Origin of the sequence: Paraburkholderia unamae (genome assembly GCF_003096875.1) — a bacterium.
Lineage (GTDB): Bacteria > Pseudomonadota > Gammaproteobacteria > Burkholderiales > Burkholderiaceae > Paraburkholderia > Paraburkholderia unamae.
Window position 1 is genome coordinate 58063 of record NZ_QEOB01000007.1, and the last position, 57671, is coordinate 115733.

Sequence of the window (57671 nt, forward strand, 5' to 3'; positions counted from 1 at the left end):
ACGTATCGCCATGCTCGCCGCCGACGAGCCGTGGCTGCCCGCCTGGTGCCGCGCCGTGATGGCGCGCAACTACGGCGACGATCGCGAAGTGGATTCGCCCGAGGCGGCCGGGCAAATGCTCGCCGCGCTGAATCTGCCTGCACAGCTGATCATCGAGGCAGCCGGCAGCGATGCGAACCGGCTGCGCGTGCGTGAACGCACGCAGGCGGCTCGCGAACTGGGCATCTTCGGCGCACCGACGTTCTTCGTCGGCGAGGAAATGTTCTGGGGAAACGACCGGCTCGAAGACGCTATCGACGCCGCCCTTTGCGCGCCGCCCGACCACGACATCGACTAACCCCTGCCCCCCGCGACTGTTGTTCTGTCAGGATTTTCTGGCCCTTATTTTTAAGACAGAACTGATACACTGCGCCGTAAGTCAGGTTTGACTGACTTAAACGGCTTCAATTCCTACGCATTCCTATCTATGCCGAAGAGCGGCCGCATCGGAGACGAAACCGCGCCACGCAGACGGCGCCCGCCGCGCCCAGGCAAGGCGCGACGCAAGACAACCTGAGAGATCACGACCATGGCACATCACGTGAAGCGTGGCATTTGCTTCGCATTGCTAATCATGGCCAGCGCCACCACCCAGGCCAGCCTCGATTGTTCCGGCTCGCATGGCGGCTTTCGCTTCCAGACCGACGATAGCTGGACCGGTACGGACAATATCGCCATGCTCGCCGCCGACGAGCCGTGGCTGCCCGCCTGGTGCCGCGCCGTGATGGCGCGCAACTACGGCGACGATCGCGAAGTGGATTCGCCCGAGGCGGCCGGGCAAATGCTCGCCGCGCTGAATCTGCCTGCACAGCTGATCATCGAGGCAGCCGGCAGCGATGCGAACCGGCTGCGCGTGCGTGAACGCACGCAGGCGGCTCGCGAACTGGGCATCTTCGGCGCACCGACGTTCTTCGTCGGCGAGGAAATGTTCTGGGGAAACGACCGGCTCGAAGACGCTATCGACGCCGCCCTTTGCGCGCCGCCCGACCACGACATCGACTAACCCCTGCCCCCCGCGACTGTTGTTCTGTCAGGATTTTCTGGCCCTTATTTTTAAGACAGAACTGATACACTGCGCCGTAAGTCAGGTTTGACTGACTTAAACGGCTTCAATTCCTACGCATTCCTATCTATGCCGAAGAGCGGCCGCATCGGAGACGAAACCGCGCCACGCAGACGGCGCCCGCCGCGCCCAGGCAAGGCGCGACGCAAGACAACCTGAGAGATCACGACCATGGCACATCACGTGAAGCGTGGCATTTGCTTCGCATTGCTAATCATGGCCAGCGCCACCACCCAGGCCAGCCTCGATTGTTCCGGCTCGCATGGCGGCTTTCGCTTCCAGACCGACGATAGCTGGACCGGTACGGACAAGCTGGAGCACTTCGCGGTGTCCGCGCCGTTCGGCGCGCTCGGCGGCTGGCTCACGCGCGATACGGACCACCCGGTCGTCTATGGCACGCTGATCGGTACGGTGCCGGGACTCCTGAAGGAAACGCTCGACGGCACCTGCCGCACCGATGGCTTCTCGTACAAGGATCTGTTCGCCGATGCGCTCGGCGCGCTCACTGGAGCGTGGCTCGCGCATTGGGCCGTGACGTATTCGCGTGGTTCGCATGCCCGAACCTTCGGACTGCGTTATGACGATGTGTTTTGACGCGCGCTGACCCGTATCGCGTATTCGAGTGCAATGCCTTTGGCGTCAGCTAGTTAGGTTCGATCTCCAAAGGTTACCCACAGGGCTGCCAACAAAATCTGTGGAGAACTCAAGGCTAGAGTTACCCACAGATTTTGTTGGCAGCCCTGTGGAAAAGCCCTGGACATCGCGACCAACTCCTTGGCCCGCAAGGAAATTCTGCTCACCAAACAAAACACGGCGCGTTGTTGCCAACGCGCCGTGCTCATCCTGCGAAACTCAACAAACCCGTATCAAGGTTTGTTCGATTCAAACAGATCCATGATCTGCTGCTTCTCCGTCGTGCTCACGTTGGGCGGCGTCATCCCGCCCGGACCCATGCTGCCGGTCGCGCCGCTCGCATCGCTCGCGGCCCCCGCCGGGTTTGCCGAGTCGAGGCCGATGCTCGACACGAAGCCGTTGCCCGGCGTCATGTCCGAGAAGTACAGCTCGCCGTTGATCGTCGTGAGGCCGTCGGGCATCGCCGGTTCTTCCTGCGGCACGCCGCGCAGCGCGCGCTGCATGTACTCCACCCAGATCGGCAGCGCAAGCTGCGCGCCGAATTCGCGGCTGCCGAGGCTCTTCGGCTGGTCGTAGCCCATCCACGCCACGGCAACGAGCGAGCGCTGATAGCCCGCGAACCAGCCGTCCTTGGCGTCGTTGGTCGTACCCGTCTTGCCTTGCAGGTCGTTGCGATGAAGCACGTTGGTGCCCGCGCCCGTGCCCGCCGTCGCTACCGAGTGCAGCAGGCTGTTCATCACGAACGCGTTGCGCGGCGATAGCGTTTGCGGCGCGTTCTGGCCCGCTACGAGCGGCTGCGCGCGCAGGATCGGCTGGCCGTGCGCGTCGTCGACTTCGGCGATCAGGTACGGGTTGATGCGGTAGCCGCCGTTCGCGAACACACTATACGCGCCCGCCGATTGCAACGGCGTGACGAGGCCCGCGCCGAGCGCCATCGGCAGGTACGGCGGGGTCTTGTCCGCGTCGAAGCCGAAGCGCTGCGTCACATAGTCCTGCGCGTATTTCGTGCCGATGTACGAAAGGATGCGGATCGACACGAGGTTCTTCGACTTTTGCAGCGCGAGGCGCATGGGCATCGGGCCTTCGGGCTGGTCGTCGTCCTTTGGCTCCCAGGCGTCTCCGCCCGGCGTGCTGGGCGGGAAGTACAGCGGCGCGTCGTTGATGATCGTCGCCGGTCCCAGGCCCTTTTCCAGCGACGCCGAGTAGATGAACGGTTTGAAGCTCGAACCCGGCTGGCGCCACGCCTGCGTGATGTGGTTGAACTTGTTCTTGTTGTAGTCGAAGCCGCCGATCAGCGCGCGAATCGCGCCGTCCTGCGGCGTGAGCGAGACGAGCGCGCCTTCCACCTGCGGCAGTTGCGTGATCTGCCAGTTGCCCTTCGAGTCCGCCATCAGGCGCACGATCGAGCCCGGGCGAATGCGCAGCGCCTGCGAGGCGCGCGGCGAGAGCCCCGCCGCCACGAAGCGCAGGCCGTCGCCCGTGACCGTCACCGAGGTGCCGTCGAGTTGTTGCGCCGTCACCGATTTCGGGCCCGCGTCGGTCACCACCGCCGAAACGAGGTCGCCATTGTCCGGGTGGTCGGTGAGCGCGTCTTCGATGGCCTGCTCGCGGTCGTCGCCGTCGGCGGGCAGTTGCACGAAGCCCTCCGGCCCGCGATAGCCGTGGCGGCGCTCGTAGTCCATCACGCCCTTGCGCACGGCCGCGTAGGCGGCGTCCTGATCGGCGGAGTCGATCGTCGTCACGACCGTGAGGCCGCGCGTGTAGGTCTCATCCTTGTACTGTGCGTACATCATCTGGCGGACCATTTCGGCCACGTATTCGGCGTGCACGTTGTACTCGGTGCCGGCCGTCTTCGTTTCGAGCGGCTCCTTGATCGCTTCGTCGTACTGCGCCTGATTGATGTAGCCCAGGTCCAGCATGCGCTTGAGGATATAGTCCTGGCGAATCTTCGCGCGGTGCGGATTGACGATCGGGTTATACGCCGACGGCGCTTTCGGCAAGCCCGCGAGCATCGCGGCCTGCGCGATTGTGATGTCCTTCAGGTCCTTGCCGAAATACACGCGCGCGGCGGCCGAGAAACCGTAGGCGCGCTGCCCCAGATAGATCTGGTTCATGTACAGCTCGAGGATCTGGTCCTTCGTGAGCGCGCGCTCGATCTTGTAGGCGAGCAACATTTCGTAGACCTTACGCGTATAGGTCTTTTCGCTCGACAGGAAGAAGTTGCGCGCGACCTGCATCGTGATCGTGCTCGCGCCCTGCGAGGCGCCGCCGTGCATGAGGTCGGCCACGCCCGCACGCAGAATGCCGACGAAGTCCACGCCGCCATGCTCGTAGAAGCGGTAGTCCTCGATCGCGAGCACGGCTTTCTTCTGGATGTCCGGAATGTCCTGGAAGCGCACGAGCTGACGCCGCTCTTCGCCGAACTCGCCGATCAGCACGTGGTCGGCGGTATAGATGCGCAGCGGCACCTTGGGCTGATAGTTGGTGAGCGCGTCGAGCGAAGGCAGTTGCGGCTCCATCACGACGAGCGCGTAGCCCACGACGAGCGCGCCCACCACGCAGAGCGTCGCGACGAGGCCGACGAACCAGAGCGCAATCGCGCTGCCGAACGAGCGCCGCTTCGGGCGTTCATCGCGCGGACCGTCGCCGCCCGACTGCGGGCGGCGAGGCGGTTGGCGGCCGTTGTTGAAGGAGGGTTCCCGATCTTCGTTCGGGTACTGCGGTGAAGGCGGTCGTTTGATGATAGGCATGAGTGGAATGATGGGCGCGTCTCGCGCGCGCATGGATCTCGACCACGGCGTCATGGCGCCAATGCGGCACACGACGTCGCCGGCTCACTCCCGGCGACGCGGCGCGACCGGTAACGCCCCCGTCCGGCCGCGCGGCGCGCGCTACGGCACGCCACATGCAAATGTGCCCCCGTGCAGGCGACATTCGCGAAATGTAACAGCGCATTCTAAAGAAATCGCGGGCGGCGGGTCGCGTTTTTTTGTAAGAGTTTCCTGGACAAGCCTTCCTGCCCGATTTATCGCCGCGACGAAAGGTCTGCTGATGACCCCTTGCGCCAACCGGCGCTTTATGCGCGAAAAGTTTCGTAACGAATGGATCTGCCACGCGGCAAATTACACGATGTAGGCTTGTTGGCGGCATATTCTTGCGAGCAGGGTCTTTCCCAACAGGACACCTTCCGATTGCGCATCGGCGCACTCGTCATATGATGAAAGATCCGCTACACGCCCCTGCTCGCGCCCACGCACGCTCACCATCCCTCTTTCAAAAAGCGCGCAGGCAGGAATCGACGTCATACGAAGCCGACCCAACGGCCCGCCGATCATGAACAAGCCTAGCGAACGCATCGTCGTCTTCGTCACGCCCGCCCAGAAACGCGCGATCTCCGCCACCGCCGGCGAACTCGGCATCAGCGTCAGCGAGCTCATGCGCCGCGCCGTGATCGCGTTCAGCGCGACGAGCGACCAGGTGAAGGCCGCGAGCATCGTCGACCGCCTCAACGCCCCGAGGCAGCCCGACGCGCTCGCGCAGGTATTGCAAAGGGCGGCGAGGCCACTGCGCACGACCCGCGCGGGCGTGATCCGGCCGCCGGCGGCAGCGCCCGGCGGCGTCAATGGAATCACCCCGGAAACAGGCCCGGCCGGGCACCCGGATGCCGCCACGACGGCCGACGAATCCGCTGCCGCCCTGCCCGCCGACGAACCCGACGTGAACCATGCCGCGCGCGAGATCGCCCAGGCCGTCGCGCGCCTGAACGCCGAAGCGGCGGCTGCCGCCGAGCTCGATGCCGCGGCAGCGCAAACGCACACCGCCGAGCCGTTGCAGCCGCTGAGTTCGGCGCCCTTCGCGCGCTCGCGACGCAACGCGGACGACCCGATCGACGACGCCCACAGCGACGACACCACGCCCGAAGGCGGAAAATTCGCCTGAAATTCACCTGTCACGTGGCGCGCCTTGCGCGTGACGATTACAGGAATATTTCAGTTACGCAGCGTGCCTGCATGCGCCCTCGTGCGCCCCTTCCTTTAAGTCCCTTTTAAGACGGCCCGTGGTGTAATATCCGCGAGCGATGGCGCCCCAAGGCCTGAAGCGGTGCTTCGAGCCACACGGCAAAATGCCGTCGCAAAAGGAACGCACGAATGCGTGAATATGCGATTGCCCTATTGCAATCGCCGCACTCGCCCCGATTTGCGCGCAGCATGCGCGGTGTGCGCAAAGCGGCGTAAGCTGGCAGATGGATCGGCGATTGCCACCGTTGCCCGGCTTGCCCTGTTCGCCAGCCAGGTTGGCCCCTGCGCCAGCTTACGCCGCGAGGCGCACACTGCATGCACGCACCTCGGCCAGGCATGGCCGATCTCATTTCACTGGAGGAATTCATGTCGCTTTTCGACTCCATCTCCCGCACGGTAAAGGGCCTGCTCAACGACGCGGCCGACTCGGTGCAGGATCCGTCGCGCGATTCGCGCCAGATCGTGCGTGAGCTCGACGACAGCATCGCCCGCGCGGAGAACTCGCTCGTCGAAATCCAGGCGCAGGTCGCGACGCAGCAAAGCAAGCGCGACGTGGCCGCCGACAAGGCGAAGAAGTACGAAGACGGCGCGAAGCGCGCGCTGCAATCGGGTGACGAAGCGCTCGCGCGCGAGGCGCTCGGCGCCCAGCAAACCGCCGAAACGGAACGCGATGCGCTCGCGGTCGAACTCGCGAAGCTCGAACCGTCGGTCGACCAGTTGAAGAAGCAGATCGACGACATGCGCTCGCGCCGCAACGACCTGAACGCACGCTCGAATATCCTTCAGGCGAAGCAGCAGATCGCCCAGGCGAAGGATGTCGCGGCCACGGCGCTGGGCGGCATCGGCGGCAAGAATCTCGACGCCGACTTCCAGAAGCTCGAAGACAAGGTTGCACTCTCGAACGCGCGCTCGGACGCCCGTCTGAACTCGGCTGACCAGTCGAGCGGCAAGGCGCTCGACGAAAAGCTCGCGGCGCTCAACAAGGGGCCTTCGGTCGACGACCGCCTCGAAGCGCTCAAGAAGCAGTTGAACACGCCGGCCCAGTAACGCAACCGTAGTGCACTTCGTAGTCGCTCCCGGCATGACGCACGACGCGCGGGAGCCAAGGGTGCGGCGCGGCACGACCCGTGCTGCCGCAATAGCGAGTGGCAAGCTTGCCGCGCCGCATCCCCGAATTGAATGTCATGGAGACGGGCGTCAATCCGCCCGGCCTGCAACATGAAAAAGTTTCTTGCCGCTGCCAGCATCGCACTTGCTTCGCTCGCCTTCACGGGCGGTGTGGCGTTTGCCGTGCCTAGCGTGCAGCAGATCGAATCCGCGATGTCCCAGGGCGACTGGCAACGCGCCGACTCGGGCCTGACCGAAGTTCTCCAGGCGCATCCGGATAACGCTCGCGCCCACTACCTCTACGCCCAGGTGCTCAACCGCGAAGGCCGCTACGCCGACGCGCTCACCCAGGTCCAGCAGGCAAAGACACTCGATCCGCAGATCCGCTTCACCCAGCCGCAGCGTTTCGCGCAGGTCGAAGCGAAGATTCGCTCCGACGCCACGCGCGCCGGCGCCGTCACGACCAGCAGCGCGGGCAATCCGTTCGCGCAGCAGCAGGTCGCCGCGCCCGCTCCCGCGCCGCAGAAGCACGGCCCCGGCATGGGCATGTGGATCGGTATCGCCATCGTGCTGGTGGGCGTTGCGCTCGTGCTGCGCTGGACGCTGCGCCGCGCGAAGTCCACCGAAGACGCGAAGGCCGGCGACGACCGCCTCGACCAGCTCAAGCGCGCCACCGAACTGCTCAACGGCGTGCGTTCGCTCAAGCTCGACGTGAAGCTCTCGACCGCGCCCGGTCATGAAGCGCTCGAAAAGGAAGTCGAGGGGCTGGAAACACAGTTGCGCACGCTGGTGGAAACGCTCTCGAACAGCGCGAACCCGCGACCGCCTTATGAGATCGAAGATCTCGAGCGCCAGTTCGCAAGCCTCAAGGCGCGCGCCGAAGGCCGCCCCGATCCGAATGCGCAACCGGCAGCCCCCGCGGCCGCGCCCGGCTATGGCAGCGACTCCTCCTATGCGCGCGAAGCCGACGCCGCCTTTGGGCGTCAGCCGCAGTACCCGCCGCAATATCCGCCGCAGCAGCAACCGCAGGTCATCGTCCAGCAAGGCGGCGGCGGCATGGGTGGCATGGGCGGCCTGCTGACCGGCGTGCTGCTTGGCGAGGCGCTCAACCACGGGCGTGACCGCGTGATCGAGCGCGACGTGATCGTCGACGACGAAGGCCGCCGTGTGCAGCGTGACGGCAATGGCAACGGCGGCGGCCTCGACTTCGGTCAGGGCTCGAACGACTGGGGCGACGGCTCGGGTGGCGGCGGTGGCGTCGACATGGGCAGCAACGACAGTTCGGACGACTGGAACAACTCTTGAGCGCCTGAGACCTTCCTGGCGCGCTCCGCCGACACGACGACGGGCTCCTTCATGGAGCCCGTTTTGCATCGGCGCGCAACGCCAGCAACACCGCACAACACACGAAACAACGGACGCGCATATGGCCACTGAAGCGCGCGGCAACGGGGCCGCACTGCGCATCGCCATCATCGGCAGCGGGTTTTCCGGCATCGGCATGGCGATCCGGCTGCGCCGCATGGGTATCGACTCGTTCACGCTTTACGAGGCCGCCGAAAGCCTGGGCGGCACCTGGCGCGACAACGCCTATCCCGGCGCGGCTTGCGACATTCCTTCGCATCTCTATTCGTTTTCGTTCGAGCTGAATCCGGCATGGACGCGCACCTACGCGCCGCAGCAGGAGATTCTCGACTACCTGCGCCATTGCGCGCGCAAGTACGACGTCGAGCGCTTCATCGAGTACCGCTCGCGCGTGCGCGCGGCGCGCTTCGTGGAAGCACGCGGCGTCTGGCAGGTCGAGATCGAGCGTGGCCACGCGGACGAGGCGATCGATACCATCGATACCATCGAGGCCGATATCGTGATCGCCGCGCACGGCCCGCTTTCGCGCCCTTCGCTGCCGCACATTCCGGGCATCGAACGCTTTGAAGGCAAGGTCTTTCACTCGGCGCGCTGGGACCATGACTATGCGCTCGAAGGCAAGCGCATCGCCGTGATCGGCACGGGCGCGAGCGCAATCCAGTTCGTGCCGCAAGTCCAGCCGCACGTGGCGCGGCTCGCGGTGTTCCAGCGCACGCCGCCCTGGATCATGCCGCGCCGCGACCGCGCGATCAGTGCGCGCTGGCGCTGGATCTTTCGTCATGTGCCGCTTGCGCAGCGCGCCGCACGCGCGGCCATTTACTGGCAACTGGAATCGCGCGCGCTAGGCTTCTCGGTCGAACCGCGCCTGCTCAAAACGCCGACGAAATTCGCGCGCAGCTATCTCGCGCACAAGGTGAAAGACCCCGAACTGCGCGCGCGGCTCACGCCCGACTACCTGCTGGGCTGCAAGCGCGTGCTGCTCTCCAGCGACTACTACCCGGCGCTCGCGCAGCCCAACGTCGAACTGGTGACCGAGGCGATTCGCGAGGTCGTCGCCGACGGTATCGTCACCCCCGACGGCACGCATCGCGCCTTTGACGCGATCGTCTGCGGCACGGGCTTCCAGGTCAACGACGTGGACGCGCCTTTCCAGGTGACGGGCGCAGGCGGCCGGGATCTCGGCGAAACCTGGCGGCGTGACGGCCCCGAGGCGTATCTGGGCGCGAGCGTCGCCGGTTTCCCGAATCTCTTCTTCATGATCGGGCCGAATACCGCGCTCGGGCACAACTCGATGATCTACATGATCGAGTCGCATATCGGCTATATCGCGGGCTGTATCCGCGCGCTGCAACGCTCGGGCGCCCGCACGATGGACGTGCGCCCCGAGGCGCAGCGCGCCTGGAACATGCGCTTGCAGGCGCGTTTTGCGCGCACCGTGTGGCAGTCGGGCTGCCACAGCTATTACCTCACGCAGGCCGGCAAGAATACCGCGCTGTGGCCGGGCTTCACGTTCATGTTCCGGCGCAAGACGCGCCGGGTGCGCCGCGCCGACTATGCGTTCGGCCGTTAGCCTTTCCGGCTCGGGTCAACTGCGCCGCGGCCGCCCGGCGTACACGCGCGTCTCGTAGGCGAAGTTCACGCGGCCATCCTTTTCCGTCGCCTCGAACAGCGCGCGCAACGCCGCGAGCATCGGCTCGTGACGTTCGTCGCCGGACTGCGGCGCATACGAGGACGACATCAGCCTGCCGCGCAGGCTTTCGAAATCGAGCAGTTGTGCGTTCGGGAACACGGTCTGGTGCTCGAAGCCTTCGCCGAACCAGTCCGCCATGGCGGCCGCGTCGGGATAGCTTTCGGCCACGCGTGCGTAGTCGGGGCAAAAGCGCTGGAGCAGCGCTTCGTACCCTTCAAGAAACGCCGAACCTTCGAGCAGTCGGCTGTTCCAGAACAGCACGATCTTGCCGCGCGGCTTCAGGATGCGCGCGAACTCGCGCTGCGTGTCGGTCTTGTGGAACCAGTGGAACGCCTGCGCGGCGCTTACGAGGTCCACGCTCGCGGGGTCGAGCGTCGTGGCCTCCGCCGTGCCCGCCACGCTGCGGTAGCCCTTGTAGCCGCCCAGCAGGTCGTCGGCCGCGACGCGCATGGCCGCATTCGGCTCGACGGCCGTGACGGGGTGGCCCGCGTCGAGAAACAGTTTCGTGGAGAGGCCCGTGCCCGCGCCGATGTCGGCCACGGGCGCGCCCGGCGCGATGCCGCACTCCACATGCACGAAGGTCGCCACTTCGCGCGGATAGGTCGGCCGGAATTTCACGTAGTCTGCGACCCGGTCGGTGAAACGCCGGGTGGAATCGTCGATCATCGTCTGCCCTTTTGTCGTTCAACCGCCGCCGCCAAGGAGCTTCAGGAGCTCCCAGAGGAAGCGCAACACCATCACGATCAGTTCCCAGAGCTGGATCAACTGCTGCCAGAGCGCGAGCGGCGCGCTCCCGCTGCTTATCGCCTGGATTGTTGCGTCGATTAATGCCTCGATCATCTTGCTCCTGTCGCGACGCCCCTTGCGCTGCTTGTCACCTGCCCGCGCCCGGCGCGCCCGAGTTCCCGATCATAGCGCCAGGCGCGGCCACCGCGCTCAAGTCCCCGTATTACAGGCCGTAAACAGGTTCAGATGGCCCGGCGATCGAACCTGCTCACGACCGGGCACGCGGCTTCCCCGCCGCAGTGGTCCACCGCAGTGGTCCGCGGTCGCCAATCCGCACCGGGCAAGGAGACACCCGATGACACGTTTGCGTTTGCTGGGCCTGCGCGGTCGCCGCCGCACGGGAAAATCCGCCGGGATCGTCGGCGACATTGCCGCCCAGGCCGGCAGGCTCGGCATCGAGATCTGCGACGTCGCGGGCCATGTCGACGAGGTCGCGGCGCGCGTGCAGCGTCAGACCGACGTCTGCCACGCCTTGCGCGAGTCGGCGGCCCATACCCTCGCCGGCAATCACCAGATCGCCACGGCCGCGCGCGCCATGCGCGAGCTGAGCACCGGCACCGCCGCCACCGTGCAGCAGTCGCAACAGACCATCGAAGAATCGCTCGCCGACATTCACGGTCTGGTGGAAAGCGTCACCGTCATCGAAACGCAGATCCGTGCGCTCAAGAGCGCGCTCGCGCATGTCTCGAAGGTCTCCGAGGAAATCTCGCTGATCGCCCGGCAAACCCAGCTTCTCGCGCTCAACGCGGCCATCGAGGCGGCGCGCGCCGGCGAGTCTGGCAAGAGCTTCGCCGTGGTTGCGGCCGAAGTGAAGAACCTCTCCGCGAAAACCGCGCAGGCCACCGGCCAGATCGAGCAGACGCTCGGGCAGCTCACGCAGCAGACCGAACAGCTCATCGCCGAAGGCACGGCGAACACCGAACGCGCGCATCGCGTGCGCGCGGGCACGCACACCATCGGCGAGGCCGTGCACAGCACCGGCGAGGCGATCGTGCAGCTTGACGAGCACGCCGGACAGATTGCGCAGCTCACGGGCGAGATCGAGACGAAGTGCGACGGGCTGGAGAGCCAGGTGAGCGAGATGGTCGCGGGCGTCGAGGACTCGGGCCGCAACTTCGTGCAAGCGAAGAATCAGCTCGGCAAACTGCTGGAGGTGTCGGAGACGCTCATCGAACTTTCCGCCGCCACGGGCGTGGAAACCGACGACACGCGCTTCATCGAGACCGTGCAGCGCGCCGCCGCCCAGGTCGGCAAGCTGTTCGAGGGCGCGCTCGCGCGCGGCGAAATCGGCGAGGCGGACCTGTTCGACGGCCACTATGCGCCGGTGCCGAATACGAACCCGCAGCAGCACATGACCCGCTTCACGGCGTTCACCGACCGGCTGCTGCCCCCGATCCTCGAACCGCTGCTCACGTTCGACGAGCGCGTTGCTTTTTGCGTAGCGATCGATCCGCGCGGCTATATTCCGACGCACAACCGCAAGTTCTCGCATCCGCAAGGTTCCGACCCGGTGTGGAACGCCGCGAACTGCCGCAATCACCGCATTTTCAGCGACCGCGCGGGCCGCGCGGCCGGCTCGCACACCAAGCCCTTCCTGCTGCAAACCTACCGGCGCGACATGGGCGGCGGCACGTTCGTGATGATGAAGGACGCCTCCGCGCCGATCTTCGTGAACGGGCGGCATTGGGGCGGCTTTCGCATGGGGTATCGGCTGTAGCAAGCCGTCGTCCGAAACGCCCAAACGAAGACGGCGCGCGGACATTCCTGCCCGCGCGCCGTCTTTTCATGCGCTTCGAAGCGCGTGGGCGATCAGACCGCCATCGCCATGCGCTTGCGTTCGGCGCGCTGCATGAAGTAATTGCCGAAGATCACGCCGACCGTCACGACCGCGATAAAGAGCGTGGCGAGCGCGTTCATCTCGGGGTTCAGACCGAGACGCACGCGCGAGAACACGACGAGCGGCAGCGTGGTCGAGCCCGGCCCCGAAAGGAACGCGGAGAGCACCAGGTCGTCGATCGAGAGCGTGAACGAAAGCAGCCAGCCCGCCGCGAGCGCCTGTGAAATGAGCGGCAGTGTGATCTGGAAAAACACCTTGAACGGCGTTGCGCCCAGGTCGAGCGCGGCCTCTTCCAGCGACGGATTCAACTCGCGCACGCGCGACTGCACGATGATGGCGACGTACGAAATGCACAGCATCACGTGGCCGATCCAGATCGTGAACACGCCGCGCCCCGCAGGCCAGCCGATCAGCTTGCCCATTTCCACGAAGAGCAGCAGCAGCGAAATACCCTGAATCACTTCGGGTATCACGAGCGGCGCGTTGATCATGCCTGAGAACAGCGTGAAGCCGCGAAAGCGCCCCATGCGCGCGAGCACGAAGCCCGCCCACGTGCCGATGAACACCGACGCGAACGCCGTCATCAGCGCGATGCGCAGCGACAGCCACGCGGCGGTGATCAACTCGTCGTCGGTGATGAGCGCCTGATACCAGCGCGTCGAAAAGCGCGTCCACACCGTCACCAGTTGCGACTCGTTGAACGAGTAGACGATCAGGCTGAGGATCGGGATATAGAGGAACGCGAAGCCGAGGCCGAGCGCGATGAACTGCAATACGCGATTCGGTTTCATTTGCCGCGGCCCTCCAGTTCCTTCGCCTGGAAGTGCTGGAACAGCGCCATCGGCACGAGCAGCAGCAGCACCATTGCGCAGGTCACGGCGGAGGCCATCGGCCAGTCGGCATTGTCGAAGAACTCGTTCCACATGACGCGGCCGATCATCAGCGTGTTCGCGCCGCCAAGCAGTTCAGGAATCACGTACTCGCCCACCGCCGGAATGAACACGAGCAGACAGCCTGCGATGATGCCGTTCTTCGAGAGCGGCAACGTGATCTCGATAAACGCGCGCCACGGTTTCGCGCCCAGGTCGTACGCGGCTTCGAGCAGCGTGAGATCCATTTTCACGAGGTGCGCGTAGAGCGGCATCACGAGAAACGGCAGGTACGAATACACCATGCCGATATAGACGGCCGTGTTCGTGTGATAAAGCTCGATGGGCGAATGGATGATGCCGATCGACATCAGGAAATTGTTCAGCAGTCCGTTGTTCTTGAGGATGCCGATCCACGCATATACGCGAATCAGGAACGACGTCCAGAACGGCAGCATCACCGCCATCATGAGGATGTTGCGCGAGGCCGGATTCGAGCGCGCGATGTAGTACGCCATCGGATAGCCGATGATGAGACACAGCAGCGTCGAGATCCCCGCCACGACCACGGAATTCACATAGGTCGCGAAGTACAGGCTGTCCTGGAACAGGAACGCATAGTGCGAGAAGTCGAGCGCGATGTGCCACACGCCGTCCGCGAACGACGTGAGCTCCGTGTACGGCGGAATGCCGAGCTGCTGGTCGGCGAAGCTGATCTTCACCACCAGGATGAACGGCACGAGGAAGAACAGCAGCAGCCAGATGAACGGCCCCGCCACGACCGCCGTGCGGCCGGTCAGGTTGAAGCGCTTCGCCGGCCAGTGCAGGAGGTTGCGCAAAGTCGTCGCGCTCATGACGTCAGCACCACACCGGCCGAAGCGCTCCAGCGCACGTAGACTTCGTCATCCCAGGTGGGCGAGTCGATCTCGGAGAGCGCGAGGCTCGACATATTCGCGACCACGGTTTTGCCCGAATCGAGCTTCACGTGATAGAGCGAGTAGCCGCCCATGTACGCGATGTTCTTCACGATGCCCTTGCCCCAGTTGAACGTGCCTTCGGGCGGCTTGCGCGTGAGCGCGATGCGCTCGGGACGTACCGAGATCGTCACGGGCATGCCAAGCGGTCCCGTGATGCCGTGGTTCACATAGAGGCGCACCGGCAGGTCCGAACACTCGACGAACACATGGTCCGGCTCGTCCTCGACCACGTTGCCGTCGAACAGATTGGTCGAACCGATGAACTCCGCCGAGAAGCGGCTGTTCGGGAATTCGTAGACTTCATTGGGCGTGCCCAGCTGCACGATTTCGCCTTCGCTCATCACCGCGAGGCGCCCCGCCATCGTCATCGCCTCTTCCTGGTCATGCGTGACCATGATGCAGGTGACGCCGACCTTGTCGAGAATGTTGACGAGCTCGATTTGCGTGCGCTGGCGAATCTGCTTGTCGAGCGCCGACATCGGCTCGTCGAGCAAGAGCAGCTTGGGGCGCTTCACGAGCGAGCGCGCAAGCGCCACGCGCTGCTGCTGGCCGCCCGAAAGCTGGTGCGGCTTGCGCTTGGCGAAGCGCGACATCTGCACGAGTTCGAGTGCGTTGGCCACGCGATCTTTCAGCTCGCCCTTCTTCACGCCTTCCTGGCGCAGCCCGAAACCAACGTTCGATTCCACCGTCATATGCGGGAAAAGCGCATACGACTGGAACATCATGTTGACCGGGCGACGGTACGGCGGCATCGCGGCGAGGTCTTCGCCATCGATCAGGATCTTGCCCGACGTGACGGTCTCAAGACCCGCGAGCATGCGCAGCAAGGTGGACTTGCCGCAGCCCGAGCTGCCGAGCAGCGCGAACAGCTCGCCCTTCTTCACCGACAGATTGACGCCCTTGACGGCCGTTGTCTCGCCGAACTTCTTGACGACATCGACGATCTGCACGAAGTTGTCCGCGGCCGTATCTGCCGCGGCGAAGCCCGAAGGCAGCGAACCGGCGGTTGCCGGCGCGCTCGACTGGTCACTCATGATTCTCTCTGCCCTGCCTGTTTCTGCGTGAATGCTGGACGGGGTTGACGAACAAAGCCCCCGGCGGCTTGCCGAGGGCTCGGGGTAAAACGTTGGGCTGCTGCACCGACCGCGTCAGCGGCCCGACTTGAACTCGGTCCACAGACGCGTCTGGAGACGCTGGATCTCAGGCGGCAGCGGCTTGAGCAGGAACAGCGTCTTCAGGACTTCGGGCGGCGGGTACACGGCCGGGTCGTTGGCGATGTCCTTGTTCACGTACTTGCGCGCTTCCGCGTTCGCGCTCGGGTAGAAGACCGTGTTCGTGATCGCAGCGTGAACTTGCGGCGTCTCGATGTAGTTGATCCACTCGTGCGCGGCTTCCTTGTGCTGGGCATCCTTCGGGATGGTCATCACGTCAAACCAGATCGGCGCGCCGCCCTTCGGAATGTAGTACTCGATCTTGTACGGCTTCTTCGCCTCGATGGCGCGATGCTTGGCGATTACGACGTCGCCCGACCAGCCGTAGGCGAAGCAGATGTCGCCGCCCACGAGGTCGTTGATGTAGCCCGACGAGTTGAACTGCGTGATGTACGGGCGGATCTTCTTCATCATCGCGAGCGCGGCGCGATAGTCGTCCGGATTCGTCGAAAGCGGATCCTTGCCGATGTAGTGCAGCGCGGCCGCGAACATCTGGTCGGGCGCGTCGAGCACGGACACGCCGCAGGCTTTCAGCTTCGAGATGTTCTCGGGCTTGAAGAGGATGTCCCAGTTGTCGAGCGGCACGTCCTTGCCGAGGATCTGCTGCGCCTTCGTGACGTTATAGGCAAGACCGGTGGTGCCGTACGCCCAGGGCACCGCGTACTTGTTGCCCGGATCCGCACCGGCGACGAGCGCCATCAGTTGCGGGTCGAGATACTTGAGGTTGGGGATCTTCGACTTGTCGAGCGGCGAGAAAATGCCGGCGGCGATCTGCTTGCCCGCGTAGTTGCTGGTCGGCACGACGATGTCGTAGCCCGAGTTGCCCGCGAGCAGCTTGGCCTGAAGGGTGTCGTCGCTGTCGTAGTTGTCGTACTTGACGTTGACGCCGGTTTGCTTCGTGAAGTTCGGAATCGTGTCCTTGGCGATGTAATCGGACCAGTTGTACACGTTCAGTTGCGTGTCTTTTGCCACCGACGTCAGCCACGGCGCCGCGCACAGCGCGAGCACGGCCAGTTGCGCCACCACCCCTTTCTTCATCCCGTTCTCCGATCCTGACCGGCTCCTGCCGGCCGCCTGCCTCGCTTAGTGCCGCGCTTCGTGTCACGTATGCAGCGGCTCCCCTGACTTTACCGAACCTACCATCAAACCTGCCTGGCAAGAAATAAAACGCCGGCATGTCGCGCAAACGGAACATGCGGAGCATGAGCCATGGGACCATGACGCACCCGCGCGCGGACGGTAAATCGCGCGCAATTTTAGCGGTTTCACGGGCCGTGTCCACAAAAAATCCGCTTCGGTGGCGCATGCGCGACGTCCCGCTTCGAGCGGCGTCCCTGTCGGCCTCGGCGCGCCGAAAGCCCCGCCCCACTCGTCTGCGCGACCTTGCTATCAGCTTGCGGTTGCGCGGGCTGACCCATCGCGCATCGACGCTCATCGCCGCGCGGCCGGGGGGCCGCCAAGGGGGCGACCGGCCGCCTGGGCGCGTATCGGTTAACATAGCGACGTTTCGTACCGATGCCGGCGCGCCCGACGCGCCGGCCACGCCCCAAGGCTCATCAATGGCATCCAATCTCCACGACCTTCCCGACAGCCCGTGTATCGGCGTGTGCTCGACCCTCTTCGACGACATCTGCAAAGGCTGTGGGCGCACCGCCGTGGAAGTCTCCAACTGGGTGTTCCTGAGCGACGAGGAAAAGCGCGCCGTATGGGAGCGCATCGAGCGCGAAGGCACCGCCATGCGCTTCCAGAAGGATCGCGCCTGAAATAAAAAACGCCGGACAAGCCGGCGTTTGCAAGGAGGCAGGCGCTCAGAACTTCATGCCGACGCCGAGACCCACGATGATCGGATCGATATGCAGGGTGCCGAGAGGCGTGCCGGCCAGCGACGCGTCGGTGTGCATCCAGATCTTCTTGATATCCGCGTTCACGAAGATGCGCTTCGTCACCTGGAAGTCGATGCCGAACTGCAACGCCGGACCCCAGCTATGGTTGTCGATCGAAACCGACTGGCCGCCCGCGTGCAGACCGTTGTTGTAGAACAGCGTGTAGTTGATACCCGCGCCCACGTACGGCCGCACCTTGCCCGCATTGTTGAAGTGGTACTGGAGCAGGAGCGTGGGCGGCAGCACGCCCACGCCGCCGAGCGCACCGATGTTCGACGTCACCTGGTTGCGCGACGTGCCGAGAATCAGTTCGACGCCGATGTTGTCGGTCGCCATGTAGGTGAAGTCGACTTCAGGCACGAGCGCGTTATTCACGTCGGCGCCAAGCGCGCCGAGCGGACCGCTGCCCCGTGCCTCCGGCGCGATCTCGATGGCGCGCAGGCGGACCAGCCAGTCGCCTGCGTAGATGCCCGAGTCGGGCGAGCCGGCTGCATTGGCCGGCGCGGCAAAAAAGGCGGCGCTCATCATGAGCGCGCACGTTGCTGCAATCTTTCTCACTGCGTGTTGCATCGTATTTCCCCGTATCTATAAGTGTGGCCTGTCAGCGGCCTACAAATTGTCAGAGACGGGGTCCGACGGAGTTTTGACTCCCATCAAGCCAGTGCGAAGGCGGCCCGATGTGCGACCGCAGGTCGCGCAACTCCTGTCAGTAACAGCTCCAAAAGGTCGCGCACACTGCGAATCGTGTTGCCAAATGGCAACGCTTCACGGCCGCGGAAGAACAGACCGTTCGAGACATCGCCGCGCAGCGCCGCGGCGAGGCGCGTGTCGATGCAGAAGTGCCCGAACTTTTCGATGCCGTCACGCAGCCCGCAGGCCGAAAGGCATTCGAGCCCGGTTGGGCAGGCGAGCTTGAGCGAGCCGATCTTGGCGCGAATGCGCGACTCGTTGCGCAGGTAACGTTCGAGCCACGGCGTTTTCACGGCGCGGGCGGGCAGCCCCGTCACGCTCACGAATTCCACGATGTCCTCGGGCTTCGCCTCGGCCAGCACCCGCTTGAATTCGGGGTGGGCGTCGCCCTCCTCGGTCACGGCGAACGGCGTGCCGACCTGCACGCCATTGGCGCCCGCTTCGAGCCATTTACGCACGGCCTCGTGGCTATTAACGCCGCCCGCCACGACGAGCGGCACGTCGCGCCGCGTGATGCCGAGCGTGGTGTACACGCCTTCGAGTTCTTCGAAGATCTGCGCGAACGCGAAGCGCGCGTTGTCCATGTCGGCGATATCGGTCACGCCGAGGTGGCCGCCCGCATGCGCCGGATGCTCGATCACGATGGCGTCGGGCAGGCGCCCCTTCTTCATCCATTTCTTGAGCACGAGCGCGACGCCGCGCGCGTCGGACAGAATCGGCACGAGGGCGATGTCGACGCCCGCCGTGAGGTCGGGCAGATCGAGCGGCAGGCCCGCACCCATCACGATGGCGTCGGCGCCGTGCTCGCAGGCGGCGCGCACGTAGTCCGCATGCGCGCTCACGGCCTTCATGACGTTCACGGCGATCATGCCGTTGCCGCCGGCGAGCTTGCGTGCCGCGGCGATCTCGCGGCCCAGCGCGATCAGGTTCGCGCGCGTGAGCGTTTCGTTGCACGGATCGGCGCGGCACATTTCCATGAGGTCGCCGTGATGATGGCGCAGGTCGATGCTCGCGATGGTGCCGAGCGCGCCTTCGCGCGCGACACTGCCCGCAAGCCGGTGCGCCGAAATACCGACGCCCATGCCGCCCTGCACGATGGGCAGCAGTTGACGGCCGCGAATTTCGAGCGGTGCGAAGGAGTGTGCAGGAAACATGTTTTGCTCTGTCGATGACAAAGCGCTTATGGTCGCGCGTACCCCACAGATGATATTGACCAGAATCAAAAGAAAATGCGGCCGCCGGTAAAGGCAGCCGCATCAGTGATTTATATCAACACGTCGCACTACAAGATTTGCGATGACGCGACGAGATGCCTCATCAGGCTTTCGGCACCTTGAACTGCATGGATTTGTACTCGAGGTATTCCTCAAGGCCGTACGCGCCATTCTCGCGGCCGTGGCCCGACTGCTTGAAGCCGCCGAACGGCGCGGCCATATTCCAGGTGCCGCCATTGATGTCGATCTGGCCCGTGCGGATACGGCGCGCCACGCGTGCGGCGCGCTCGTCGCTGCCGGCCCAGACGGCGCCACCGAGACCGTAGAGCGAGTCGTTGGCGATCGCCACGGCGTCGTCTTCGTCCTTCGCCGTCAGAATCGTGAGCACCGGGCCAAAGATTTCTTCTTGTGCGATGGCCGCGTCGCGCGGCACGCGTCCGAACACGGTCGGCTTCACGAAGAAGCCCTTCGTCACGCCCTCGGGCAGGCCCGGGCCGCCGGTCACGAGTTCGGCGCCGTCGGCTATGCCGCGCGCGATGTAGTGCTGCACGCGCTCCTGCTGGACCTTCGAGGCGAGCGGGCCGAGCCTGGCCTTCTCGTCGCGCGGGTCGCCGACCGTGAACGCCTCGGCGGCCTGCTTCGCCAGCTCGCGCGCTTCTTCGTAGCGCGACTCCGGCACGATCATGCGCGTGTGCGCCGAGCAGGTCTGCCCCGAGTTCAGGAAGCACGCGCCCACGGTGCCCTTCACGGCGGCCGCGAAATCGGCGTCATCGAGCACGACGGCGGCCGACTTGCCGCCGAGTTCCAGCGCCACGCGCTTGACGGTAGCCGAGGCCACCTCGGACACGCGCTTGCCCGCGCGCGTCGAGCCCGTGAACGACACCATGTCCACGTCCGCGTGACGCGCGAGCAGTTCGCCTACCACCGGGCCATAGCCCGTCACGAGGTTGAACACGCCCGCGGGCAGGCCCGCTTCATGGATGGCCTCGGCGAGCACGAACGCGTTCAGCGGCGCGATTTCCGAAGGCTTGAGCACGACGGTGCAGCCGGCCGCGAGCGCGGCGGCGACCTTGAGCGTGATCTGGTTGAGCGGATAGTTCCACGGTGTGATGGCCGCGACGACCCCCACCGGCTCGCGCACCACGAGCGAGTTGCCCACGCGCTCCTCGTACTGGAAATCGCTCGCAAGCTTCGCATAGGCGCCCCAGTTGTAGACGGGGCCGCCCACCTGGATTGCGCGCGCGAGCTTCAGCGGCATGCCCACTTCGCCCGCGATCAATTGCGCGAGTTCATCGGTGCGGGCCTTGAGGTTGTCGGCGATTTTTTGCAGATACGCGCCGCGCTCCGCGGCGGGCGTCGCGGCCCAGCCGTCGAAGGCGGCGCGCGCGGCGGCGACGGCCGCTTCGGCGTCGGCCTCAACGCCTTCGGGAATGCGGCCCATGATCGATTCGGTGCCCGAGTCGATCACGTCGATCGTGCCCTTGCCGTGGGGCGCGACCCATTGGCCGTTGATGTAGAGCTGGGTGTAGTCGTTCATGGGCGGTGCTCCTGTCTCCGTGTTCGTTTGGCGGTTTATCGCGGCCTGGCCGCGTCGATCCCGCATTCTAGCGTGGTTGACGCAAACGGAAAGCGCCGGATGAAATGGGAGAAACGACGCCCGGACTTGAGTGCGCCAGGAATGCCGCAACGTCAGTCCCAAAACAAAACGGGCGACGCTCACCGCGCCGCCCGTTTTCATTTCATGCTTCGATCAGCGACCGAAACTCAATGCAGCCCCTGGCTTGCGAGGAAGTCCTCGTAGTTGCCGCTGTAGTCGTTGATCTTGCCATCGGTTTTCACTTCGATGACGCGGTTCGCGAGACCGTTCACGAATTCGCGGTCGTGCGAGACGAAAATCAGCGTGCCTTCGAACTTCTCGAGCGCGATTTGCAGCGACTCGATCGATTCCATGTCCATGTGGTTCGTGGGCTCGTCCATGAGCAGCACGTTGTGACGGCCGAGCATCAGCTTGCCCCAGATCATGCGGCCCTTCTCACCGCCCGACAGCACCTTCACCGACTTGCGGATGTCGTCGGCGTTAAAGAGCAGACGGCCCAGCGTGCCGCGCACCGACTGCTCGTCGTCGCCTTCCTGACGGTACTGGTCGATCCAGTCCATCAGCGTGACGTCGGCCGGAAACTCTTCGTACGTGTCCTGCGGCATGTAGCCGATGCTCGCGTTCTCGGCCCACTTCACCGAGCCGTTGTCGACGGCCAGCTTGCCCAGCAGCGAGCGCAGCAACGTGGTCTTGCCCGCGCCGTTTTCGCCGATGATCGCGATGCGCTCGCCCGGCTGCACGCTAATGCTGAATTTGTTGAAGATGCGGCGCTCGTACGTCTTCGTGATCTCTTCCGCGACCACGACGATGTTGTGCAGCTTCTTTTCGAATTCGAAGCGGATGAACGGGTTCTGGCGCGACGAGGGCTTGAATTCCTCGATCTTGATCTTGTCGATCATCTTCAGACGGCTGGTGGCCTGGCGCGCCTTGGACTTGTTTGCCGAGAAGCGGCGCACGAAGTCCTGGAGGTCGGCCACGCGTTCCTTCGCCTTGGCGTTGGCATTGGCCTGGCGCTCACGCGCCTGGGTCGACGCCAGCATGTAGTCGTCGTAGTTGCCAGGGTAGACCTTCAGCGTGCCGTAGTCCATGTCCGCCATGTGCGTGCAGACCTGGTTCAGGAAGTGTCGATCGTGGGAAATGATGATCATGGTCGAGTTGTACTCGTTCAGAACATCTTCCAGCCAGCGGATCGAATTGATGTCGAGGTTGTTGGTCGGTTCGTCGAGCAGCAGCACGTCAGGCTTCGAGAACAGCGCCTGCGCGAGCAGTACGCGCAGCTTCCAGCCCGGCGCCACAGCGCTCATCGGGCCAGTGTGGAATTCCGTGCCAATGCCGATGCCGAGCAGCAGTTCGCCCGCGCGCGCCTCGGCCGTGTAGCCGTCGTACTCGGCGAACTTCGCTTCGAGTTCGGCGGCGTGCATGTAGTCGTCGTCGGTGGCCTCGGGGTTCGCGTAAATCGCGTCGCGCTCGGTCATCGCGGCCCACATTTCGGTGTGGCCCATCATGACGACGTCGAGCACGCGCACGTCTTCGTACGCGAACTGGTCCTGGCGCAGCTTGCCCAGACGCACGTTCGGCTCGAGGATCACGTTGCCCGAGCTCTGTTCGAGATCGCCACCGAGGATCTTCATGAACGTGGATTTGCCGCAACCGTTCGCGCCGATCAGGCCATAGCGGTTGCCTTCGCCGAATTTGACCGAGATATTCTCGAACAAGGGCTTCGGCCCGAATTGCATGGTGATGTTGGCGGTAGAGAGCACAGCGCGTCCCGGAAAGTAGATCGACGAAAAACCTGTAATTTTAGCAGGTTATGCCACTTCGCGCGCGAGTTCCAGCCGCCGGAGGCCCGCCGCGCACGCAGGATCGCGACGCAAGCCGGCGGAAAAACCGGCGCGGATCGCGCGGGCGCGAACGACGGCGCGCGCCGCCCTGCCGCAAGCATGACACGCCGATAAGTGCGCAATATGAAGGCGGCCGGCGCGGGTCGCATTGAGGGCCACATTGCGTGGCCACAGCACGCCTTCGCGGCTTCGAGCGTCAGGCCTCGCCGGTACGCGGCGTCTGGAGCACGTCGACGAAACCCGAAAAATCGGCCTGCGCGAGGCCCATCGCTGCGGCAAGGCGCAGCAACTGCTGAACCGTGCCCGCTACGGGCATGGGCGTACCGGTTTGCATGGCCGCCGCGGCAATCGTGTCCACGTCTTTCTGGAACGTCTTGAGCGCGCCGATGGGCTCGAGGCCGTCCTGCGTCATGCGCGGTACGAAGGTGCGCAAGAGCGTCGAGTCGGCCCAGCCGCCCGCGAGCGCCTCGGGCAGTTTCGCCGCGTCGATGCCGCTGCGCCGTGCGAGGCTCACCGCCTCGGCGATCGCCGCCACCGTGGCCGTGACGATCGCCTGGTTGCACAGTTTCGTGGTCTGTCCCGCGCCCGCGCCGCCCATATGGGTGATACGCGAAGCGTAGGCGGCGAGGATGGGCGAGACGGCTTCGACATCGGTCGCCGCGCCGCCCGCCATGATCGCGAGCGTGCCGTTCTGCGCGCCCGCCACGCCGCCGGAAACCGGTGCGTCGACCCAGCCCACGCCCAGCGCCGCCGCGCGCTCCGCGAGCCTGCGCGTCGCATCGGGCGGAATGCTCGAATGATCGACGATGCAGCGCACACGCACGCCCTCGCCCGTTCCGCCTGCCAGCAGCCCCTCTTCGCCGAACACCACGGACTCGACAGCCGCCGCGTCCGCGACGCACAGCAGCACCACCTCCGCCGCGCGGGCGAGTTCGCGCGGCGTGGCCGCCACCTGTGCGCCGTCGGCGACGAGCGCCTCGGCCTTCTGCGGCGAGCGGTTCCATACGCGCACCGCGTGCCCCGCGCGCAGCAAATGGCGGATCATCGGCGCGCCCATCAGCCCCGGTCCGCAAAAACCCAATTCGTGCTTGTCCATCTTCTCCGTCTCCTGCGCCGGGCGCCCCGCGGGCACGTCCGATGCTCGATTTCTTGCGAGGCGCCATCATACCCGGCGCCGCGCCCATCGGGCCTTCGTACCTTCGCACCTTCGCGCCCGCGCGCGAGTGCGTTACCTATACTCGATTGACGCGCCCTCGCCGCGCGCCCTACGAGGAGACACCGCCATGAGCGACCACGTCTACAAACAGATCGAACTCACCGGCTCGTCCACGGTATCGAGCGACGACGCCATCCGTGGCGCCATTGCGCGCGCGTCGAAGACGCTGCGCCACCTGCACTGGTTCGAGGTCGTGGAAACACGCGGCCTGATCGAAAACGATCAGATCTCGCACTGGCAGGTCACGATCAAAGTGGGCATCCGCATCGACGATTGATGTAGATGCCCTGCGGCAGGCATTGTCCTGAGTGCAGGCATAGACCTCGCCCCCGTTTTTTACGCGCCGGCAAGGAAAAACGGCTGCGCGAGCCCCATAGGCTACGTGCAGCCGTTCCTCGTCCGGACGCCCGAATCGTCCGAAGAAAGCGCTCGCGCTTACTTCGGCAGCGAGCCGTCCACGCCTTCGACGTACCAGTTCAGGCGTTGCAGTTCCGGGTCGGTCAGCGTCTTGCCCGCCGGAATCTTGACCGCGCCGGTCTGGTCCTTGATCGGGCCGGTGAATACATCCCACTTGCCGGCGGCGATCGCCTCGCGCTTCGCGGCAACGGCCTTCTGCGCGTCGGCCGAAAGCTCGGACGTGTTGACGTCGCCGAGATCCACGGCCTTTTGCGGAATACCCCACCACACGGGGTCGTTCTTCCATTTGCCGTCGAGCACCTGCTGGATCGCGGCGACGTAATACACGCCCCAGTTGGCCTCGACCGAGCCGAGGTGCGCGTGCGGGCCGAACTTCTTCATGTTCGAATCCCAGCCGAACGCGTGGACCTTCTTCTCTTCGGCCGTGGCGAGCGTGGCGCTCGAATCGGTGTTCTGGAGCAGCACGTCGGCGCCCTGGCCGATCAGCGTTTCCGCGGCCTGCTTTTCCTTGCCCGGATCGAACCAGCTATTGATCCAGATGACCTTGGTGTGGACCTTCGGATTCACCGAGCGCGCGCCGAGCGTGTACGCGTTGATGTTGCGCACGACCTCGGGAATCGGCACCGAGGCCACGAAGCCGAGCGTATTCGTCTTGGTGGCGTAGCCGGCCGCGACGCCCGCGAGATACGCGCCCTGATACATGCGCACGTCATAGGTGCCGAAGTTCGGCGCCTTCTTGTAGCCGGTGGCGTGCAGGAACACGGTGTCCGGGAAGTCCTTCGCAACCTTCAGTTCGAAGTCCTGATAACCGAAGCTCGAACCGAAGATGATCTTGTTGCCCTTGCTCGCGAGATCGCGGAACACGCGCTCCGAATCCGCCGATTCCGGCACGTTCTCCACGCGCGTGATCTTGATCTTGTTGCCGAACTTCTGCTCGGCGGCCTTCGAGCCCTGATCGTGCGCGAAGGTCCAACCGGCATCGCCCGGATTGCCGAGATAGACGAACGCGACGCCCGGCGCGTCGGCGGCCTGGGCCAGCGGCGCGAGCGCCGCCGTGCCGCACGTGGCGGCGACGGCGAAAGCGGTCAGGATGGTTTTTTTCATCGTGGATCTCCTGTCGTGGATGGAATGACTGCGAGCATGCGAAGCGTGGTGATCGGACACCGACCGCGTACTGGTCAGCAATCCCGATCAATGGCGAAAAACCAGGCGGCCGGCCTAAGCCGCCCCAAAGAACGGCTTGCCGAGCGAGGCCGGCGCGTTCAGGCGAATCGTGTTCGGGTTGCGCGAAATGAGCACGAGCACGACGATTGTCGCGACGTACGGCAGCATGGCGAGAAACTGCGTGGGCACCGGCACGCCCACGGCCTGCGCGTAGAACTGCGCGCCCGTGACCGCGCCGAACAGCAGCGCGCCGATCAGCAGACGCCCTGGACGCCAGGTGGCGAACACCACGAGCGCGAGCGCGATCCAGCCGCGCCCGGCCGTGATCTGCTCCTGCCACAGGTGCAGTTGCACCACCGAGTAATAGCTGCCCGCAAGACCCGCCATCGCGCCGCCAAAGGCCGTTGCGCCATAGCGCACGCCGATCACCGGAAAGCCCACCGAATGCGCGACCTGCGGCGACTCGCCCACCGAGCGCAGCACGAGCCCGGCGCGCGTGCGATACAGAAACCAGGCGACCACGGCGAACATGATGAACGCGAGGTAATCGACGGGCGTGAGGCTGAAGAACGCCGGTCCGATCACGGGCAACTGCGAGAGACCCGGAATCGGCCAGGCGGCGATGGTGGCCGACGTCGCCGCGGAGGTGTACGGCTTGCCCACATAGGCCGACAGCCCGACGCCGAAGATCGTGAGCGAAAGGCCCGTGGCGACCTGGTTGGCGAGCATCGTGAGCACGAGAAAGCCGAACAGCAACGCCATCGCGACGCCTGCGACCATGCCCGCGACGAGGCCAAGCCATGGATTGCCGGTGATCGTCGTGACCGCGTAGCCCGTGACAGCGCCCATCAGCATCATGCCTTCGACGCCCAGATTGAGCACACCTGATTTTTCGGTGACGAGTTCGCCCACGCCCGCGAACATGAGCGGAATGGCGGCGGTGACGGCGCTCGATGCGAGCGAGCTGGCTTGCTGGATATCCATGTCGTGTGGCCCGTATCGTTTTTCTCTGGATTGCGCCGGTCAGTTAGTGGCTGCGACCGGATGATGGCGGCGCACGCGATAGTTCACAAAGAGGTCCGCGCCGAGCAGGGAGAACAGCAGCAAGCCCTGGAACACGCCGGACAGCGCCTGAGGCAATTGCAGCGAGGTCTGCACCGCTTCGCCGCCGAGATACAGCAGCGCCATCAGCAGACTGGCGAGCACGATGCCGAACGGGTGCAGGCGCCCGACGAACACGACGATGATGGCCGTGAAGCCGTAGCCCGGCGACCACGTGGCCTGCAACTGGCCGATCGGCCCGGCGATCTCGCCCATCCCGGCGAGGCCCGCAAGACCTCCCGAGAGCAGCAGCGAGGTCCAGATCGTCTTTTTCTCCGAGAAGCCCGCATAACGCGCGGCGAGCGGCGCGAGCCCGCCCACGCTCATGCGGTAGCCCGCGAAGCTGCGGCGCATGAACAGCCACACGAGCGGAATGGCCGCGAGCGTGAGGAAGATCGACGCGTTCAGACGCGTGCCGCGCAGCCAGTGAATGCGCCAGTCGCCGCCAAAGGTCGGATACAGCGCGTCGCCGCTGAACATTTCGGAGAGCGGAAAGTTCATGCCTTGCGGATCGCGCCACGGGCCGCTCACGAGCCAGATCAGCAGTTGCGTGGCGACGTAGGTGAGCATCAGGCTCGTGAGAATCTCGTTGGTGTTGAAGCGGCTCTTGAGCCAGGCGGGAATCGCCGCCCAGGCCATGCCGCCCAGCACACCGGCGATCATCATCAGGAACAGGATCCACCAGCCTGTCGCCTGATCGAAGTAGATCGCCACGCCGCTCGCCGCGATGCCGCCCAGCACCATCTGCCCTTCCGCGCCGATGTTCCAGACGTTCGCGCGATAGCCGGCGGCCAGGCCCAGCGCGATCAGGCACAGCGGCGAGGCCTTGAGCAGCAGTTCGGACCAGCCGTTGACGCTCGACAGCGGCTCGATGAAGAACGCGTACATCGCCTGCATGGGATCGCGGCCCACGAGGCCGAAGATCAGGAAGCCGATGACGAGCGTGAGCAGCGCCGCAATGAGCGGCACAGCGATGCGCACCGTGCGCGACGGCGTCGCGCGGGCTTCGAGTCGATACGGAAGGATCATGGTGGTGAAGTCGGTGGTCGGTCTCGGGAGTGATTTGCGCGCGCCGCGCGTGGCCGGGTGATGCGCCGGGCCTCAGGCGTTCGCCACGGTCTGTGCGGGCGGCTCGCCGTTGCGCCCCGCGCCGCCGTCGCCACGATCGGCGCGCTCGCCGAACAGCCCCGCCATCCAGCGGCCTATTTCTTCGGCGTTGGTCTCGCCTGTCAAGCGCGCGGGCGAAAGCCGTCCGCCCGCGAGCACCGCAATGCGGTCGCAGATGTCGAAGAGTTCTTCCAGTTCTTCCGAAATCACGAGGATCGCCACGCCGCGCGCCGACAGGTCGAGCAACTGCTGCCGGATGAACGCGGCCGCACCGACGTCCACGCCCCAGGTGGGCTGTGCGACCACGAGCACCTTCGGCGCCTGAAGAATTTCGCGTCCCACGATGTACTTTTGCAGATTGCCGCCCGAGAGGCTTTGCGCAAGCGCGTCGGGGCCGCCGCAGCGCACGTCGAACGCGCCGATACAGCGCTCGGCGAATGCGCGCATCGCGCCGGTCTTGAGCCATCCCGAGCGCACCATGCCTTCGCGATGAGCGGTGAGCAACGCGTTCTCCGCGAGCGACATGGCCGGCACCGCGCCGCGCCCAAGCCGCTCCTCGGGCACGAACGCGAAGCCGAGCCTGCGCCGCGCGCCCGCCGAAAGACGACCCGCCGGCTTGCCGCAAAGCTTGACCGCGTCGGCGGCTACGTTGTGGCGGGCCGCCTGCGCCTCGCCCGACAGCGCGGCGAGCAGTTCCGCCTGACCGTTGCCCGAGACGCCCGCAATGCCAAGAATCTCGCCCGCATGCACGCCGAACGAAACGTCGTTGAGCGACGTGCCGAACGGATCGTCGCTCGGCATGGAGAGATGCGTTACGTCGAGCAGCACGTCGCCGGGCGTATGCGCGCGGCGCGTGTAGTCGGGCAGTTCGCGCCCGACCATCAGCCGTGCGAGCGACGCATGCGTTTCCTCGCGCGGAATCACGCGGCCCGTGACCTTGCCGCCGCGCAGCACGGTGGCCGTGTCGCACAGCTCCTGGATTTCGTCGAGCTTGTGGCTGATGTAGAGGATGCTGCACCCTTCCGAAGCGAGACGGCGCAGCGTGCCGAACAGCTTGCGCACCGCCTGCGGCGTGAGCACCGAAGTCGGCTCGTCCATGATGAGCAGACGCGGGTTCTGCAACAGACAGCGCACGATCTCCACGCGCTGGCGCTCGCCCACCGTGAGGCTGTGCACGTGCCGCTGCGGATCGACGTCGAGGCCGTACTGCGCCGACACCTCGCGAATGCGTTGGCCCAGTGCTTTCAGGTCGAACGCTTCGTCGAGCGAAAGCGCGATGTTCTCGCCAACGGTCAGTGTTTCGAACAACGAAAAATGCTGGAACACCATGCCGATGCCGAGCTTGCGCGCCGCGGCCGGGCTGCCGATCTCGACAACCTGACCTTCCCAGCGAATCTCGCCCGCGTCAGGGCGCACCGCGCCATAGACGATCTTCATGAGCGTGCTCTTGCCCGCGCCATTTTCGCCGAGCAACGCGTGGATTTCGCCGGGCGCGACCGAGAGCGTGACGTCGTCGTTCGCGCGCACCGCCGGGTACTGCTTCGTAATGCCGCCAAGCGCGAGGCGCGGGACGCCCTTGTCCGTGTTCTCGCCCTGCGCGCCCCTGGCCTGACGTGGAGATGAATCGCCCATGGAGGTTCCGCCGTTGTACGTTATTGCTGTTTCAAAGCCGTTTGACGCGTACCGCCGCGGCCAGGCGTTGCGCACACTCGCGCGGGGTGAAGATACCCGTTAGCCATGCCAAGGTCGAGCCGCCAAAATTCACCGTTGCCCCGCCGCGCGGGCGACTCGGGGTAAGCCTCGCTTGACGGCGTTTTTTGTACATATTAAAAACCATATACCCCCGAACCCCATCGATCAGCCAGAACATATAATCGGAGAATTCATGAGTCAGCAACGCGAGGCGATCGACACGTACCTCTTGCGCGTCTTGCACACGCTTCTGATGGAGCGCAGCGTGACACGCGCCGCCGTCAAGCTCAATCAGTCCCAGCCCGCGATCAGCGCGGCGCTGCGGCGCCTGCGCGACATCACCGGCGACCCGCTCCTCGTGCGCGGCAAGTCCGGCATGGTGCCGACCGAGTACGGCCTGCGCCTGCTCGAGCCCGTGCAGAACGCGCTGCGCGAGATCGAGCGCATTCGCTTCCAGCAACACAATTTCGACCCGGCCACGTCCATCCGTTGTTACCGGATTGGGTGTCCTGACTATCTGAACGTCCTGTTCGTGCCGACCGTGGTCGAGCGCTTTCGTCAGGCCGCGCCCAACGCCACGCTCGAATTCCATTCGCTCGGCCCCGCGTTCGACTACGAACTCGCGCTCGAAGAAGGCAAGCTCGACATCGTCATCGGCAACTGGCCTGAACCGCCCGAGCAACTGCACCTCTCGAATCTGTTCGTCGACCAGATCGTTTGCCTGATGAGCAACACGCACCCGTTCGCCAAGCGCGGCGGGCTCACGCTCGACCAGTACCTGAACGCGCCGCATCTCGCCCCTACGCCCTATTCCGTGGGCCAGCGCGGCGCCATCGACGTGCACCTCGCCCGCGAGCGCCTCAAGCGCCACGTGGTCGTCACGCTGCCGTACTTCAATCTCGCGCCCTACGTGCTCATCAAGTCGGACCTGATCTTCACGACCACGCGCCTCTTCGCCGATCACTACGCGCGCTTCCTGCCGCTCACGGTCGTGCCCGCGCCGCTCGACTTTCCGCCCATGCAGTACTACCAGTTGTGGCACGAACGCTGTCATTACTCGGACGAAGTACGCTGGTTGCGCGGCCTCGTGGCCGAAGCCACCAAGACGCTGATCGACAAGCCCTGAGCGCGGCGGCCACACGATGCTGCGGCCCGCCACGCATTTTTGTCAGCCCTGTGCAGCGCGCGCCCTGAAGCGCGCTGCCGCAGGTCTTGCCTAGCGCGCCATCTGCACGAGCTGCGCCGCGAGCCGGTTGTGCCGCTCGATCACCGGCCCAAGCTCCACCGTCTGCAACACGCCCTCCTTCACGACCACGCGCCCGCCAATCACGCTCAGCGCGACCTGTGACGGCGCGCAGAACACGAGCGCCGCAACCGGATCGTGCAGCGCCCCAGCAAAGAGCGGCTGACGCAGGTCGAACGCGACGAAGTCGGCCGCCATGCCGGGCGCCAGCGCGCCAATATCGTCGCGCCCGAGCACCTGTGCGCCGCCCAGTGTGGCGATTTCGAGCGCCTCGCGTGCCGTCATCGCGTCCGGGCCAAAACCCACGCGCGCGAGCAGCATGGCCTGGCGCGCCTCGGCCACCATCTGCGCGCCGTCGTTCGACGCCGATCCGTCCACGCCGAGCCCCACGGGCACCCCTGCAAGCCGCATCTTCTTCACCGGCGCGATGCCCGAGGCGAGCCGCATGTTCGAGCATGGACAATGCGCGACGCCCGTGCCCGTGCGGCCGAAAAGCCCGATGCCGTGATCGTCGAGCTGCACGCAGTGCGCGTGCCACACGTCGCGGCCCACCCAGCCGAGATCCTCGGCGTACTCGGCGGGCGTCATCCCGAACTTCTCCCGGCTATAGGCGATGTCGTTGACGTTCTCGGCGAGGTGCGTGTGCATCGACACGCCGTAGTGGCGCGCCAGCACCGCCGATTCGCGCATCAGATCGCGGCTCACCGAGAACGGCGAACACGGCGCCACCACGACGCGCAGCATCGCGTAGCGGCCCTCGTCGTGATAGGTCTCGATGAGGCGCTGGGTATCGGCGAGAATCGCGTCCTCGCGCTCAACCACGGAATCGGGCGGCAGGCCGCCGTCTTTCTGGCCCACGCTCATGCTGCCGCGGCTCGCGTGAAAGCGCATGCCGATGCGTTGCGCCGCGCGGATGCTGTCGTCGAGACGGCTGCCGTTCGGGTAGATGTACAAATGATCGCTCGAGGTCGTGCAGCCCGAGAGCAGCAGTTCCGCCATCGCCGTGAGCGTGGAAACCTCGATCATCTCGGGCGTGAGGTTCGCCCATACCTTGTAGAGATTCGTGAGCCAGCCGAACAGTTCGGCATCCTGGGCGGCCGGCACGGCCCGTGTCAGGCTCTGGTACATGTGGTGATGCGTGTTGACGAGCCCCGGCGTCACGAGGTGGCCACTCGCGTCGATCACCTCGTCGGCCGTGGCGGGGAGTTCCGCCGTCGGCCCGACCGCGACAATGCGGTTGTCTTCCACGTAAATGCCGCCGCCGCGAATCTCGCGGCGCGCGCCGTCCATCGTCACCAGCATGTCGGCATGCTTGAGCAGCAAGGTCCGGCCGGGTTTCGGCAAAGCTTGCCCTTGTGCGAGTGTGCGTTCCATCGTCCTCGTTCGCTCCGTTGTCGTGCCGTGGCGAGCCTTTCCGGCTCGTTCCAGGCGTGTGAACCAGACGCCCTCGCCCGCACCCGCCGGTCAGGCCGGCCGCCCAGGCGCCGGTGCCGACGCGCCCCGGGGAGGACGCCGCTGGCCCGGTTACCCGGCGTCCGACGCCGTCTTCGGGACGCGCAGCACGCGCTGCGCATGACCTCAACGATCCTCAGCCAAAATAATCGTGGCAATTCACGCCGCTGCGATACCCACATTCACGCCACGCATATAAAGGTCGAATTTTGGCGTCGCTACGATACCTGCATGGGGCGAACCAATCCGGGGCGCCATGAGCGCGGCACCCAGGGCGCACCCCTATGCGCGAAGCTTTATCTTTCCTATCGCTCGCGCGCGCCGGGTGCGTTCGTTCTTAAAATGCGTTCACGGCGCTCGATTCGATCCGCCGACGGGTATGTAGCCACTCACGTGGAGCCTCGATCCGCCGCAATGCATCACGCATGGGATCGAGGACAGTTGCCGAAACATCGCAATCGCACCAGGCACTCACAAGGAAAACTGCGAATGGGCAAGCTGACTACCCACGTGCTCGACACCGCGAACGGCCGTCCCGGCGCGGGCATCAAGGTCGAGCTCTTTGCGCTCTCGGGCGACGCACGCCGCGCGCTCAAGACCGTCACCACCAATCACGACGGCCGCTGCGACGAGCCGCTGCTGGAAGGCGCAACGCTCGAGAAAGGCGAATACGAACTCGTGTTCCACGCCGGCGACTATTTCGCCGCGCTCGGCGCGAACGTGCCCGAGCCGCGCTTCGTGGACCGTGTCGTGCTGCGCTTCGGCATCGCCGACGCCGGTTCGCACTACCACGTGCCGCTGCTCGTTTCGCCGTGGTCGTACAGCACCTATCGGGGTAGCTGAGCGGCTGGCGCATCGCAGTCTCACCACAGGGCGTTTCGGGCGATCTTAGAGCCCGGTTCATGAAGCCCCGAGGTCATACGAACAACAACGGCAGCGCGGCAGCGTCCGGGGCGCCAAACGTCCCTGGCTGCGCGACGCGCGCATACCCCGCAGTTCGCGCAGGCGTCCCGACGCACGCGCAATGCATCAGGAGTGGAGGAGTTTCATGGAAGGCTTTATTACCGACTGGCTGAACCTCGCACTGCGCTGGTTCCACGTCATCGCCGCGATTGCCTGGATTGGCGAGTCGTTCTATTTCGTCGCGCTCGACAACAGCCTCAAACCACCCACGGACCCGAACCAGCGCCGCCGCGGCGTGTTCGGCGAGCTGTGGCACGTGCACGGTGGTGGCTTTTACAACATGCAGAAGTACACCGTGGCGCCGCCCGAAATGCCCGACGACCTGCACTGGTCGAAGTGGCCGTCGTACACCACGTGGCTCTCGGGCGCGTCGCTCTTCACGGTGCTGTACCTCATGGCGCCGAACACGTACCTGATCGACAAGAACGTGCTCGACATGGGTCCGGTCGTCGCGATCTTTTCGGCGCTCGGCTTCCTCGCCGCGGGCTGGATCGTCTATGACTCGCTGTGCCGCGCGCTCGGCACGAAGGACAAGCTGCTCGGCGCCTGCGTGGGCATCTATGTCGTGATCGCCGCGTACCTCGCGTGCCATATTTTCTCGGGCCGCGCCGCGTACCTCATCATGGGCGCCATGCTCGCGACGATCATGTCGGCGAACGTGTTCTTCGTCATCATCCCCGGCCAGCGCAAGATGGTCGCCGCGATGCTCAAGGGCGAAGTGCCGAACCCCATTTACGGCAAGCGCGGCAAGCAGCGTTCGGTGCACAACACGTACTTCACGCTGCCCGTGGTGTTCGCGATGCTGTCGAATCACTACGCCATGACCTATGCGCACGCCTACAACTGGGCCGTGCTCGTGGTGATCATGCTGGCAGGCGCGCTGATTCGTCAGTTCTTCGTGATGCGCCATCGCGGCCAGCAACTCTGGTATCTGCCGATCGGCGGCGTGGCGCTGATGTTCGTCGCGCTGGTATGGACGCTGCCGCGCCCGGTTGTGCCGCAGGCCGAAGCCGCGAACGCGCCCCAGCTCAAGGTCGCCGACATCCAGCCGATCCTCCAGCAGCGCTGTGCCTCATGCCACTCGGCGCACCCGACGATGATGGGCGCAGCGCCCGCTGGCGTGATGTTCGATACGCCCGATGAAATCTCGCAAAACGCGCAACGGCTGTATCAGCAGGCTGTGACGCTCAGGGCGATGCCGCTTGGCAACGTCACGCACATGACCGACGACGAGCGGCAAAAGATTGCCGCCTGGTTCCAGGGCGGTGCGAAGCCGTGATCGACTAACGCCCTCTCGCTAGAGCGAGGAAGCCCGAAGCGCAGTGCGCTTCGGGCTTTTTTCTTTGGCGGGCAGAAATCGCATATGAAATAAATATATTGAACCGCGTCTCGTACGAAAATTCTCAATAAAAACCATTGCAAATAGAGAAATTTCCATAACAAAAAATCTGACGTATAAGTATAAATAATTTTTAAGAGTCGTCTTATGTATCACTTGCTTGCCAGCAAATAGAGTCTGATCGCCCCCTTAATAGAAAGCCTTAGTTGCAGGCTTTTCGGGGGTTTCCCGCTTTGCTCGCATTGCCGAATCGGGATGCAACCAGCCTGCTCTGCGGGACGATTCTTTAATTCAACAAATTGAATATCAGAGTGCCCACGCATTTATGCCGTTGGCGCTTATCGGCCATGCGCTGGCGTTATGCACTGGATATTCACTCTTAGACCACGGCAAGCCATGAACAAGACATATCGATCAGTCTGGAACGAGTCCACGGGGGTCTGGACTGCGGCTCAAGAGAACGCGCGCGGGCGCTCGAAGTCTGCGTCAACGAAGACGGGAGCGGTCGTCTCAGTCGCCATGTCGGCGGCGGTCGCGGCCCTGGCGCTGAGCGCCTCGATGCAGGCGCGTGCGCAGTTCGCAGGCGGTGGAGGCGTACTCGGACCAGCCAACAAAGGTGACGGGGTCTCGATTGGTTATCTTACGAATGCCGTCAATGGTTACTCAATCGGCAGTTGGGTCACGACAACCGGCAACTGGTCCATCGGCTTTGGCCACGCCGTGACGGTGACCGGGCAAAGTAATATCGGCATCGGCACCGACGTACTTGTGATCGGCACCGATGCCATCGCGCTCGGAAACGCCGCAAACGCATATGGTTCGATCGGCTCCACGGCGCTCGGCAGCCACAGCCTCTCATCGAATAGCTACGCGACGGCGCTTGGAGATTACGCGCAGGCAACAGGCCTGAGCGCCACGGCACTGGGCTACAACGCAAGAGCGTCGACCACGAATTCGGTGGCGCTCGGCGCCAACTCGTTGACAGGTTCGGCAACGAGGATCTCGGGCGACACGATTGGCGGCAACTACTATATGTACGCAGGTACGGCACCGGTTGGTGTCGTAAGCGTAGGCTCCGCCGGCGCGGAACGTCAGATCATGAATGTGGCTGCCGGGCGCGTGGCGTCCAACAGCACCGATGCGGTCAACGGCTCGCAACTCTACGCCACGAACCAGGCACTGACAGATCTGGCAGGCAAGAGCACCAATGCCGTACTGTACGACTCGCCGTCACAAACGTCCGTCACGCTCGGCGGCGTGGGCAGCAGAAATCCGGTCGCACTGCGCAACGTCGCGAACGGCGCGCTCACGGCGTCCAGCCTGGATGCCGTGAACGGCTCGCAACTCTACGCGACGAACGAGCGCATCACGAGCCTCGACGGCAAACTCCAGGATGCGGTGCTGTATGACTCCTCGTCGCACAATTCCGTGACGCTGGGTGGCTCGGGTAGCACCAAATCCGTCGCTCTGCACAACGTCGCGAACGGCGCGCTCACGGCTTCCAGCCTGGACGCCGTGAACGGCTCGCAGCTCTACGCGACGAACGAGCGCATCACGAGCCTCGACGGCAAACTCCAGGATGCGGTGCTGTATGACTCCTCGTCGCACAATTCCGTGACGCTGGGTGGCTCGGGTAGTACCAAATCCGTCGCTCTGCACAACGTCGCGAACGGCGCGCTCAACCCTTCCAGCCTGGATGCGGTGAACGGCTCACAGCTCTATGACGCCATGCAGCAGGCCGGTGGCAAGGGGACGCACTACGTCGGCATCAATAGTCTTCCGGACCAAGGAAACTACAACGGCGAAGGTGCGATCGGCGACTCGGCGATCGCCATTGGAGCGAACGCGACGGCATCGGGTTATCATGCCCTCGCCATCGGAACAGGCGCTACCACTACGGCGGCTACCGGTACGGCGATCGGCCACAATACGCTCGCCACCGAAGCATCCGTTGCCCTGGGCGCGTCAAGCTCCGCCACAACCTGGCGAGACGTTGCAATCGGCCCCGGTAGCGCTGCCAACGGCGGCTCCTCGATCGCGATCGGGTCTCTCACCACGGCAGCGGGCTACCACTCCATGGCACTGGGCGGCGGCGCGATTGCGCAGGATAGCTACGGAATCGCGCTCGGTGACGGCGCCATCGCGGCAGGTCAGGCTTCCGCCGCGTTCGGCCCCGCAGCGGCGGCGCTGGGCGGTAACGACGTCGCCATCGGTTTCCAGAGCACATCGTCCGGCGCGGCTGCCATCGCGATCGGCACCGGTGCAAGCGCGAACGGTGTGCAGTCAACGGCCATAGGCGCGGGTGCGACCACAACTGGCGACGCCGCAACGGCAATTGGCGTCACAAGCGTGGCAGAAGGCAATGGCACTGCCGTCGGCCTCAGTACGTACGCCAATTGGGACTCTACGGCCGTGGGTGAAAGCGCGAAAGCGGCCGGCGGCACCTCCATGGCCGTCGGCTACTACGCTACGGCGGGAAATCTTTATGCTGTGGCGCTCGGCCCGGCATCCAACGCTGGCGGCAGCGACGCCACCGCAATCGGCCACGCCGCGCAAGCCGGCGAGGGGTCGGCGACAGCGGTTGGCGCCAATACACTCGCAGCTTCGGCGAACGCACTCGCGCTTGGTGCAGGAGCCACGGCCTCGCAAAGCTACGCAGTCGCGCTTGGCTCCGGTTCGACAACGGACGCCGCAGTCGGAACGCTAAGCACCACGATTCGCGGCGTTTCCTATGACTTCGCCGGCGGAAATCCGGCCAGCACCGTCAGCATAGGCAGCGTGGGCAATGAACGCACTATTAGCAACGTTGCGGCCGGCCGCCTCTCCTTGAACTCCACGGACGCAGTTAACGGTTCCCAACTTTACGCAACCAATCAGGCGATCCAGAACTTCAAGCTTCCGTACATCGACGGTACCGGCACGGGTGCGCCCGCGCAGGCGACGGGCCTGAGTTCGGTTGCGCTCGGCTACGGTTCGGTCGCCGATAAACCCGGTACGGTCTCCGTGGGCAGCCCGACCTTGACCCGCCGGATCACGAACGTGGCGGATGCCCAATCGGATACCGACGCGGTCAATTACGGCCAGGTGAAGGACTTGTTCGGTATCGTGACGCCAGATTCCACCGATCCGGGTTCCAGGGTGAGTGTGAACACGGCTGACAGTGCCACCCTCGATGCCGCTTCCGCCAACTCGCACCGCGTGCTTGCCGCGGCAGCCCCGAGCAGTTCGACCGGCGCATCTAGCGCTGACGCCACGACTGATGCACTCGCCCTGCACTACGATTCGTCGTCACACGCCTCGGTCACGCTGAGCAGCACGAGCGGCGGCAACGTTCAGCTGACGGGTCTGCAAAACGCGTCGCTCGCCGATGGCAGCACCGACGCCGTGACCGGCCAGCAACTCTTCGCAACCAACCAGCAACTCGACAACCTGAACCAGGCCGTGCAGAACATCAGCACCACGGGCTCGTTCGCGGTCGCCACGAACACCACGAGCGGCGCGGCGGCCGCGTCGGGCACGCAGTCGCTCGCAGTGGGCGGCGGCGCCGCGGCAACGGGCAACAGCGCGACCGCGATCGGCGACAAGGCCAGCGCATCGGCGGACAATTCGGTCGCCATCGGCGCGAATTCGATCGCGAATCGCGCCAACGCCGTGTCGGTCGGCGCCGAGGGCGCCGAGCGTCAGATCGTCAATGTGGCGGCAGGCACGTCGGGCACCGACGCCGTGAACCTGAACCAGTTGAACAACGCTATCACCCAGCAATCGAATGCGTTCAACCAGCAGATCACGGGGCTTCAGAACTCGATCAACACCGTCTCGAAGAACGCGTATGCCGGCGTGGCCGCGGCAATGGCCATGCCGAACCTCACGCCTTCAGGTCCTGGACGTACCGTAGTGGCGGCCGGCGGTGGCTACTACATGGGTGGCAGCGCCGCAGCCGTGGGCGTGACATACCGATCGGTCAACATGCACTGGCTTGTGAACGGCGGCGTTTCGGTCACGAGCACGGGCAACACAGCCGCACGCGCCCAGGTCGGATACGAATTCTGACCACGATTGCCCAGGCACTGCGCTAATGCGCTGCGCCACATGTGCGAAAGCCACGGCCAAGGCCGTGGCTTTCTTTCGTTGCGCCGCTGTGTCACATCAGAACATCACGGCATTGCGGCTTTCATCGCCTCTTGCGTCAACCAGAGCGACTCCGGCAAATCCTGCTCGTTGAGATTGAGCCCTTCGCCGCCGCGATCGACGACGATGAAGTCGCTCACCTCATCCAGCGCGATCAACGGATGATGCCAAACGCCTTTGGCGTAATTCACGCCCTGCCAGCCACGCGAAACGAACGCGCGAATCTTCGTGACATCCAGATCGCCCGCGGGCGCGACCACCACGAGATACGGCTTGTCGTTGAGCGGCACAAACGCCTGGCTGCCGAGCGGATGCCGTTCGAGCATCTTGACCTCGAACGGCAACTCGCGCGGCTGCCCGCGAAAGAGGTTCACGAGCGTGCGCCCGCCCTCGTCCGTCACATCCACTTTCGCGAGATCGTGATAGCGGATCGTCGTGCCAAGGTTGATCGGAATCTGCTTCGCACCCGCAAGCTCAATCACGTCGCCGAACGCCGCGAACGCCTCGCGCGTGAGCGGTTCGATGGTGAGCGTAGTCCTGGTTTCACTCATGATGGCCTCGTCAGCGAATCACGCAAGCGTGCCCCACAGGCGCACGCGCGACACGCCGCCGTCCGGGAAAATATTGAAGCGCACGTGCGTCACGGGCCCGAGCGCCGCGAGTTCGCTTTCGTAGTAGTGCTGCTTGTCCATCTCCAGCTTCTGCTCGCCGAGCAGGACCGGCCAGAACATCGCCTGGGTCACGAGCGAGCTGTCCGTGCCACCCGTCACGCGTGCGGCCTGGAACGAGCAGCGATCGGGATAGTTGCCCTTGAAGTGCGCCGTGTCCACCTCGATCTTCTTGATGATGCCCGGCTGCGCGAGCGCGATGATCGCCCAGTCGTTGCCCGGTTCGCGGCGGCGGCGCGTTTCCCAGCCGTCGCCCATGTTCACGCCGCGGCCCGGCATGAGCAGCGTCGACGCCATGCCAAAGTGCTGGTTGTTCGCGCCCACGAGGTACGCGCCGTTTTCCATCGCCGCGAGATCGAAGAGTTCGGCGCGGCTCGCGCCCGCCCAGTCCACTTGCGGCTGGCCATACACGCGCAGACGTGCAATGCCGCCATCCGGATAGATATTCACGCGCAGGTGCGTGTACGGGTTGTCGCTCGAGACTTCCACGTAGTGGTGGCTGTTGCCGTTCAGCGAGGTGGAGGGAACGATTTCCGTCCATTGCGTCGAGGCACCGGGCACGCCGTCGGCCACATACGCGCCTTCCACCGATGCCGCCGGCGGATAGTTGCCCGTGAAGTGGCTCGTATCGAGGTCGAGCCCCTTGATCACGCCGGGACGCGCGAGCTTCACGATGCACCAGTCGTAGCCGGTCGTGCGCTTGCGGCGCGTTTCCCAGCCGTCCATCCACTTGCCGTGTTCGTCGTACTTGCCCGGAATGAAGACGGCCGGCTCCGGATTGAGCATGCGCTCCTTCGGCGCGAAGAAGTCGTCGCTCGCCTCGAGCGCCTGTGCGCCCAGTCGCGGATCCGCGAGATTCACAAAGCGGCGCGTGTAGTCAGGTGCGTTGGGGTCGAGAGTCGGGAGTGCCATCGTTGTCTTCCTTCGTGTCTTTTCTATGGATCAAAACGGCGCGGCGCCCTCTTCGAACCGCCGAGGGCGCATCGTCGGGTCACGCATCAATCAGTTCATCCAGCCTGAAGCGCGCAATACGATAAATCTGGTCGAGGCTCGCGCGCATCTCGTCGGCGCGGCTGTTATTCAAGCGCGCCTCGAAGTTCGCGATGATGCCGTGGCGGTCGTAGCCGCGCACCGCGAGAATGAATGGGAATCCGAACTTCTCGCGATACGCCCGGTTGAGCGCCTGCAACCGGTCGAACTCTTCCTGTGTGCACTGGTTCAGGCCCGCGCCGCTCTGCTCGCGCGTGGATTCGGCGGTCAGTTCGCCGCGCACGGCGGCCTTGCCCGCGAGTTCCGGGTGCGCGTTGATCAGCGCGAGCTGCTTCGCTTCGCCCGCAGTTTCCACGGCCTTCGACATGGTGTGATGCAGCGTGTCGATGTTCGCAAACGGACGCTGCAACGCTGCCGCTTCGGCCACCCAGGGCGAGTGCTCGAAGATGCCCGAGAGCGCCGCCACGAAGGCGTCGGCCGAGGCTTGATTCAACTGTTCGAGGGTGTAGTGCATTGCCTTCATGCGGCGGCCCCGCGGTGGTCGTTCTGTTGCGGTTGATAGGGATGGTGCTCGCGCCAGTGGCGCGCGATGTCCACGCGGCGCGTGACCCACACGCGCTCGTGCTTTTCGATGTGGTCGAGAAAACGTTGCAGCGCGCGAATGCGGCCGGGGCGGCCGAGCAGGCGGCAATGCATGCCGATCGACAGCATCTTCGGCGCTTCGTCCCCTTCTTCGTAGAGCACGTCGAACGCATCGCGCAGGTACGTGAAGAAGTGATCTGCCGTATTGAATCCTTGCGGCGTGGCGAAGCGCATATCGTTGGTGTCGAGCGTGTACGGCACGATCAGTTGCGGCACGGTCTTGCCGCCCGTGACTGCCACGTCCATCCAGAACGGCAGGTCGTCGCCATAGTAGTCGGAGTCGTAGAGGAAGCCGCCGTATTCGGCAACCAGCCTGTGCGTATTCGGACTGTCGCGTCCCGTGTACCAGCCGAGCGGACGCACACCCGTCACGCGCTCGATCGCTTCCATGCCGAGCTTCATGTGCTCGGCTTCCAGCGCCGGCGAGGCGTCCTGATAATGAATCCAGCGATACCCGTGGCATGCAATCTCATGCCCCAGTTCGACGAACGCGCGCGCCACTTCGGGATGGCGCTCGATCGCCATGCCCACGCCGAACACGGTGAGCGGCAGGCCGCGCTTCTCGAACTCGCGCAGGATGCGCCACACGCCCGCGCGCGAGCCGTACTCGTAGATCGATTCCATGCTCATGTGACGCGCGGGGTAAGCGGCGGCGCCGACGATTTCGGAGAGGAACTGTTCGGAGGCGGGGTCGCCATGCAGCACGCAGTTCTCGCCGCCCTCTTCGTAGTTGAGCACGAACTGCACCGCGACGCGCGCCTGACCGGGCCAGTTGGCCTGCACCGGATGCCGGCCATAACCGATCAGATCGCGGGGATATTGGGGATCGAGTGGCATGCTGGTCGAATCAATCGAATAGAGAGGATGAAACGAAGTGTCCGCAAACGGCGAGGCACGTTGAAATGCCCGCCGGCCCTGCGTGGCAGGGCCTGGCGGGAGGCCCGCGCAACCTGACATCAAGACCGGACCAGTGTAGCGAAATCACTCTTACGCGCCCATACGCACACTCAGATAGTACGGGTCAAGCGAGGTGTATGTGAGCCGGCCTGCCTCGCTTGCGCGGGTTTCGCCGTTGCCCCGCGTTTACCCGTATCGCAGCGGCCGCACCGGCGGCGGCGTTTCCGTAACGGGCGCAGGGTTGGTCGGGCTGAAACGCGCGAAATCGCCGTCGTAGCGCTTGGCGAGCGGGCGCGCGAAGTCGCCGCGCTTGGCGGTCGTGAGGCGCAGCGCAACGAGGCCCTCCACCCACTTCACGGCGGCCGTCACGCCGTCCACCACGGGCACGCCCAACGCCTCCTCCACTTGCGCGCACAGGCTCGTCATTCCCGCGCAGCCCAGCACGATGGCGTCGGCGCCATCTTCGTCGAGCGCGCGGCGGCACTCTTCGACGATCGCGCGGCGCGCGGCCGAGCCCGGCTCGTCGAGTTCGAGCACGGCCACGTCGATGGCGCGCACGTTGCGGCAAAAGCGCGACATGCCGTAACGCTCGGCGAGATGCCAGGCCATGGCGCGAGTGCGCGAGAGTGTCGTCACGACCGAGAAGCCGGGCGCGAGCACGCTCGCCGCGTGCATCGCCGCTTCGGCGATCCCTATCACGGGCCCGCGAGCCAACTCGCGCGCCGCATAGAGACCTGGGTCGCCAAAGCAGGCGATGACATAGCCATCGAAGCCTTCGCGCTCGCCGGCCTCCACTTCGGCGAGCAGGCCCGGCGTCGCAAGCGCTTCGTCGTAATAGCCTTCGATCGAGGGCGGCCCCATCGTCGGGCTCACCGCCACCACTTCCGTGCCCGGCGCGATGACGGCGCGTGCGCACTGCTCCATTGCGGCGGTCATGCGCTGCGTAGTGTTCGGGTTGATCAGTTTGATACGCATGTCAATTCCTTCGTTGATGCCTGGTTTTGCCTGGTCTTGCCCAACACTCATGCGTTTGCGCGAGCGCGTTCACCTATCGTGAGCGCGCGATAGAACAACGCGGCGAGCGCTGCACCGATGAACCAAGAGAAGTTGGCCGAGCCGCTGAGCGACGGCACCATCACGCAGAGGATCGCGATCACGGCAGCGGGCAGCAAGGCCGCCACCGCGCGCCAGTTCACGCCGTTGCGATACCAGTACGCGCCCTTGGGAGAGACCGAGTAGAGATCGTCCACGGCAAGACGGCCTCGCTTCACGAGATAGAAGTCAACGATCAGGACACCATACAAAGGTCCAATGAAGGCGCCGAGCACGTCGAGCGTGTAGTGGATCACGGCCGGATTGTTGAAGAGGTTCCACGGCGTGATGAAGATCGACGCCACCGCGGCGAGCATGCCGCCCGCACGCCAACTGATCAGGCGCGGCGCGACGTTGGAAAAATCGAATGCCGGTGAGACAAAGTTGGCGACGATGTTGATGCCGATGGTCGCGATCGTGAACGTGAGCGCGCCGAGAATCACGGCGGTGGGATGATCGATGCGGCCGACCGTTTCGACCGGGTCAGTAATCAGTTCTCCGAACACAGGCAGCGTGGCCGACGTGGTGATGACGGTAACGAGCGAGAACGCGAGGAAGTTGACCGGCAAGCCCCAGAAGTTGCCCTTGTGCACGCTCTTGAGCGACTTGCCGTAACGCGAGAAGTCGCCGAAATTAAGCATCGGTCCCGAGAAGTACGACACCACGAGCGAGATCGCCGTGATCATCACGGGAATCACTTCCGTGCCGTGATACTTCACGCCGCCGAGATTCAGGCCGATGTTGTGCCAGCCCGCGCGGTACACCATGTAACCCGCGAGCGCGAACATGACGACATAAACGGCCGGGCCGGCGAAGTCGATGAACTTCTTGATGGTCTCCATGCCGTTCCAGAACACGAGCGCTTGCAGCACCCACAGCGTCATGAACCCGGCCCAGCCGATTGCGGACAGTCCGAGCAGACCGTGTTTGTGCACATCGGCGTATGGCATGAGTTGCGGGACGAACTTGAGCACGACGATCACGAGCGCGCTCGACGCGAGATACGTCTGGATGCCGTACCACGCAACGGCGATGAGACCGCGGATCACAGCCGGAACATTCGCGCCGAGCACGCCGAAGGTGCCGCGGCATGCAACCGGATACGGCACGCCATGCCGCTGGCTCGGCCGCGCGATCAGATTGCAGAGCACGTTGACGATGGAGATGCCGACGATCAGCGCAACGAGCACCTGCCAGCTCGTGAGGCCGAGCGCGAAAAGACTGCCCGCGAACACATAGCCGCCCACGCTGTGCACGTCGGACATCCAGAACGCGAAGATGTTGTACGCGCCCCAGGTCTGCTCCTTGAGCGGTGCGAGATCGTGGTTGTAGAGCCGCTCGCTGTAGCCGGCAGGCAAGCGCAGGGTTTCTGCGCTCTCGCTGCTTTCGCCGGATTCGAAGTTGGGCACTGCCGGACTGCCAGGTGACGCGCTGAACTGAGCCATGATCCGCTCCTTGGGATGGATACGCCGACGGAAAAAAGACGCCTGAACGCCTCGAAACGCGTGCGAACCGCCGCTGGTCGCGGCCGCCGCGATATCCCCGAATGGTCCGGCCCGAGGCACCCGCCGCTTACCGGTCGCCGCTTTCGCGCGCCCTGCAACGCCGTGCCTGCTTCAAGCCGTGCGCATGCCCTGCATGCGCCCCACTCCATCCTTTTGAGCCGCGGCGGGCACGTTTCGCCGTGCGCCGCCGCGATTGACTGCCATCCTTTGCTGAAATCCGTTTCAGCGCCACCGCAAACTGCGGCTCAGCGTGCGAGCACCGTCGTCTCACGTGTGCCGAATACTTCCTGCAAGTCGACCGATGCGCCGGCCGGCCGGTCGAGCATCCTCAGCTCGACGCCCTGCAAATGCCGCACCATGAGCTCGGCGGCCAGCTTCTCGTCGCCGGCTTCGAGCGCCGCGAGAATCGTCTCGTGGTCGTCGAACGAACAGGGACTGCGCCCCGGCGATTCGTAGAGCGCTGAAATCAGCGTCGAGCGCGCCACGAGCCCGTTCAGGCAGTCGCAAAGCACGGTATTGCCGGTGAGCGTGGCGAGCGACGTATGGAACTCGCCCGAGAGGCGGATCCACGTCGGAAAGTCGCGGCCCTCGAAGGCTTTGCGCTCGCGCCGGATCGTCTCGCCGATGCTCTTGAGCCGCCGGTTGCCGTGCTGCGCGCTGCAAATGCGCCCCACCACGGCCAGCTCGATGATCCGCCGCATCTCGAACACCTCGTGCACTTCCTGGAGCGTCGGGCTGGCGACGAACGCGCCGCGATTGGGCTCCAGGTCCACGAGATGGTCCGTTGCGAGCAGCGCAAGCGCCTGGCGGATCGGACCGCGCTTCACGCCGAATACTTCGCACAACTGGGCTTCCGTCAATTTCGCGCCGGGCGGCAAGCGGTGCTCGAGGATCGCGGCGCGAATGCGCGCGGCGATCGCTTCGGGCTTCATGCCGGTTGCTTCGGCGTCGATATCGGTCTTTCGCATGGCTCGGGTCTCTATGTTGGGTATCCTAGGTTGGACATAAATATTGTCAACAATTTTATCGGTGAACCTGGGGAAGATCCCCACGCGCACCTGCTTCGCTGCATGCCTCTTATCGGTGAAAGTCGCTTTATTTCGGGGAATCCAGCACCATAGCGGTGATTCGTCGCCTTGAAATGGGTCCATTTTTTGTCAACAATGTAACCGTGATGCTTTCCTCTGAGCATTTGATTGAACCGCGAAGGATAGGCTGTTAGTTGCATATGTGTCCACTAAAAAAGCGCCCGAAAGCGCTCGCGATGCTTAGGCGTCAACCCAGATGCGGGTAGTCGCTCACGGTCAGCTCGAAGCCGTGCGGCGCGGCGTTCAACTGCGCCGACGCGCCCATCGGCAGCGTCACCATATCCGGAATGTGGCCGAACGGCAGGCCCGTCACCACCGGGATACCCACGACCGAACGCACCTGCTCCACCATCTCGCGGAGGTCGTAACCGTTGTCGTAGTCGAACTGCTTGCTACCCGAGAAGTCGCCCAGCACGAGCGCCTGCTGGCGCGCGAGGATACCCGTGAGGTGCAACTGATAGATCATGCGTTCGATGCGGAACGGCTGCTCGTTCACGTCCTCGACGAACAGGATGCCGCCCTCGACCGGTGGCAGATAAGGTGTGCCGATCAGCGACGTGAGCACCGCGAGATTGCCGCCCCAAAGCGTGCCCGACACGTTCACTGCTTGCGCCTGGGGCGCGTTCACCTTCAGCGTGAAAGTCGGCTTCGAGAGCGTCTCCCAGAAGTGCTGCATCGTGAAGCTGCTGAGATTCTCGGCGCCGAAGTCGCTGACGAGCATTGGGCCGCCAAACGTCGTGAGCCCGGCGCGCGCGAGCAGCGCCAACTGGATGGCGGTGAAGTCGCTGTGCCCCACGAAGGCGATGGGTTGATCCTTCAGGCGCCGCTGCAATCCTTCGTAGTCCAGACCGTGCAGGATGCGTACCGCGCCATAGCCGCCGCGCACCGCCAGCACGATGTCCGGCAGGTCGCGCGACGGATCGGCCAGGCGGTTCAGCTCGGCTGCGCGCTGGCCGTCGGTGCCGGCAAACCGCTGATAGCGTCGCTCGGTCGACTGCACGCCATCGACATGATGGCCCTGCGCCCGCAACCGCGCGAGCGCGCGATGCACCGCCTGCGGATCGTGCGGATAGCCGGACGGTGCGATCAGTTCGATGGTGCGATGTAGGGTCATGTCGGCTGAAATTCAGGCTGGAGGTTCGTCCGGGCTGCAAGCGCCGGCTCTCGTCTGCTCTTCTTCGCTCTGCGAGCGCGCCGCCCGCCGCGCTTCGCGGCTCGCGCGCCGCCGCTCGGCGAAGAACGTGCGCAGCGCTTCGCCGCACTCGTCCGCCAGCACGCCACCGGATACGCTCGTATGGTGATTGAGCTGCGGATTGGCGAATGCATCGACCACGCTGCCGCACGCCCCCGTTTTCGGGTCGTGCGCGCCGAACACGACGCGCGCGATGCGCGCATGCATGATCGCGCCCGCGCACATCAGGCACGGTTCAAGGGTCACATAGAGTTCGCAGCCGGGCAAGCGGTAGTTACCCAGCGCTTGGGCGGCGGCGCGCAAGGCGGCCATTTCGGCGTGCGCGGACGGATCGTGCCCACCGATCGGATGATTGAAGCCAGACGCGATCACTTCGTCGCCGCGCACGAGCACGGCGCCCACGGGCACCTCGCCCGCCGCGCGCGCCGTTTCGGCGGCGGCCTGGGCGAGCCGCATGAAATGGCGGTCGCGTTCGGTAAGAGTATTGGTTGGAGAATCTGGCCCGGACGCCGCACCGGGCGGTTCGTGCGGATCGAGTGGTCCGACAGGCGCGTCAGTCACGCCGCCCCCGCCAGCGCCGAACCCGGCTCACCGGCGGCGCGCTCGGACAAACGCTCGGCAATGCGGCGACGGTACTCGTGCGGCACGACCATCGGGCCGCCGCCGCGCAACGATTCGAGCGCCATGTCGAGCGCGAGCATGCGCGCGCGAAGACGGCATTGCGCGGCCTTGTCGCTGACCTTGGCGAGTTCCGCTTCGAGATCGCACAACGCGCGCAACTGCTCGAGCGCGGGCGGCACGAACCCGGCGTTCTTCAGGATGCGGTTGGCTACGCGCACTTCTTCGGGCACGAGCAGGTCGTCGTCGAGCGCCTGCGGCGCGCCTGCGCCGGGCAGGTCGTCGAGGTCGCCACGCGCAGCCGCGGCGGCAATCCGTTGTTCGACGAGGGCATCAAGCAATTTCATCAGCAATCCACTACGTTGCGGCTCACGCATTCTATCAGGGTAAGACCTGGAGGACCGTGTGCTTCCGTCGTGTACTTCCGTCATGTGTGTCATCGGCTTCCGACAGCTTGACAGACCCACAGTTTGATGCCGGTTGCATGCGCACGCACGACAAAACCTGGAATCGTCCGATAGCGTCCGCCAGTGGAACGAGCGTATCGTTAGGCGGCTGGATCCGGTCAGGACCTAGACCGGTTCGCCCCCCTTTTTCCACCTGCCATGATGAAACGAAACACCTCCTCTTCCACCGGCTCGAAGGCGCGCCGCTTGCGCCTCGCTGCCCTGTGCTGCTTGCTGGCCGCCAGCCTTTCGGGCTGCGGCGTGTTCTGCGGGGCGGTGGGCGGCAGCGGCGGAGGCATGGCGGGTGGATGCGGCGCCGGCATGCGGTTTTGAGGGGCGGATGTGACAACGCCGCCGGCATGCGCGGATCGAACCGGCACACCAGCGGCGTTTGAAGGTTTGCGAGACTGAGCGCCCCGCTCGCCCTACCCTTTAGTCCTTCATCACCTTGCCGACCGCGTCGACCACCACGCCCACGTTGGCCTCGTTCAAGCCTGCGACGCACATGCGGCCCGAACGCAGGATATACACGCCGAACTCTTCCTTCAGGCGCTCGACCTGATCCGCGCTCAGCCCCGTGTACGTGAACATGCCGCGCTGCTTCACGTAGCGCGACAGCGCCGCTTCGCTCGCGTGGGCACGCAAGCCGTCGTGAATCGCGACGCGCATGCGGGCGATGCGCTCGCACATCGCCGCCAGCTCCTGCTCCCACGAAGCCTTCAGTGCCGGCGTGTTCAACACGCGCGTCACGATCTTGGCGCCGTGAGTCGGCGGGTTGCTGTAGTTCGCGCGCACCGCGCTCGTGAGCTGGCCGAGCACGCGGTCAGCGGCCGCCGCGTCTTCGCAGATCACATGCAGGCCGCCGCAGCGCTCGCCGTACAGCGAGAAGTTCTTCGAGAACGAATTCGCCACGAGCGCGGGCACGCCGCGACGCGAGAGCTCACGCACCGCGAAGGCGTCATCGTCGAGACCCGCGCCGAAGCCCTGGTACGCCATGTCGACGAACGGCAGCAGGTCGCGCTTTTGCAGCACGTCGATCAGTTGCTCCCACTGCGCGCGATCGAGATCGACGCCCGTCGGGTTATGGCAGCACGCGTGCAGCAGCACGACGCTTTTCGCCGGCAGCGCGTCGATGGCCGAGAGCATGGCCTCGAACTTCAGGCCGCCCGATGCCTCGTCGTAGTACGGGTAGGTGTTCACCGTGAAGCCCGCGCGCTCGAAGATGAAGCGGTGGTTCTCCCACGTGGGATCGCTCACCCACACCTGGCTGCCCGCGAAGTAGCGCTTGATGAAATCGGCGCCGACCTTGAGCGCGCCCGAGCCGCCCAGCGTCTGCACGGTCGCGATGCGGCCTGCCGCGCGCGAGGGGCACTCGGCCCCGAACACGAGCGACTGCACGGCGTCGCGATATTGCGCGAAACCCGCCATCGGCAGATAGGGCTTCGGGCCCGGCTCCTCGAGAATCGCCGCCTCGGCCGCGTGAACGGCCTTCATGACCGGCAGACGGCCTTCATCGTCAAAGTAGATGCCGATGCTCAGATTGACCTTGTTCTGACGCGGGTCCTTCTGGAAGTTCTCGTTGAGCGAGAGGATCGGGTCGCCGGGGTAGGCATCGATGTGTTCGAACATGGTGTTTGCTGATTAGCTCTTCAGGACGAAAAATCGGGACGAACAGACTGGGCGGCGCTCAGGGTGCCGGCACGCCGCGTTGCAGCGCCGGCGCCGCCTTGCGGTTCCACAGGCGATAGGCGACGCCGAGCACGCCCAGCCAGACCGGAATCAGATACACGGAAATCCGCAGATCCGGAATCAGATACATTACAACGAGAATGCCGCCAAGGAACACGAGGCACACGTAATTCGTGAGCGGATAGCCGAGGCTGCGGAACGTAGTGGTCTCCCCGGCGCGCGCCTTCTCGCGGCGGAACTTCAGGTGAATGAGGCTGATCATCGCCCAGTTGATGATGAGCGCGGACACCACGAGGCCCATCAGCAGTTCGAACGCCTTGCCCGGCATGAAGTAGTTGATGATCACGCACGCGGCCGTGACGAACGCCGACACGCCCAGTGCCGCCAGCGGAATGCCGCGCTTGCTGACCTTGAGCAGCGCCTTGGGCGCATTGCCTTGCTGTGCGAGGCCGTAGAGCATGCGGCTGTTGCAGTACACGCCGCTGTTGTAGACCGAAAGCGCGGCGGTCAGCACGACGAGATTGAGCACATTGGCCACGATGTCGCTGTTCATCGCGTGGAAGATCAGCACGAAGGGGCTGCCGCCAGCCACGACTTTCTGCCACGGATAGAGCGAGAGCAGCACGCCGAGCGCGCCGATGTAGAAAATCAGGATGCGGTAGATCACCTGATTCGTGGCGCGCGGGATGGTGTGCGAAGGATCGTCTGCCTCGGCTGCGGTAATGCCCACGAGTTCCAGGCCGCCGAACGAGAACATCACGACGGCCATCGCCATGACGAGTCCGGAAACGCCGTGCGGAAAGAAGCCGCCGTTGCGCCAGAGGTTCGAGACGCTTGCTTCAGGACCGGCCGAGCCCGAGAACAGCAGCCAGCCGCCAAAAGCGATCATGCCGACGATCGCCAGTACCTTGATGATCGCGAACCAGAACTCGAGTTCGCCGTACGACTTCACGCTCGTGAGGTTGATGCCGTTGATGACGACGAAGAACACGAGCGCCGAAACCCACGTGGGCAAGGTCGGCCACCAGTAATGCATGTAGATGCCCACGGCGGAAAGCTCCGCCATGCTCACGAGCACGTACAGCACCCAGTAGTTCCAGCCCGAGAGAAAGCCCGCGAACGGGCCGAAGTATTTGTCGGCGAAATAGCTGAACGAACCGGCGACGGGCTCGTCCACGACCATCTCGCCCAGTTGCCGCATGATGAAGAACGCGATGATGCCGGCAACGCCATAGCCGAGCAGCACCGAAGGTCCGGCAGTCTGAATGGTCTGCGCAATGCCGAGGAACAGGCCCGTGCCGATCGCCCCGCCCAGCGCGATGAGCTGGATATGGCGATTCTTGAGCCCGCGTTTTAGCTCGCCGCGGTTTTCACGCGTGTCGTTTGAAACCATGTCTCTTCCTGTCTCCCACTTATCGATTCGGCGCCAGGACGTCCGGGTAGGACGCCGGCCCCGCTACACGAAATAAAATTGCGCGCGCAACGTTCTGCGTCGGCGTGCTCCCAGGCTTGCCGGTATTGGCCGTCAGCCCGATCATGTGCGCCCAGTGTATAGTTGGCGGGGAAAAATATGATTTCATCTCGTACGCAGGCAAACCCTGATTGATACAATTCTGTTTCGCCTTGAACCCACATTACGCAAGATAAATGCAGAATCTCGCGCTCGACACGATCGACATGCGGCTGCTCGCCGCACTCCAGGAGCACGGACGCGCCTCGAATCTCGAACTCGCTGCGGCAATCAAGCTCTCGCCCGCGCAAACGCTCAGGCGCCATCGGCGGCTCGAGGACCTGGGCCTGATCCGCCGCTACGAGACGCGCCTCGACGCGCAGGCGCTCGGCTTCGGCGTGGTCGCCTTCATTCAGGTGACGATGGAGCGCGGGCACATGCGCGAACTCGTCAAGTTCAAGGAACTCGTCGCGACGCTGCCGCAGGTGCAGGAGTGCTACTCCGTGACGGGCGATATCGACTACGTGCTGAAGGTGGTGGCGCGTGACCTCAAGGCGCTTTCCGAATTCCTGCTCGATACGCTGATGCGCGCGCCCGGCGTGAACAGCGTGCAGTCGATCGTGTGCCTCGATGAGCTCAAGGGGACGAGCGCGATGCCGCTGGAGGCATGAAGCAAGCGTGCGACAGCGCCTTCCGCAGATTCCGCGCATGCCCGCCTGGCGGGGTTCTTCGGCGAAAATGCAATTTTATCTCATCGGCGGCCGCCTGGCTGCGGCATCCGGCAGCGCACCGCTGCGGCGTGCTGCGTTGCACGAATCGCTGCACGGCGAAAAGGCCCGTGGCGCCCCGCTTCGCCGCGTTTTACCGGGCGGCGAAATAGTCTTGCTAAAAGCGCCATCGTGCTCTAAAAAACAGGCTAGTTAGCACGTCTACCGGTCGCCCAGACCAATACGGCGGGCGGCTCCACAAGAGCGAGCGCGACAGTCCATGAGTCTTCTTGAACTCAGAGGCGTATCCAGGCACTTCGGCGCCATCCATGCGCTGAACGACGTGACGTTGAGCCTGGAGCCAGGCCAGGTCGTGGGACTCATGGGAGACAACGGCGCGGGCAAATCCACGCTTGTGAAGGTTATCGCCGGCAACTTTCCGCCCTCTCACGGCGAAATGCTCATCGACGGCAAGCCGGTCCACTTCAGCCGCCCGGTCGACGCACGCGCACAAGGCATCGAGGTCGTTTATCAGGATCTCGCCCTCTGCGACAACCTCACGGCCGCCGCCAATGTCTTTCTCGGGCGCGAACCGCGCCTCGGCATCTGGCCCTTTCGCGTGCTCGATCACGCGACCATGTACCGCCGCGCCGCCGAACTTTTCAAGGAACTGAAATCGGAAACGCGCCCGCGCGATCTCGTGCGGCAAATGTCGGGCGGTCAACGGCAGGCCGTGGCGATCGCGCGCACGCGCTTGTCCGAGGCGCGGCTCGTACTCATGGACGAGCCAACCGCGGCGATCAGCGTACGCCAGGTCGCGCAGGTGCTCGACCTCATCAAGCGCCTGTCCGAACACGGCATCGCCGTCATTCTCATCAGCCATCGCATGCCCGACGTCTTCGAAGTCGCCCACCGCGTGGTCGTCATGCGGCGCGGGCACAAGGTCGCGGACAAAAAGACCGAGGCATCCTCACCGGAAGAAGTGACCGGCCTCATCACCGGAGCCATCGCCAACGCCTGAACCCGTCGCGCGCGGCTTCGCGCGAGGCCGGAGGAGACCCGAAATTGAACGATGCGCCGCAAAGGCCGAACCCCATGCCAACGCTGCTCGACGATCCCCAATCCGCGAGAACGCACACGCGCTGGAGCGGGCTGCTCGCGAGCCAGGTGTTCTGGGTGGTGCTGGCCACGCTCGTTGCCTGCGTGCTGCTCTCGCTCGTGACCTCGACGTTCGCCACGCAGCAGAACCTCTTCAACGTCACGCGCAACTTCGCTTTCGTGGCGATCGTCGCGCTCGGCATGATGGCCGTGATCGTCACGGGCGGAATCGACATTTCCGTCGGCTCGACGATCGGCCTGAGCGGTATCGTGCTGTCGGTCACCATGAACGCGGGCTATCCGATCTGGGCGGGCATCGGACTCGGGCTGCTCACCGCAGGGATCGTCGGCCTCGTGAACGGCCTGCTGATCGCCTATCTGAACATGCAGCCATTCGTCGTGACGCTCGGCATGCTGAGCGTGGGCCGCAGTCTCGCCCTCGTGATCTCCGGCAGCCGGACCATCTTCGAATTCGGACCCGACGGGCACAAGCTCCTGGTGCTCGGCGGCGGCAAGACGCTCGGCGTCGCCAATCCCGTGTGGTTTCTGATCGTCCTCGGCGTCCTGTTCTGGTTTGCCTTCGCCTTCACGCGCTGGGGCCGCTACGTGTTCGCGGTCGGCGGCAACCGCCATGCGGCCAATCTGACCGGCGTGCCGGTGCGCCGCGTGATCTGCTCCGTGTATGTGCTCGGCGGCCTCATGGCGGGCGTCGCGGCCATCCTCGAAGTCGGCTGGCTCGGCGCGGTGACGACGGGACTCGGCACCGGCGACGAGCTGCGCGTGATCGCCGCGACCGTGATCGGCGGGACCAACCTCGTGGGCGGCGTGGGCAGCGCCTTCGGCACTATCGTCGGCGCCGCGCTCATCGAGGTGATCCGCAACAGCCTGATCCTGCTCGGCGTCGACTCGTTCTGGCAGGGAACGGTCGTGGGCTCGTTCATCATCGTCGCCGTGCTGTTCAACCGGCTTGGCGGCGAGCGGCAAGGAGAGTGACGTGAATTCGGTCGCACCGGCGGCACTTCGGCCGGCGCACCGTGAGAAGGCAGCGCGGCCGGACACACGCGGAACCGCCGGCCGCCGGCCATCACCTGAGGCGCGAGGTTCCGCAGGAAGCCCAAAGCACGGGCGCGGGCTTTCCTTCCGATGAAGAAAGCGGTACGAGACACGCGCGCCGGGAGACCGGCGCCGAACAGGAGGAAACCATGAAGAAGGCGTGGAAGTATTTCGCTGCGATCGGAGGGCTGGCCATGCTGGCCTCTTCCGCCTATGCAGCCGACAAGACCCTCGCGCTGGTCGTGAAGGGCCTCGACAATCCGTACTTCGATCTCATGCATCAGGGATGCGACCGGGCGAACAAGGAGCTCGGCAAAGAGGGCTACAACTGCTACTACACCGGGCCCGCGACGGCCGCCGACGAAAGCGCCGAAGTGCAGATCGTCGACGACTTGCTGACCAAGGGGGTGGCGGCCATTGCGATTTCACCCTCGAATGCCCCGGCCATCGCGGAAGTGATCCGCCGCCGCAACGCGAACATTCCGATCATCACGGCGGACGCCGACCTGCTGCCCAAGGACCAGTCGCTGCGCAAGGCGTATGTGGGCACCGACAACTACGAACTGGGCGTGAAGCTTGGCGAGCAGTTGAAGACGCTCATGCCCAAGGGCGGCAATATCTGCCTCGTGATGGGCAACCCCGCGGCCGAGAACATCAACCAGCGCGCCCAGGGCACGCGCGACGTGCTTTCGGGCAAGAAGGGCATCAAGAAGCTTGCGGGCGAAAACAACTGGCATGAGATCAGCGCCTGCCCGCTCTACGTGAACGACGACGCCGCGAAAGCGAACCAGATGATGCAGGACACGCTCACGGCCAACGCCAACACGCTACAGGCGTTCGTGTTCGAGGGCGGCTGGCCGCTTTTCGCACCGGAGGCGTACTCGCAGGTCGTCGCGCCGATCATGGACAAGATCCAGAGCGGCAAATTCGTGATCGTCTCAGCCGATACGCTCGGGCCGGAACTCCAGGCGCTCAAGGACCACAAGGTCAACGCGCTCGTCGGGCAGCGGCCTGAGGAAATGGGCTATCAGGCGGCGATGGTGATGCGCGACCTGGCGGCAGGCAAGACGGTGAAGCCCATCGTTCATACGGGGCTCGACGTTTGCACGTGGAAGAACGCGGATACGTGCCTGAAGCACTGAGGGCGTAACCGTGAGCAAGCCGAGGCTCGGATTGCTCGGCTTGCATTGCACAACCGCCAGCCTAAACCTTGTACGGCACGCGGATGCCCGGCTCGTCGACCGGAAAGTCCTTCGTGTTGCGCGACACCAGAAGCAGCGAGTGAACCTGCGCGGTCGCCCAGACGACTGCATCGGGCAACCGCACCTTCTTTGTCCTGCGGATCGCGACGGCGCGGTCCGCAATGCGGTGGTCGAGTTCGAGCACGTCGAACGACGCCAGCCAGCCGCGAATCGCCGCCTCGTCGTCCGGCTGCGCGCCGACCATGACTTCCATCCACGTGATCGTGCTGATGGCGCGATATTCGTAGCGCGCCAGTTCCTTTTTCGCCTGAAGGATGCCGCTGAGGTAGTCGATCAGGATGTTGGTGTCGAAGAGCGCCCTTACCATTCCGAACGCAGCTCCCGCTGATAGTCGAGGCCGTCGACCTGCCTGCCCTTCCAGGCCCCGAAGACGTCCTCGCCCTCTGCCGGGCGTTTGCGCTGTGCAATATAGGACTCGATCGCCTCACGAATGATCGCCGCACGCGACCGATGCTCGGTCTGCACGAGCGCCGCCAGCTCTTCGACTTGCGCGTCGGTTAGATCAATCAGAATCCGGCTCATTCCATCCTCCATGCATGATATACATATCATATATCAAAGCCTGCCGACGGGTGCTGCCCGAAAGCAAAAAAACCCGCGCCGGCTCAAATGCCGAACGCGGGTTTTTGCATCGCCAGCAGGCTAGCGGGAGACCATCACTCCCACTCGATTGTCAATCGCATGGCGGGAGCCCTGTGGCGACGGCGTTTCCGCCTAGCCACGTGGCGTCGATACCGTCAGCGATACCGGAAATTCCAGTCGGCAGTTGTCAGCTCTGAGGAGACTGTATCGGAGAATCAACTTGAGCTTCCGCTGAAAGATCGCAACCCCCAGGAGATCGAGGACGACTTCTGCGGGAATACCGTCTTCGATACCGTCAGGCACGTTCCAATGCGGTCCGGGCAGAGCTTGCAGAAGCATGCTACGCATTCAATGGCGGCAAGCATCTCCGCTACGAAGCGATCTCTCTCGAATCAATGCAGCCGCCGCGGTCTAAAGTGATAGTGTTAAATTCTTGCGCCGACACGCTCAATCTCCACTATATTCCGGCTCCACCTCGCCGACGTCGATCTCATACTGGCCGGGAGCTATTTCGACGCCTACATCCCACTTGGCCGGGTCCACTTCGGTCTCAGCACCACCAACGGTCAAAAAAGCTTTCACTTCGATGTTCGTCTTGCGTCGGACTGTTTGCGTATCAAGCTCCATCTCTTCCCGATCGATCGCATCCCAAACATAGAACGTCACATCGATCTGCACCTCCACTGTCAACGACGCCGTCAATTCGACAACCCATACAGACTTATCCTCCTCAAGATTCCAGACCTTCGTGCGATCGGATTGCAACACATGGCTGATGACATCCGCTTCGCAGGTTGCCGCTTCAACGCGAGGTACTACGCCACTGTACACATTCTCGACATTCCATGACGACTCATGGATGTGCGTCCTGAATCCGTCAAGAAGCGCGGCCCGCACGAACGAATTCTCGTCCTCTACCGCGGAAGCTATCCGGTCAGCGAGTGTCTTCGCGTGCTCGCCGGTGGCCTCGAAAAGCGCGATCAATGCGTCAAGTGACTTAACGCAATACAGATACTCCGACTTCCCTGCAAACTCGCTCCATCCCTCGTCTCGCGAAGCGACAACCCCTCTCGTCCCATGGTCACGAGCGTAGTCCTCAAGCAGCAGTAAGGACGTTGCGTCCGGGAATTCGGCCTTCTTGTCCTTCCGCGCACCAAACGGAGGCAGCCCCGCGAAATATCGTTCAAAAATTCTGGGCATCATGTCACCGCCGCCAATCGGCAGTACCTCGCCACGGCATCGTTCCGCATAGCTGTCGACGCGCTCACGGAACACCGCCTCTGCGCTGCTCACGACCGACAGCGCTTCGAACAATTTATCAATCTGATCCATGTCGATGCCGACAGAACGTTTGAGCGTGTCGGAGCCCTTCCTGAACTCTCCCATAGCCTGCGTCACCGATTTCATAAGGTGGCTAACAATTTCTCTGGCCGTGACTTCGGTCAACAGAAGCTGCATCGTTTTGGGGAACACCTGAGGCAGTTGGTTAAGCACACCTGCGTCGAAACTGTACCCGGCACTTTGTATCAGGTCGGTATCGAGGGAAAAAAACGAGATTTCACCGCTCCAAAGCTGAGCCGCGGTCGGACGATCTTGAGGCATGTGTTTGATTTGGTGGATGGTTGATGTCGAAATGATACCGACCCGGGTTACGACTTCACTAACGGCACGTCGTCCATCCAGCGGTTCGCACTGACGCGGCGAGATTCCCTCCTCCGTCACCGCGGCCGATCGTCAGCGTTTTAGCCCTTGACCCGACTCAATGTCAGCTTTTCTTGGAATTATATTGACATTGTCAGAATCGTCTCGTACATTACTGACATTGGAGGGCGCTATGTCTGACGGACCATTCAGAAATGCCGCGTTAAGTAGCCGCTGGAAGGTATACGGCCAGAAATTGGTCAGCGATGCCACGAATGCTGAAGAGCGCATGGCGCAGGCCTGCCACAGCATGATTGGCGACGTTGACATGAAGGTCTTCCAACCGCTTTTAGGCGAACTCCATGCGCATGCCCGACGTCCCCAAATGGACCTGGACCCCGTGGCATC

General features: G+C 64.4%; 50 protein-coding genes and 1 pseudogene (1 of these 51 running past the window's edge). 19 read left to right on the forward strand and 32 right to left on the reverse strand.

Features of this window, described 5'->3' with window-relative positions; all coding sequences use genetic code 11:
• The 3 genes from C7402_RS16010 to C7402_RS16020 form a co-directional block, all read left to right on the forward strand.
• Nucleotides 1–337, forward strand: a 337-nt coding sequence (locus C7402_RS16010; protein WP_208948946.1) for a DsbA family protein, incomplete at its 5' end; no start/stop codon positions are given.
• 276 nt (nt 338–613) lie between these two features.
• Nucleotides 614–1042, forward strand: a complete 429-nt coding sequence (locus C7402_RS16015; RefSeq protein ID WP_244314863.1) for a DsbA family protein — start codon at nt 614–616, stop codon at nt 1040–1042.
• Between the two features lie 276 nt (nt 1043–1318).
• Nucleotides 1319–1696, forward strand: coding sequence for a YfiM family lipoprotein (locus C7402_RS16020; RefSeq protein WP_224041887.1), 378 nt, complete (start codon nt 1319–1321; stop codon nt 1694–1696).
• Nucleotides 1697–1968: 272 nt separating this feature from the next.
• On the opposite strand, the gene C7402_RS16025 is transcribed toward C7402_RS16020, so the two are convergent.
• Entirely contained in the window at nt 1969–4485 is a 2517-nt protein-coding gene (locus C7402_RS16025) for a penicillin-binding protein 1A (protein ID WP_116611438.1), read from the reverse strand.
• A gap of 583 nt (nt 4486–5068) precedes the next feature.
• Here C7402_RS16025 and C7402_RS16030 point away from each other — a divergent pair.
• The 4 genes from C7402_RS16030 to C7402_RS16045 all read left to right on the forward strand — a co-directional run bounded on the left by C7402_RS16030 (nt 5069) and on the right by C7402_RS16045 (nt 9796).
• Nucleotides 5069–5674: a hypothetical protein gene (locus tag C7402_RS16030; RefSeq protein WP_116611284.1), complete on the forward strand. Its 606-nt coding sequence runs from the start codon at nt 5069–5071 to the stop codon at nt 5672–5674.
• Nucleotides 5675–6120: 446 nt separating this feature from the next.
• Nucleotides 6121–6801: a PspA/IM30 family protein gene (locus C7402_RS16035; protein WP_112172927.1), complete on the forward strand. Its 681-nt coding sequence runs from the start codon at nt 6121–6123 to the stop codon at nt 6799–6801.
• 171 nt (nt 6802–6972) lie between these two features.
• Nucleotides 6973–8166 (forward strand): tetratricopeptide repeat protein, encoded by a 1194-nt coding sequence (locus tag C7402_RS16040; RefSeq protein ID WP_116611285.1) that lies wholly within the window; start codon nt 6973–6975, stop codon nt 8164–8166.
• A 121-nt stretch (nt 8167–8287) separates the two neighbouring features.
• On the forward strand, nt 8288–9796 hold the full coding sequence (locus tag C7402_RS16045) for a flavin-containing monooxygenase (RefSeq protein WP_116611286.1): 1509 nt from the start codon (nt 8288–8290) through the stop codon (nt 9794–9796).
• 15 nt (nt 9797–9811) lie between these two features.
• Here the strand turns inward: C7402_RS16045 and C7402_RS16050 are convergent, their stop codons facing one another.
• Both C7402_RS16050 and C7402_RS46960 read right to left on the reverse strand, forming a co-directional pair.
• Nucleotides 9812–10582 carry a class I SAM-dependent methyltransferase gene (locus C7402_RS16050; protein WP_116611287.1) on the reverse strand — a complete coding sequence of 257 codons (771 nt, stop codon included), beginning with the start codon at nt 10580–10582 and terminating at the stop codon, nt 9812–9814.
• 18 nt (nt 10583–10600) lie between these two features.
• Nucleotides 10601–10756 (reverse strand): hypothetical protein, encoded by a 156-nt coding sequence (locus C7402_RS46960; protein ID WP_165841902.1) that lies wholly within the window; start codon nt 10754–10756, stop codon nt 10601–10603.
• Between the two features lie 241 nt (nt 10757–10997).
• On the opposite strand from C7402_RS46960, the gene C7402_RS16055 reads away from it, so the two are divergent.
• Complete coding sequence (locus C7402_RS16055; protein ID WP_116611288.1) at nt 10998–12419, forward strand: methyl-accepting chemotaxis protein; 1422 nt, start codon at nt 10998–11000, stop codon at nt 12417–12419.
• A gap of 92 nt (nt 12420–12511) precedes the next feature.
• On the opposite strand, the gene C7402_RS16060 is transcribed toward C7402_RS16055, so the two are convergent.
• The 4 genes from C7402_RS16060 to C7402_RS16075 all read right to left on the reverse strand — a co-directional run bounded on the left by C7402_RS16060 (nt 12512) and on the right by C7402_RS16075 (nt 16634).
• The gene (locus tag C7402_RS16060) at nt 12512–13330 is read right to left on the reverse strand and encodes an ABC transporter permease subunit (protein WP_112172748.1); all 819 of its coding nucleotides are present in this window, start codon (nt 13328–13330) and stop codon (nt 12512–12514) included.
• On the reverse strand, nt 13327–14262 hold the full coding sequence (locus C7402_RS16065; protein ID WP_116611289.1) for an ABC transporter permease subunit: 936 nt from the start codon (nt 14260–14262) through the stop codon (nt 13327–13329). Before C7402_RS16065 ends, C7402_RS16060 begins: the two co-directional genes overlap by 4 nt.
• On the reverse strand, nt 14259–15419 hold the full coding sequence (locus C7402_RS16070) for an ABC transporter ATP-binding protein (protein WP_112172750.1): 1161 nt from the start codon (nt 15417–15419) through the stop codon (nt 14259–14261). The genes C7402_RS16065 and C7402_RS16070 overlap by 4 nt, the downstream gene beginning before the upstream one ends.
• Nucleotides 15420–15533: 114 nt before the next feature.
• Complete coding sequence (locus C7402_RS16075) at nt 15534–16634, reverse strand: polyamine ABC transporter substrate-binding protein (protein WP_112172751.1); 1101 nt, start codon at nt 16632–16634, stop codon at nt 15534–15536.
• A 521-nt stretch (nt 16635–17155) separates the two neighbouring features.
• On the opposite strand from C7402_RS16075, the gene C7402_RS16080 reads away from it, so the two are divergent.
• Nucleotides 17156–17359, forward strand: coding sequence for a DUF1289 domain-containing protein (locus C7402_RS16080; protein WP_112172752.1), 204 nt, complete (start codon nt 17156–17158; stop codon nt 17357–17359).
• Between the two features lie 45 nt (nt 17360–17404).
• On the opposite strand, the gene C7402_RS16085 is transcribed toward C7402_RS16080, so the two are convergent.
• From C7402_RS16085 to C7402_RS16105, 5 genes are all read right to left on the reverse strand, one after another.
• Nucleotides 17405–18064, reverse strand: coding sequence for an OmpW/AlkL family protein (locus C7402_RS16085; protein ID WP_372460431.1), 660 nt, complete (start codon nt 18062–18064; stop codon nt 17405–17407).
• Between the two features lie 68 nt (nt 18065–18132).
• Nucleotides 18133–19323, reverse strand: coding sequence for an NAD(P)H-dependent flavin oxidoreductase (locus C7402_RS16090; RefSeq protein WP_112172754.1), 1191 nt, complete (start codon nt 19321–19323; stop codon nt 18133–18135).
• A 163-nt stretch (nt 19324–19486) separates the two neighbouring features.
• Nucleotides 19487–20920 carry an aldehyde dehydrogenase family protein gene (locus C7402_RS16095; RefSeq protein ID WP_116611290.1) on the reverse strand — a complete coding sequence of 478 codons (1434 nt, stop codon included), beginning with the start codon at nt 20918–20920 and terminating at the stop codon, nt 19487–19489.
• Nucleotides 20921–21147: 227 nt separating this feature from the next.
• The gene (locus tag C7402_RS16100) at nt 21148–22740 is read right to left on the reverse strand and encodes an ABC-F family ATPase (RefSeq protein WP_112172756.1); all 1593 of its coding nucleotides are present in this window, start codon (nt 22738–22740) and stop codon (nt 21148–21150) included.
• 277 nt (nt 22741–23017) lie between these two features.
• Nucleotides 23018–23917, reverse strand: coding sequence for an NAD(P)-dependent oxidoreductase (locus C7402_RS16105; protein WP_116611291.1), 900 nt, complete (start codon nt 23915–23917; stop codon nt 23018–23020).
• Between the two features lie 187 nt (nt 23918–24104).
• Here C7402_RS16105 and C7402_RS16110 point away from each other — a divergent pair, with 187 nt between their 5' ends.
• On the forward strand, nt 24105–24314 hold the full coding sequence (locus C7402_RS16110) for a dodecin (RefSeq protein ID WP_112172758.1): 210 nt from the start codon (nt 24105–24107) through the stop codon (nt 24312–24314).
• Nucleotides 24315–24472: 158 nt separating this feature from the next.
• Here C7402_RS16110 and C7402_RS16115 read toward each other — a convergent pair whose 3' ends face one another.
• The 4 genes from C7402_RS16115 to C7402_RS16130 form a co-directional block, all read right to left on the reverse strand.
• The gene (locus C7402_RS16115; RefSeq protein ID WP_112172759.1) at nt 24473–25558 is read right to left on the reverse strand and encodes a BMP family ABC transporter substrate-binding protein; all 1086 of its coding nucleotides are present in this window, start codon (nt 25556–25558) and stop codon (nt 24473–24475) included.
• Nucleotides 25559–25672: 114 nt separating this feature from the next.
• Nucleotides 25673–26602, reverse strand: a complete 930-nt coding sequence (locus C7402_RS16120; RefSeq protein WP_116611292.1) for an ABC transporter permease — start codon at nt 26600–26602, stop codon at nt 25673–25675.
• Between the two features lie 39 nt (nt 26603–26641).
• Entirely contained in the window at nt 26642–27748 is a 1107-nt protein-coding gene (locus C7402_RS16125; RefSeq protein WP_116611293.1) for an ABC transporter permease, read from the reverse strand.
• Between the two features lie 72 nt (nt 27749–27820).
• A complete protein-coding gene (locus C7402_RS16130; RefSeq protein WP_116611294.1) occupies nt 27821–29458 on the reverse strand; it encodes an ABC transporter ATP-binding protein in 1638 nt (545 codons plus the stop codon).
• 253 nt (nt 29459–29711) lie between these two features.
• Here C7402_RS16130 and C7402_RS16135 point away from each other — a divergent pair, with 253 nt between their 5' ends.
• Nucleotides 29712–30644: a LysR substrate-binding domain-containing protein gene (locus C7402_RS16135; protein WP_112172763.1), complete on the forward strand. Its 933-nt coding sequence runs from the start codon at nt 29712–29714 to the stop codon at nt 30642–30644.
• Between the two features lie 90 nt (nt 30645–30734).
• Here C7402_RS16135 and C7402_RS16140 read toward each other — a convergent pair whose 3' ends face one another.
• A complete protein-coding gene (locus C7402_RS16140) occupies nt 30735–32135 on the reverse strand; it encodes an 8-oxoguanine deaminase (protein ID WP_116611295.1) in 1401 nt (466 codons plus the stop codon).
• Nucleotides 32136–32702: 567 nt separating this feature from the next.
• Between C7402_RS16140 and uraH the strand changes: the two genes are divergently transcribed.
• The 3 genes from uraH (at nt 32703) to C7402_RS16155 (ending at nt 38565) form a co-directional block, all read left to right on the forward strand.
• Nucleotides 32703–33056 carry a hydroxyisourate hydrolase gene (gene uraH / locus C7402_RS16145; RefSeq protein WP_112172765.1) on the forward strand — a complete coding sequence of 118 codons (354 nt, stop codon included), beginning with the start codon at nt 32703–32705 and terminating at the stop codon, nt 33054–33056.
• A gap of 205 nt (nt 33057–33261) precedes the next feature.
• Nucleotides 33262–34455, forward strand: coding sequence for a urate hydroxylase PuuD (locus C7402_RS16150; RefSeq protein ID WP_116611296.1), 1194 nt, complete (start codon nt 33262–33264; stop codon nt 34453–34455).
• 456 nt (nt 34456–34911) lie between these two features.
• A complete protein-coding gene (locus C7402_RS16155; protein WP_165841903.1) occupies nt 34912–38565 on the forward strand; it encodes an ESPR-type extended signal peptide-containing protein in 3654 nt (1217 codons plus the stop codon).
• Between the two features lie 104 nt (nt 38566–38669).
• On the opposite strand, the gene C7402_RS16160 is transcribed toward C7402_RS16155, so the two are convergent.
• The 12 genes and pseudogenes from C7402_RS16160 to C7402_RS16215 form a co-directional block, all read right to left on the reverse strand.
• Entirely contained in the window at nt 38670–39194 is a 525-nt protein-coding gene (locus C7402_RS16160) for an ureidoglycolate lyase (protein ID WP_116611298.1), read from the reverse strand.
• 18 nt (nt 39195–39212) lie between these two features.
• A complete protein-coding gene (alc, locus tag C7402_RS16165; RefSeq protein ID WP_116611299.1) occupies nt 39213–40223 on the reverse strand; it encodes an allantoicase in 1011 nt (336 codons plus the stop codon).
• Between the two features lie 79 nt (nt 40224–40302).
• Nucleotides 40303–40824: a 2-oxo-4-hydroxy-4-carboxy-5-ureidoimidazoline decarboxylase gene (uraD, locus tag C7402_RS16170; RefSeq protein ID WP_116611300.1), complete on the reverse strand. Its 522-nt coding sequence runs from the start codon at nt 40822–40824 to the stop codon at nt 40303–40305.
• Nucleotides 40821–41780: an allantoinase PuuE gene (gene puuE, locus C7402_RS16175; RefSeq protein WP_112172770.1), complete on the reverse strand. Its 960-nt coding sequence runs from the start codon at nt 41778–41780 to the stop codon at nt 40821–40823. Before puuE ends, uraD begins: the two co-directional genes overlap by 4 nt.
• A 184-nt stretch (nt 41781–41964) precedes the next feature.
• Nucleotides 41965–42815: pseudogene (locus C7402_RS16180) on the reverse strand (aspartate/glutamate racemase family protein).
• 47 nt (nt 42816–42862) lie between these two features.
• Nucleotides 42863–44377 carry an NCS1 family nucleobase:cation symporter-1 gene (locus C7402_RS16185; RefSeq protein WP_116611301.1) on the reverse strand — a complete coding sequence of 505 codons (1515 nt, stop codon included), beginning with the start codon at nt 44375–44377 and terminating at the stop codon, nt 42863–42865.
• Nucleotides 44378–44682: 305 nt separating this feature from the next.
• Nucleotides 44683–45405: a GntR family transcriptional regulator gene (locus C7402_RS16190; protein ID WP_208948947.1), complete on the reverse strand. Its 723-nt coding sequence runs from the start codon at nt 45403–45405 to the stop codon at nt 44683–44685.
• Between the two features lie 307 nt (nt 45406–45712).
• The gene (gene ldcA, locus C7402_RS16195) at nt 45713–46639 is read right to left on the reverse strand and encodes a muramoyltetrapeptide carboxypeptidase (RefSeq protein ID WP_112172773.1); all 927 of its coding nucleotides are present in this window, start codon (nt 46637–46639) and stop codon (nt 45713–45715) included.
• 12 nt (nt 46640–46651) lie between these two features.
• Complete coding sequence (tadA, locus tag C7402_RS16200) at nt 46652–47278, reverse strand: tRNA adenosine(34) deaminase TadA (RefSeq protein WP_116611302.1); 627 nt, start codon at nt 47276–47278, stop codon at nt 46652–46654.
• Nucleotides 47275–47682 carry a DnaJ family domain-containing protein gene (locus C7402_RS16205; protein WP_116611303.1) on the reverse strand — a complete coding sequence of 136 codons (408 nt, stop codon included), beginning with the start codon at nt 47680–47682 and terminating at the stop codon, nt 47275–47277. Before C7402_RS16205 ends, tadA begins: the two co-directional genes overlap by 4 nt.
• Before the next feature lie 531 nt (nt 47683–48213).
• Nucleotides 48214–49410, reverse strand: a complete 1197-nt coding sequence (locus tag C7402_RS16210) for an amino acid aminotransferase (protein ID WP_112172776.1) — start codon at nt 49408–49410, stop codon at nt 48214–48216.
• A gap of 58 nt (nt 49411–49468) precedes the next feature.
• Entirely contained in the window at nt 49469–50863 is a 1395-nt protein-coding gene (locus C7402_RS16215; RefSeq protein ID WP_112172777.1) for an amino acid permease, read from the reverse strand.
• A gap of 254 nt (nt 50864–51117) precedes the next feature.
• Here C7402_RS16215 and C7402_RS16220 point away from each other — a divergent pair, with 254 nt between their 5' ends.
• From C7402_RS16220 to C7402_RS16235, 4 genes are all read left to right on the forward strand, one after another.
• Nucleotides 51118–51591 carry an Lrp/AsnC family transcriptional regulator gene (locus C7402_RS16220; RefSeq protein WP_116611304.1) on the forward strand — a complete coding sequence of 158 codons (474 nt, stop codon included), beginning with the start codon at nt 51118–51120 and terminating at the stop codon, nt 51589–51591.
• 316 nt (nt 51592–51907) lie between these two features.
• Nucleotides 51908–52648: an ATP-binding cassette domain-containing protein gene (locus tag C7402_RS16225; RefSeq protein ID WP_112172779.1), complete on the forward strand. Its 741-nt coding sequence runs from the start codon at nt 51908–51910 to the stop codon at nt 52646–52648.
• 74 nt (nt 52649–52722) lie between these two features.
• The gene (locus C7402_RS16230) at nt 52723–53718 is read left to right on the forward strand and encodes an ABC transporter permease (protein WP_116611305.1); all 996 of its coding nucleotides are present in this window, start codon (nt 52723–52725) and stop codon (nt 53716–53718) included.
• A 209-nt stretch (nt 53719–53927) separates the two neighbouring features.
• Nucleotides 53928–54920, forward strand: coding sequence for a sugar-binding protein (locus C7402_RS16235; protein WP_165841904.1), 993 nt, complete (start codon nt 53928–53930; stop codon nt 54918–54920).
• A gap of 61 nt (nt 54921–54981) precedes the next feature.
• On the opposite strand, the gene C7402_RS16240 is transcribed toward C7402_RS16235, so the two are convergent.
• The 3 genes from C7402_RS16240 to C7402_RS16255 all read right to left on the reverse strand — a co-directional run bounded on the left by C7402_RS16240 (nt 54982) and on the right by C7402_RS16255 (nt 57224).
• A complete protein-coding gene (locus C7402_RS16240) occupies nt 54982–55347 on the reverse strand; it encodes a type II toxin-antitoxin system VapC family toxin (RefSeq protein WP_116611306.1) in 366 nt (121 codons plus the stop codon).
• Nucleotides 55341–55562 (reverse strand): ribbon-helix-helix protein, CopG family, encoded by a 222-nt coding sequence (locus C7402_RS16245; RefSeq protein ID WP_116611307.1) that lies wholly within the window; start codon nt 55560–55562, stop codon nt 55341–55343. The genes C7402_RS16240 and C7402_RS16245 overlap by 7 nt, the downstream gene beginning before the upstream one ends.
• Before the next feature lie 507 nt (nt 55563–56069).
• A complete protein-coding gene (locus C7402_RS16255) occupies nt 56070–57224 on the reverse strand; it encodes a PIN domain-containing protein (RefSeq protein WP_116611309.1) in 1155 nt (384 codons plus the stop codon).
• Between the two features lie 232 nt (nt 57225–57456).
• On the opposite strand from C7402_RS16255, the gene C7402_RS16260 reads away from it, so the two are divergent.
• Nucleotides 57457–57671: the 5' portion of a hypothetical protein gene (locus tag C7402_RS16260; protein WP_165841905.1), read on the forward strand. It continues 361 nt past the right edge of the window; the window shows 215 of its 576 coding nt (coding positions 1–215); the start codon lies at nt 57457–57459; its stop codon lies off the right edge, out of view.

Bases quoted from the DNA above. Each gene is read 5' to 3' on its own strand.
- C7402_RS16025 (WP_116611438.1), bottom strand. From the start codon at position 4,485: ATGCCTATCATCAAACGACCGCCTTCACCGCAGTACCCGAACGAAGAT.
- C7402_RS16070 (WP_112172750.1), bottom strand. From the start codon at position 15,419: ATGAGTGACCAGTCGAGCGCGCCGGCAACCGCCGGTTCGCTGCCTTCG.
- C7402_RS16115 (WP_112172759.1), bottom strand. From the start codon at position 25,558: ATGAAAAAAACCATCCTGACCGCTTTCGCCGTCGCCGCCACGTGCGGC.
- C7402_RS16150 (WP_116611296.1), top strand. From the start codon at position 33,262: ATGGAAGGCTTTATTACCGACTGGCTGAACCTCGCACTGCGCTGGTTC.
- C7402_RS16105 (WP_116611291.1), bottom strand. From the start codon at position 23,917: ATGGACAAGCACGAATTGGGTTTTTGCGGACCGGGGCTGATGGGCGCG.
- C7402_RS16120 (WP_116611292.1), bottom strand. From the start codon at position 26,602: ATGGATATCCAGCAAGCCAGCTCGCTCGCATCGAGCGCCGTCACCGCC.
- C7402_RS16045 (WP_116611286.1), top strand. From the start codon at position 8,288: ATGGCCACTGAAGCGCGCGGCAACGGGGCCGCACTGCGCATCGCCATC.
- C7402_RS16230 (WP_116611305.1), top strand. From the start codon at position 52,723: ATGCCAACGCTGCTCGACGATCCCCAATCCGCGAGAACGCACACGCGC.
- C7402_RS16020 (WP_224041887.1), top strand. From the start codon at position 1,319: ATGGCCAGCGCCACCACCCAGGCCAGCCTCGATTGTTCCGGCTCGCAT.
- C7402_RS16140 (WP_116611295.1), bottom strand. From the start codon at position 32,135: ATGGAACGCACACTCGCACAAGGGCAAGCTTTGCCGAAACCCGGCCGG.
- alc (WP_116611299.1), bottom strand. From the start codon at position 40,223: ATGGCACTCCCGACTCTCGACCCCAACGCACCTGACTACACGCGCCGC.
- C7402_RS16235 (WP_165841904.1), top strand. From the start codon at position 53,928: ATGAAGAAGGCGTGGAAGTATTTCGCTGCGATCGGAGGGCTGGCCATG.
- C7402_RS16080 (WP_112172752.1), top strand. From the start codon at position 17,156: ATGGCATCCAATCTCCACGACCTTCCCGACAGCCCGTGTATCGGCGTG.
- C7402_RS16065 (WP_116611289.1), bottom strand. From the start codon at position 14,262: ATGAGCGCGACGACTTTGCGCAACCTCCTGCACTGGCCGGCGAAGCGC.
- puuE (WP_112172770.1), bottom strand. From the start codon at position 41,780: ATGCCACTCGATCCCCAATATCCCCGCGATCTGATCGGTTATGGCCGG.
- C7402_RS16110 (WP_112172758.1), top strand. From the start codon at position 24,105: ATGAGCGACCACGTCTACAAACAGATCGAACTCACCGGCTCGTCCACG.
- C7402_RS16095 (WP_116611290.1), bottom strand. From the start codon at position 20,920: ATGAACGACTACACCCAGCTCTACATCAACGGCCAATGGGTCGCGCCC.
- C7402_RS16135 (WP_112172763.1), top strand. From the start codon at position 29,712: ATGAGTCAGCAACGCGAGGCGATCGACACGTACCTCTTGCGCGTCTTG.
- C7402_RS16090 (WP_112172754.1), bottom strand. From the start codon at position 19,323: ATGTTTCCTGCACACTCCTTCGCACCGCTCGAAATTCGCGGCCGTCAA.
- C7402_RS16225 (WP_112172779.1), top strand. From the start codon at position 51,908: ATGAGTCTTCTTGAACTCAGAGGCGTATCCAGGCACTTCGGCGCCATC.
- C7402_RS16255 (WP_116611309.1), bottom strand. From the start codon at position 57,224: ATGCCTCAAGATCGTCCGACCGCGGCTCAGCTTTGGAGCGGTGAAATC.
- C7402_RS16190 (WP_208948947.1), bottom strand. From the start codon at position 45,405: ATGCGAAAGACCGATATCGACGCCGAAGCAACCGGCATGAAGCCCGAA.
- C7402_RS16060 (WP_112172748.1), bottom strand. From the start codon at position 13,330: ATGAAACCGAATCGCGTATTGCAGTTCATCGCGCTCGGCCTCGGCTTC.
- C7402_RS16240 (WP_116611306.1), bottom strand. From the start codon at position 55,347: ATGGTAAGGGCGCTCTTCGACACCAACATCCTGATCGACTACCTCAGC.
- C7402_RS16040 (WP_116611285.1), top strand. From the start codon at position 6,973: ATGAAAAAGTTTCTTGCCGCTGCCAGCATCGCACTTGCTTCGCTCGCC.
- ldcA (WP_112172773.1), bottom strand. From the start codon at position 46,639: ATGACCCTACATCGCACCATCGAACTGATCGCACCGTCCGGCTATCCG.
- C7402_RS16185 (WP_116611301.1), bottom strand. From the start codon at position 44,377: ATGGCTCAGTTCAGCGCGTCACCTGGCAGTCCGGCAGTGCCCAACTTC.
- C7402_RS16245 (WP_116611307.1), bottom strand. From the start codon at position 55,562: ATGAGCCGGATTCTGATTGATCTAACCGACGCGCAAGTCGAAGAGCTG.
- C7402_RS16215 (WP_112172777.1), bottom strand. From the start codon at position 50,863: ATGGTTTCAAACGACACGCGTGAAAACCGCGGCGAGCTAAAACGCGGG.
- C7402_RS16015 (WP_244314863.1), top strand. From the start codon at position 614: ATGGCCAGCGCCACCACCCAGGCCAGCCTCGATTGTTCCGGCTCGCAT.
- C7402_RS16050 (WP_116611287.1), bottom strand. From the start codon at position 10,582: ATGATCGACGATTCCACCCGGCGTTTCACCGACCGGGTCGCAGACTAC.
- C7402_RS16205 (WP_116611303.1), bottom strand. From the start codon at position 47,682: ATGAAATTGCTTGATGCCCTCGTCGAACAACGGATTGCCGCCGCGGCT.
- C7402_RS16220 (WP_116611304.1), top strand. From the start codon at position 51,118: ATGCAGAATCTCGCGCTCGACACGATCGACATGCGGCTGCTCGCCGCA.
- uraH (WP_112172765.1), top strand. From the start codon at position 32,703: ATGGGCAAGCTGACTACCCACGTGCTCGACACCGCGAACGGCCGTCCC.
- C7402_RS16125 (WP_116611293.1), bottom strand. From the start codon at position 27,748: ATGATCCTTCCGTATCGACTCGAAGCCCGCGCGACGCCGTCGCGCACG.
- C7402_RS16155 (WP_165841903.1), top strand. From the start codon at position 34,912: ATGAACAAGACATATCGATCAGTCTGGAACGAGTCCACGGGGGTCTGG.
- C7402_RS16055 (WP_116611288.1), top strand. From the start codon at position 10,998: ATGACACGTTTGCGTTTGCTGGGCCTGCGCGGTCGCCGCCGCACGGGA.
- C7402_RS16075 (WP_112172751.1), bottom strand. From the start codon at position 16,634: ATGAAGAAAGGGGTGGTGGCGCAACTGGCCGTGCTCGCGCTGTGCGCG.
- C7402_RS16210 (WP_112172776.1), bottom strand. From the start codon at position 49,410: ATGTTCGAACACATCGATGCCTACCCCGGCGACCCGATCCTCTCGCTC.
- C7402_RS16035 (WP_112172927.1), top strand. From the start codon at position 6,121: ATGTCGCTTTTCGACTCCATCTCCCGCACGGTAAAGGGCCTGCTCAAC.
- C7402_RS16160 (WP_116611298.1), bottom strand. From the start codon at position 39,194: ATGAGTGAAACCAGGACTACGCTCACCATCGAACCGCTCACGCGCGAG.
- uraD (WP_116611300.1), bottom strand. From the start codon at position 40,824: ATGAAGGCAATGCACTACACCCTCGAACAGTTGAATCAAGCCTCGGCC.
- C7402_RS16030 (WP_116611284.1), top strand. From the start codon at position 5,069: ATGAACAAGCCTAGCGAACGCATCGTCGTCTTCGTCACGCCCGCCCAG.
- C7402_RS16130 (WP_116611294.1), bottom strand. From the start codon at position 29,458: ATGGGCGATTCATCTCCACGTCAGGCCAGGGGCGCGCAGGGCGAGAAC.
- C7402_RS46960 (WP_165841902.1), bottom strand. From the start codon at position 10,756: ATGATCGAGGCATTAATCGACGCAACAATCCAGGCGATAAGCAGCGGG.